This window comes from Nostoc sp., from assembly GCF_036917615.1.
Taxonomy (GTDB): domain Bacteria; phylum Cyanobacteriota; class Cyanobacteriia; order Cyanobacteriales; family Nostocaceae; genus Nostoc.
Map to the genome: position 1 here is coordinate 57672 of NZ_JBALCZ010000046.1, position 56599 is coordinate 114270.

A 56599-nucleotide genomic window follows, 5' to 3' on the forward strand; every position below is an offset into this window, starting at 1 on the left:
AGAAACCAGAGCAGCACTAAAGGGTATTGTTACTGTTGCAGGGGTGGGATCTTCCTTACCAGCAGCATCGATCGCAGCATAGGTAAAGCTAACTATAATGATTCCATCATTGGGGTCGATTGTTAGCTTGGTCGGATCATAGTTGGTAATTACTTGCCCTGCTGTCACCGCCGTGCCGTTGTAATACAGCGTACCATTTGTTGGCAGAGTGACAATTTTAAAGTTCTTGCCACTACCAAGTGTCCCATCTTCGGGATCAGTTCCAGATATCGCAGCAACTTGTACTTGATTCGTTCCGCCCGGATTCGGTTGCAAAGCCGCATTCACGTTATTTGTATCTGGGAATTGCTCAATCCCAAAGTCCTTATTAGAGATACTTGTACCAATATTAAAAGTAGCTGTTGTTAGTGGGCTAGTATTCACCCAGTTAGCAGGAAGAGATGACGTAGGGGCAGTATTACCTACCGTGCCAGCCGTCGTACTTAAGATAATTTTAACGTTGCTTTGATTCAGGGGAACATCAAGAAAAGTGTAAGTACCATCTGTAGCAACAGATGTTGTTTTCAATACCTTATTATTTGAATCCACCAGAATCGCATTTAATAGCCCACCTGCATTAGTACCCGTTTCCGAGCCAGTATTGATATTAGTAAAAGTATTGTTAGCGCTATTGTCGGCATCATCCCAAACCTTGCCACTGAGGAAATCATCATCATAGATTGTGTAGTTGGAAGCGATTATTGGGGAAGCACCACAAGTCGTTGTTGAACTCGCGAAAAAACTAGTTGAAGATTGTATGGTGAATACGATTGTCCTCGCACCTTGAGGAATATTGTTATTAATGACAGTAAAGGGAATGGTAAAGACACTAGTGGCATCGCTGCCGTCGTAGTTGCCCGCAGGAATAGTAATATTAAAAGTGGATGTGCCTGATGTCGTATTATAGTCTGCACCCAAAGCCGCTGTACCAGAGACCGAAATCGGAACAGAGATCCCCCCAGTTGGCACTAAACCAACAATCCTAAGTTTAGGTGGGTTGGTAGTAGGGTTAGTTTCCGATTCTGCTGCACCACCTGAACTCGCTGTAAATTCGAGTACAGGTTTACCAGCAAATTGTACGTCATCAAGGAAGTTACCTACAGTATTGTTCCCACCCGCCGTAGAAACAGCCGCAAACCCTACAGGTTGATTACCAGAAGCACCAGTGTAAGGCACTGTGCCAGTGTATCGAACCCAGCCATTTGCTGCATTATTGTTAGTTACATTAGGAATAGTTGCACCATTCTGTGCCACTGGTTGTGCCGTAACTGTTCCATTGCTAGTTGTTGAAAATTTGCCAAAAACAATTGGTGTTGGATCAGTATTTAGTCCAATTAAAAAATTGGCCACATCAGCAACAGTTGCACTAGAACGCCCACGGTGTAAAAGAGAGAATGTGATCGTCTCATTTTTAATTAGGCATATATTCTGATATAACTCTGAAGCTTGTTCAGCATTTAACTCAGCAAATTGATTCCCTGCATTGGTTGCCGTACTAACGCTACTAAATCCTGTTGTCCAAATCTCAATCAGGGGTACTTTTCCTGGAGATGTATAACCAGTACAGTTACCTGTTCCATTTGCTACTGAGCCATGAGTTGTTTCCCAACCAGGGATAATACCTGGCGACACTTGAACATAACATTTTTGACCAGCAGAACCAAAAACAGGTGACTCAAAGCTAGGATTTAAGAACGATCGCTGGATATATTGAGCTTGCGCTGACGTAGGTTGAAGTACTAATGTCGCACCGATCAGCCCCCAACCAAAAATATTAAAATTTTGCCATAAATTCTTCATTAGTAAATCACCATAAAATAACCTTTAAAAGATGCTGATTACCTTACCCATAATCATCAATAAGGGCTGATTCCCCTCAAACAAATCTTCAGTCTTTAGTTTGCCCAAAGTCATAGATAATCTACCATCTGTATTCAGATTTACTGTGGCGATCGCTTTTCAATAGTAGAGACGCGTTAGCGTAGCGGCACGAAGTGCAATTTTGCGTCTCTACATCTGTGGGTTTATCGATAATCACAATCCCGTGGATGTGATTGGGCATAATTATGTATGTATCAATTTGGATATGTTCAAAATGATTGGGAATTTCTACCCAACATTTTTGGGCAATTTCTCCTATTTCCGAAAGTTTGACCTGACTTGACACGACCTGACCAAAATAATGAAAGCGATCTTTAGTACAAATGGTGATGAAATACCAACCATTAGCAGCATAATTTCGATTTGGTAAACGGGTGGACTCTACGCGGTATTTGCCCTGAAATCTTGGTTTTATCATGGTGGAAATTACCCCATCCGTTGTTTACAACCCCAATGTAGAGACGCGAAATTTCGCGTCTCTACATGTGTGGTATTTCGCATCTCAAAAAATAACCGTTTTATATTTCACACCTTTATATCCCCCTCGTTGCAGCCTTGAGTTTACCCACCAAAGTTTTCATCGCAGATTCCTGTTGCTGGCGTGGAGCAATTTTTTGCTGTCCAAAGCCATCAAATAATTCGTTGAGTTTGACACTTATACCCAAATATGCGCCGCCTGCGGAACGTGTTCCTGAGAAATCCCGATCATCAACTTTACCAAACACATATCCAGCCGAAACGCGCAGGTTAGGCGTGAGGTAGTAGCCTGTTTCTAAAACAAACCCTGTTTCGCTGTAGCTAGACTGACTAATTACACGAGCCTCACCCACCAAGTCCCAGCTATATCCCAAACGATAGGTTGCCCGGAATTGGGCTAGATTTACTGTACTCGTACCAGCTAAATCGCTAGCTATGTAAGAGGTGCTGTTACGCAGAGCATATTTGCCATAGAATTCCCATTGCCAGTTAGGAGCATAAATAGCTTCTAAAGCAAAGGTATGGTCTTGGGAACCCGTACCACTCCCTAAGAGGATGGTGTCAGGGATAGTTGATGGATTTTGGCGATATTCATAACGCAATAAAGCATTAAATTTATCGCTATTGGGGTCGCGGTAGGCTAAACCTAGCTTCAGGTTAGCGGTATCTCCCAATCCTGAAAGTTTTTGATTGGAAGAACCAGCTTGTTGATAACGTACCAAGGCTGTGAGAGCCGGAGAAATTTTACCCGTAACACCTGCGGTAATTACTGTATTACTACCACCAGAAGAAGAGCGATGTTCGTAACGAGCGCTGGCTTGAAACTGCGGATTATCACTGTATTCCAGCCCCACACTGTAACTATCGCCACCATCAAATCCGATCGCAGATGCTGATTGACCAAAGGCGAAGGGTTGGGCATATTGTTGACCTGCCGCAGTCCGTCCGAAGAAGTTGCCAAATACGTGTTCGTAAGCGAGGTTCAGCCGCAATCCAGAAGCAATAGTCCAGTGATTATTTAGACCAATCGCCCCTTGGGTAGTCATTTCGTTAGCACCACCTAAAATTGAGTAACGACCAGTCAAGGTAGTATTTGGTCCGAGTTTGTGTTCACCGTTGACACTTAAGCTGGTGATGGAATTACCCGAATATTGACCGCTAGTGTAAAACTGTTGGGCCAGACTGATATTCACACCAGGAATTGCTGCCCAATTCAACCCTAAGATGGTACGGTCTGGGTAAACAGTATCTTTCTGGGAAGATAAACTCATTTCATTTTGGGCTTGGAAAGTCAGGTTCTTAGCGATGGGAACTGAAAAACGCGATCGCAATTGATCAGAATCACCACTTAGGGCGCTGTCGGGGATGCGGTCTTCCCGATGACGATGAATCCAATCCACATCCAGAGTGGCGCTACCCAAGCGTTGTTGAATCCCAGCGGAAATCGTTGTCAGCGAATTATCAACATTGCTCCCAGGTATGGCCTCAGAACGGGGTGTAAACAGTTCTTCAAAGGTGTCTAGGGGTTGGGGAGCAATCCCAAAGTTATCTTCGTGGTCATATTGCGCCCTGACGTTGGTACTTGAGGTGAGTTTAGCTGTAACCTGCGCTCCATAACGAGTTTGTCCTGGGACAAAGCTGATGGTGGCATCATTAGCAAAACCCGTATCAGCAAAGTGATAATAGGCACGACCTAGAATCCCATTGGCAATTTCTCCCTCAGCTTCCAAGCGGTAGGCGTCACCGCTGACCTTTCCCACAACATCAGAATCATTAGTGGAATGGGCATATTCTGCGATTAACTTCCCCTTTTCACCCAAAGCAATCAGTGCATCTGCGCCATAGATTTGAAAGTCACGCACCCCCTGATTTTCTTGAACGTAAGTTGCTCCAATCCAACTTTGCTGATTGAGCTTACGGGAAAGGTTATATTGCAGACGCCCAGCAAAGATATTGCCGTCAGAGTTTTGGCTGTCGTATTGGTAGGTAACAACAATCCGGCGTACTAACACTTGTCCAGTTTGATCAATATCGGTGCGAAGAATAGGTTCGCGGAATAATAAGATACCGCGATCGTAGTCGATTTCGTAGTCTGGTCCTCGGTTAAGCTGTTTGCGTTCTAGTACAGTCCCAGGACGATTGAGTTCTTCTAACTCGATAAAGATATTTTCACTACCTGGTTGTAGTAGTCTGCGAGAGAGGAAGTAATAGCCACTAGTGCCATCGGGAGCAATGGTATCCCGTTGAAACCCTTCTAAGTGGTTGCCATACAAACCTGTAATTTGTAAGTTTCCTAAGTTGTAGTTAGCTTTAAAGCCGTGGAGTTGACGGGTGATAGAAGTAAATTGCTGCGATTGCCGAGCAAATTCTTCTGTGTTGTAGTCACCCCACATGGCATAATCAGGATCAGATCCGGGGATACCAGTTGAACGCTCAAAACGCAGATATACGCTGTCAATGGAAGGAGCCACGGCATCAACTTTGGAGCTATCGCCGTAGACAGGATAATTTTGCTCGCTGAATTGGTAAGTTTTAAACAGGCGATTATCGCAGTTGCAATCTTCATTGAGGCTACGAGAACTATTGTATGCGCCTGTAAACAACCACTCCCCGATCGCACCAGTGGCAAATACTGCTGAGTGGAAATCTAATTGCGTTCCGTTGTTTTTGTCAGGAGGGAGGAAATCACGGAAACTGCCGTAATAATCTGTACCTCTAGCGCCCAAACGTAAATCTATTACCCCAGTTACCAAACTCGGACGCAGTGCCGTTTCAAATTGTAGTTGGGTAAAGGCTTCTAAATCATTAGCGATCGCACGAATTCTGACAGTTTGGGCATTCAGTTGCGATCGCAAAATCGCTGTAAATTGCCCCCCTTTTGCCTCCACTTGAAATCCGGGTTCATCGGGTTTGAAGTCTTTCCCAACTAATTCGCCAGCAGTGGGTATGAGGGTGACAACAGCATCACGGTTAGAACGATTGCCACTTGCATCAATGAGTTGACCCCGGATTGTAGCCGTGGAATGTCCATCCGCCGGAATACGAGACTCAACTGTTTCTAAGGTTAGTTTCTGTGGCGCTCCCCGGACTGCGACTTGCGTTGTTACAGGGGGTTCTGTTCTTCCTACAACTTGTGCAGAGATGGTGTTATTACCTTCTTTTAACGAGACACCATACCATGTCTGCGTTACCAAGTTGGTGGTGGCATCGCTTTCTGTTCGTCCAACTAAGGAAGGGTCTACCAAGACGCCATTTACCCGCAATTCCACTTTACTACCAGTGGGAAATTGCACAATCACCGTAGTAGCTGGTACATCTACAACACTATTAGGGGTTGGAGTCAAAATTTTAATTGCTGTGGAGATGGGGGACACGGGGAGATTTTCATTCACCCCTTGTCCCTTTGTTCTTGCGTCTACTCCGGCTATTTTGCTTAAGCCTCTAGGTAAATCAACAGAAGTTGCTGGTTGAAATGCTTGTATTTCCGTTGGAGAAGCTTGAAACTGGATCTCGGTGTCTTTGCGTCCGTCGTTCTTGATTCCTGCTATTTTGCGTAAGCCTGTGGGCAAATCAACAGAAGTTGCTGGTTGAAATGCTTGTATTTTCGTTTCAGTTGACTGGACATCTGGAATTGAAATATCAATAGCTGGTGCTGGAGAAGTTGAGGCAACTTCGAGGAGTGGAAATTGCTGCTCAGAACTTTGCAGGATCTCGGGAGAATTTGGGCGTTGCTCAATTCGACTATGAATCATTCTCCTGATCTCTGCGCCTTTGTCCAGCATTCGCTTGGCAGTTTGAACGGAGGTTCCCTGCTCAACGTACTGCTTCCCCAATGCGCTACCTTGTCTTTGCGTCAGTTTTTCATATCCTGAATCACCAATGCCAGAATTTAAACCTATACTTTTTTCAACCCCTTTGTCTTGATCCGCTTGATCTTTGATAGCCTCCTCTGCTTGCAAAAGGGAATCAGAAAAAACCTGGTTTTCATGGGTAATTTCTGCTTTGACTATGGCAGGATACAAAACAAGGCTAAGAGGTACTGACATCGCCCCCATCAATCTCAGGTTAAATGTCGTTGCACAGTGCAGTCTGGGTTTCATTTCTTCACTGGCTCCTGGAAGGTGGGGGTGACTGCGAAATTCATGCGTACCAAGCCACCAGGCTCTAAACGCACCAAGCGAGATTGGCTATTGCGTTCGCGGAATTTGTTGTTGGGAGCTAAAGTGTAACCAGGAAGACTGCTGAGGTCTAGTACACCCGTGTGGTTTCCTGGCAAGGCATTGGCTAAGGAGAACAAACCATTTGGATCTGTGGTGATGCGGTTTCCGTCCTCCAGAAAAATCACTGCATTGGGGACTCCAGGCTCACCTGGCTGTTGTTCTCCATCAAAGTTTTTATCAACAAACACACGACCGATGATTGTGCCACAATCAGAGAGGATTCCCGGATTAATTTTTAACTGGTGTGTTGCTGGCCCATCCTTGGTGCTAAAACCGTTGTCAGCGCGTTGGGCATTAGCGATCGCACTGTTAAGACCGTTACCACGCAGAGCATCGGCTGTTAGTTGAGCCGCGTAAGCAATATTTAGGATTTTATCTGTAGTAATTGTTACGTCTGTGCGGAACGTCACCGTGTTTCCATTTCGTTCTGAGGTGATAGTGATTGCTTGACCATCCAACTCTCCCCGCACAGATTTAGGCAAGAACTGGAATCCTAAAGGTAAGTTGTCGGTGACAACTATATTTTTCAAACCAGCATCAGCCAAATTTTTTACCGAGAGACGGTAAATTACCGTATCTCCAGGTTCAGCAGTAGCGCGATCGCCCGTTTTGATAATCTGCACCTGATTGGCTTGACACATATTGGTAGTGAATCCAAACGGTAATAAGTCCAGTCCTACTGTTTCTGCATCAGGAATCAAGACGGCTGTTTGCTCTATCTTGGTCTTGCCTGTAAGACTGATTGGTTGACCATCCAGAGAAGTTGCGACGTATTGAACGACCTTATTACCTTGTGTGCCAGTGTTGGCAGTGATTTCAATTTTGATGCGCCGTTGTTTGTAGATTGAGTTCGGCGGTGGATTGATTACAAAAATGTAGGTTCTACCTAGATCGGTTTGACCCTTGTTCGGATCAAGTAGGAAATTGTAAGCACCTGCAAGGCTATTTGTAAGAAAGTAGGGATTACTATTTTCAGTATTTGGCGATTTACCGCCAGGAACATTGTTATTAGGAATATCTGGGAACTCTGTTCGAGTCAAAGCAAGCAAGCTTCCCAACTCTGTCCCCGTTGGGTCGCTGGGGTTAGGTTCGTATATGCCAATTGAAAAACCTGTATAGTCAGGTATAAGTGCGCCAGCACAACCTAATATTCGCCCTAATGGGTCAACTAATGCTTTAAAGCTAACATTAAGCTGATTAGAACTTCCTTGATATTGATAATTACTAGTAGAGTCTGTATAAGTATAAGTAGCTTGATTGTTTAATGTTAAAGACATAACCTGATTTTGACTCTGTTGCGCTCTGGCTGGTATAGATATAGTAGTGTGCAAAAAACTTACCAAGATAACGGTTGCTGTTAACCTTTGACACCAGATATTGTTAGAATTAATTTGCTTTTGTTTTTGAGGACGGCTCACTGAATACATCTCTTCTATGATGCCAAGTTTATTATTAATAAAAGTAATTAGTTGTTTGGGTAAATCCATAACTGTTAAACGGTATTTCCCACATCAAATAATTAGTAATTCGTAATTAAAAGTTCCAATTACGAATTACTAATCTTTGGAGTTTTTATGTCTTATTAAATCAACGCACTTGGGTTTGATAAGTCGCTTTGACTGTTGTCTTTGCTGCAACTAATGGCACTTGTAAACGGATATGGGTATAAAGATTCGCTGGTGCTGGTTTGGTTTCCACTTTGCCGTCAGGAAGAGCAACTTTAACAGTGGGATTTTCCACAAAGCTGCGTCCGCCATCAATGCTGTAAATAACTTTGGCATTATTAGTAACATTTGCAGATTTAAGCACGTACACCATTCCTTTAGGAATAGGTTGATTTAGACTCAAATTCTTGACTGGGCGATCACTCTTATTTTCACCAATCAAAGTATATCGCAACACATCTCCTGGTTGTACCACGACTTGACCTTTCAAAGGTAGCCATGTCTTGCTTTGCTTACCTTGTTGATCCTGAGCCACCACTTGCTTCTCAGCCTCTAGGCGCAATTGGATTTGCCCTTGAGTTTTGACATTTTGAGCGATGGCACTTGTAGAATGCCATAGAGAAGCCACTCCCGGCACTTGACTGACAAATGGAACTGTAGCAATGAGTGCGAACGCTCCTAAACTTGCAAAAGAAAGACGCTTCATATCAATAACCTCAAAAAACTTTCAGAATGTTGATCGTTGATTTATCTTTCCCTGTTTTGGCTAGAAAATAATCAGTTTGTAGTTAGCGCTTTAGCCCTAAATCGTTAACTACAAACACGTAGGAGCTATTACACCCCTCTTTGCAAACAAAGAGGGGTGAGGTCAAACTACCTAGTTAACCTTGCGTTGGAAGGTAAATGTTCTTTGAACACCCGGTGCAACCTGTCCGGTAGGAGTGTTTATATACTTACTAACATCAGTGTTTACCGTGGTTCCAGTTTGGTCTATGCCAGAGGTAGTGGCTGGACTACCACTGAAGAATTGGATAGTTGAAGCCCCAGAATCCTTAGCTGAACCAACAATGTTGCTAGTATCAATTTGAGTGTTATTGTCGTTGTCTAGCGCCCAGTTGTTGCCCGCTGCCCCTACTGTACCGTCTTCAGTAATCACGACTTTGTTAGCATTCAAAATCACGTTACCGGTTCCAGCTTGAGCATCAGAAATATTTGTGTATTGAATTTGGTACTCAATAATGTTTCCTGGTGCAGGCTTCTTCGGAGTGATACTGAATGTGCCATCAGTCCCTTGTACTGCTGGCCCAGTTCCTAGTAGAACTCGTGACGTTTTCACCATTTTTAAGAAGCCAGTGTAGACGCGATCGATGGAGATGTTGTTGACTTCACCGTTATTAACTACACCATCAGTATTAGTGTCAATGAAGGCAGTAATGGGTACTGGGAAACCTTTGCCAGTATCAGTTGATAGTTCCGTACCAGTTGGTAGGTCAACTTCTAGACCATAATTAACACTGGCACCAGGGGCAACACCAGAGATTTTAATTGGTGTATTACCTGTTGCTATGGTAAAAGCACCAGTACCACTATTGTAGGTATAAACAGCAGATTGATTGTTATAGGTAACAGTCACCTTTGTACCAGTTGGCAAATCTGTAAATGTTGCTGGTGCGGTTGGCACTATTGTGATGTCGTTAGTGGCAGTACCGTTGTTCTTAATTGTGTTAGTGAAGCCAACTGATTGCGGGTCAAGTGTACTACCAGGCGCTGTGTTGGGAGGAACAAAGGCAGATTTGTTGGTGAAGTCATCGTTGTTCCCCGATGGGCCAGTAGCATCAGGTGCATTATTCGGTCCATTTAAAACTGAGTTTGCCGTGGCAACTGAAACAGTATAAACGTTGACATCTCCTGTTACAGAATTAGCACCTTGGTTGTTATTGCCTGTGTCAGTATTGGCGGGAGTAGTGGCATAATAGCCAGAGTCTACTGTAGTAGGAAAGGCTCCAGTAGTGCGGTTGATATTATCTGGGTTTTGATCACCTGAATCGTCGAAGAGTAGGGGGCTAGTTGGCTCACCAGCAGTTTTACCGAACACTTGAGCAATGTTGTTAACATTTGTCGCTGCCGTTCCTGTGATTCCAGTGGTCGTTACTTGTACTGTAAAGCCTGTAACGGTTGTCCCAGTGGCAACTGTAGAGATAGAGCTAGGATTGTTAATAAAACCAACTCGTCTTACTATACCGCCTGTTACTTGAGTTTTGTCAGTTTTCCACAGAGCCTGATCAGCATTTGTAGTTGCAGGATTTTCGCCAGCGTAAACCACTATCCACCCTGGAGGAGCGGTTGGAGTCCCATTAAGAGTTGTGAATGCCGGAAGTGCATCAGAAACTAAGATGCGAGTAACTGCACTACCATCTACATTGATACTTGTACCAGCTAAAGCTGCGGGTGTTAGCCCATTATTGGTTACGTCATTGCTCTCAACTCGCAAGCTTAAACCATAAGTCAGCACATCATCATTGAGTACAGAAGGATTACCAGCGTTATAGCCTGTTCGAGTTTTGAGTATTGTGGCTAGAGCAACGGTTTTAACAGTGTTGCCCACTTGAATTTGCTGGGTAATACTAGCTTCTCGTGTACCGTTAATTGGTGCGCCAGCAACTTCCCCAGTACTTCCATCAGCGTTATCTACAGTATAAACGTCACCACCATCGGGACTCCGCAGTTGGTTTTGAGCATCACCAGGAGTATTACCAAGGGTAACTTTGATTACGTCATTCGATTGAGCGCCAGTCTGTACAGTCACTGGCACACGCACCAACACAGTACCACTAACCGGAATTGAGGGTGTATCTACACCACCTGCTGTTACGTTTGTCCAAGTTGCACCACCATCAGTACTGTATTGCAGTGTGCCACTAGCTGGTGTTGCCCCATTTTTATCAGCAGGAAGTACACCAGAAACTGTACCAGGCCCAGTTGTTGTCGCTTGGTTAGGAATGTGGAATTTGGTGGGGTCGTTACCTACGTTCGTTAGGGTGTAGGTGTAGGTTAGTAAATCGTTAACTGCAACAGAGCCACCATTGTTATCTGTAACACCCGACGCGGTGACAGTGATACCAGCAACTTCTGCCACAGTTACAGTTACAGTGTTAGAGGTAGTATTTATAGTTGTCCCTGGCGCGTTAGGATCTTCGTAGGTCGCTGTCGCGGTGTTGCTGATGGATTGACCACCAGCTGTACCGTCAGCTAGTACAGGTGCAATAAATTGGAAAAGGCTACTAGTTAATAATGCTGTTGCTACTAGAGATTGATAACACTGGCGCTGCTTGTTGACAGATTTATTTCGGTTTACCATAGAAATAGTTTGTTTGTTTGCTGAACTTGTATCTTGGATTTTGAGACGGGATAAAGTTCGGCAATTCCTTAAAGAATTACCGACTGTAGCTGCCGAAAACTTCAACGTTTCGGGAATAGATATTTAAGGAGCTAAATTATTGACACTCCTTAAAAACTACATTGAGGCAACAACCAGAAATAACTTGTCTACTTGTTTTACGCTTACCCTTAAGACTCAAGGTAGGCAATCACAAATAAGTGTAATTTATTACCGATTGCTAAATTGTCCATGTAAAGATTAATGTAGCTTTTGCAGCAAAAAAATTCTTCCGTATAAACAAGTAATTTCTTTAACGGTGCATCAAAGCTGACAAATTAACTTTATTTTGACAACACACATAGCAATTTTAGTGGTTGAATCAGACGCTAAAACCACTAAAACTTATATCTGAAAATGCTTTTGAGTCTTTACTGTCAAAAATGCATACTACCCTGTGGAGTCATTGAGATAAAAAAGTTAACTAAGTGATCTAGATCACTTAAATGGGATAGTGATTTAAATAGATGCAAGTAGATGCAAATTAATTATAACTATAATACAATCTAATCATATTAATTCTATGTGTTAGTACTGAATAATTTTAACTATTTTATTGTTTTATAGCAGGGCAAGCAGACGTGTAAATACTAAAAATAGCAATTATTTATATTAAATAATACAAGAATTGTTGCTTTAAGTACTTAATATACCCGATAAAATTTATCGGGTATGTTTGACTGGTATTTTTGCTCGTGTTACTATCAGGCGACAGCGACAGACAAACAGGGAAAGCTAGTTTATGACTCAGGCAATCACAACCCAAACCAAAGCGAGCACTGCCTACTTTCAAGCCTTGAAATGTAAGGAATGTGGTGCTGAATATGAACTCAAAGCCAGTAACGTTTGTGAGTTATGCTTTGGGCCGTTAGAAGTAAAGTATGACTACAGCGCCCTACGTCTCACTGTCACTCGTGAAACAATTCAAGCCGGGCCCAATTCAATTTGGCGCTACCGTCCCTTTTTGCCTGTTGCAACTGATAATGTTATTGATGTGGGAACGGGGATGACTCCCTTGGTTCGTTCCCATCGTCTTGCCCGTCGCCTCGGTCTAAATAAGCTTTATATAAAAAATGATGCTGTTAATATGCCCACCCTGAGCTTTAAGGATCGGGTGGTGTCAGTTGCCCTCTCCAGGGCGCGGGAGTTGGGTTTTACTACTGTTTCTTGCGCTAGCACTGGTAATTTGGCAAATTCTACAGCTGCGATCGCAGCTCACGCAGGTTTAGACTGCTGTGTGTTCATCCCCGCAGATTTAGAAGCCGGTAAAATTATCGGTAGTTTGATCTATAGTCCCACCCTGATGGCCGTCAAGGGCAACTACGATCAAGTAAATCGTCTGTGTTCGGAAGTTGCTAATACACATGGCTGGGGTTTTGTGAATATTAATCTCCGCCCTTACTACTCTGAAGGTTCCAAGACGCTAGGCTTTGAAGTTGCCGAACAACTAGGCTGGGAACTACCCGACCATGTTGTTGCTCCCTTGGCATCTGGTTCGCTGTTTACAAAAATTTATAAAGGATTCCAAGAATTTGTAGAAGTTGGTTTGGTAGAAGGTAAGAATGTTCGTTTCAGTGGCGCTCAAGCTGAAGGTTGTTCACCCATCGCCCAAGCCTTCAAAGAAGGACGCGACTTTATTAAGCCAGTTAAACCGAATACAATTGCGAAATCGCTGGCGATCGGCAATCCAGCAGACGGCATTTATGCTGTGGAGTTAGCTCAGAAGACTGGTGGTAACATTGAATCAGTCAATGATGCAGAAATTATTGATGGCATCAAGCTGCTGGCGGAAACCGAAGGCATCTTCACAGAAACGGCTGGTGGTACAACCGTTGCCGTGCTGAAAAAACTGGTAGAAGCTGGCAAAATTGATCCAGATGAAACCACTGTGATTTACATCACCGGCAATGGTCTGAAAACCCAAGAAGCAATCCAAGGCTACGTTGGCGAACCCTTGACTATTGATGCCAAACTCGATAGTTTTGAACGCGCCCTAGAGCGATCGCGTACTCTTGATCGCTTGGAATGGCAACAAGTCCTCGTTTAATCAGAAGTTAGAAGTTATGAGTTTTTTTATTCCTAACTTTTCACTCCTCACTCCTCACTCCTCACTCTTCACTTTGTACTTTTATGGCTGTAAAAGTTTTAGTTCCTACAACTCTTCAGAGTTTTACTAATAATCAAGCTACTTTAGAATCCAGCGGTAGCACTATTGCTGAATTGTTAGATTCCTTAGAACAAAGCTTTCCTGGTATTAAATCCCGGTTGTGCGATGAACAAGGTAAGCTACGTCGGTTTGTAAATTTTTACGTCGATAGCGAAGACATCCGCCATTTAGATGGGATAAATACAACTCTTAAAGATGGCGATGAAGTAAGTATTGTCCCAGCTGTCGCCGGTGGTTAATACAGAGAACATCAAATAAAGTAGAAGACTGACTAGACATACCTTTGAGAGATTGCCTCGTTTAAAATTTTAAACTGGGAATGCTCATTAAGAGGGCTGTCGCCTCCCTGACTTGCGGCAGAGACGATCCAGCCAGCATTCCAGGTATAACCTGGAAACGAGGCTTTCTCGCGTATATTGGCTTAAGTTGATACTAATAAGCAATGCCGCACCACTTATGTTGTAGGCTAATTTTCTTTGGCTTACTATGCAGCAATTATCTGAGTAAGTCTTTGTTGCCAAGACTCATTGTGATCAATAGTTAAGATAATCCGCTTGTAGGATTCATCTGGCAATTCAATGGTTAAATAATTTGTCTCTCGATTCATATACCAAAACTCTTTACCCCGGTTAGTGTAATAAGTTCCAGCCTTAATCACTCCAGGAACAAAGCTACCAGGGGCCTATTATGTGCAAGCAGAACTAAAAACTAAAAGTACTCCGCAGAATGCCGATGGTAACTGAGTCACTATCTGGGGTGTGACCAGGCTCCAAGATATGAATTATCCCTGGTGTAATGCTGATATTATCTGTTAGCTGGAAACGATAAAATGCCTCAATTTGAGTGGTCGTCCCTGGTTGTCCACCTGCACGTCCTAAACCAGTATTGACAAAATCAGGGACATTATTCCCTACAGGTAGGTCGCTATGGGTGATTTTAGGAGGTTGACCGATATAAATTCCCCCCAAATTTCCTTTAGCAAATAAATCAGGGAAATTTAGAAACACCATATAATTCGTCGTCTCGACATTTCCCGATCGCCCAGGAATGTAAGATTTAGTATAACCACCCCAGGCACCTGCGCTAATGCGGGGAGAAATTTGCCAAGTTAGAGTCGCACCCACAGCGTTGGTTTGCAGGGGTGCTGATTTTCCGGTAGTGGTATTAACCGCAGTTAAGCATTCATCACCAACAAAGGTTAGTAGACAACCATTTGAGGAATAATTGTTAACGTAATACAAACTTAAATCTAGAGTATCGGTTGGTGTCAGCAGCAATTGCACACCTGTAGTGGTGATTCCATCAAATAAACCGCTACCTTTACCGGGATTTCCTGGTTGATAACTAGTATAAATTGCCTGCAAACTAGCGCGTTTAGCAAATTGCCAATCAATAGCTATACCACCGTGACCATATCCCATATTTAAAATTGGGTTTCTTTGGGCAAAATAAGACAACGGCCCTGTTGCAGCACTTTCTACCCGATTGGGGCCTCGGAAAGCAGTTGGCATACTTACACCTTCTGTTCCCACCATCACTGCTAATTTATCTGTCACCAGCCAATGAAAATTGAGGTCACTTACAATCAAGCTATCTGTAGGAAATTCGTAGCCAAGTAAAACATCATTCCGAGAAACACTATTGGTAAATCTAGGTGCAGTAGTACCTTTACCATCTAAAAGACCCGTAAACAAGTAACTACGGGGAGTGATTTGACTAGTTAAATATAGTTGCGCTAGGGAGATAACATTAGTGTTTGTCCCTGCATCATCTGTATCTTTTTCTCCATCTCTAGGATTAACATCACCACGATTATTAGTCCGTCCTTGAATGCCAACTATCAGTAGTCCATTGAGTTTGGTCGTTGTGGAAAATTGGTTGGCTTTGATTGAGGCGGTTTTGGCTTCTAAACTATCGACACGACCTCGTAAAGTTGCTAATTCCGGGGCAAATTCTGACTGCAATTTTTGTAATATTGCTAAATCTTCGCGGGTGACTAAATCGCTGGTGGCTGTAGTGATTAATTCGTTGACTCTATCTAAACAAGCTTTCACACCTGCGGCAAATTCATACCGAGATAAGGCACGATTACCGCGATAGCTGCTATCTGGATAGCCGGCTATACAACCATAGCGTTCTACCAAAGACTGCAAGGCTTGGAATGCCCAATCGTTGGGTTGTACGTCCTTGAGTTGAGAAACCGATGTAACTTGCGCCATCGGATCTTCTGGGGAGAGGGAGGGAGATGAGGAAATAATATTATCGCTCTTAACTCCTAATTTCTGAGTAGTTCGGGTATTTATGTACTCTTGTGCTAGTGCTTTTTGTGCAACTCCATTTACTCCCGCAGTTAGTAACCATGCGAGCATCCAGGTTTTGCGATGACTGCGGCTAATAAGTCTACCTTTCAACTTTTTATACTCTGCTCACATACTTAAGTGAAGAGTGTATTCGCGATCATCTAGTGTTCACATGGGAACATTTACGGATTTTGTCCCAAATTAGACTTAATGCTTCTGGGCAACTTTTGAAAGGACGAGTATAACAGGGTATTAAGTACTGGGGACTTTTAAGAGGCAGAGGGGCAGAGGAGCAGGGGAGGGAGGGAAAAATACTAATGCCCAATGCCTAACCTAATGCCCAATGCCCCATGACGCCACTTGCTTTAAGTCGGCAAGAGCGCAAGGGCGCAGTGGCTTCCCAATGCCCCATGCCCAAAAATATCCACTGCATTGATTGAAAACTAATATGGCAAATCGCTCACGCAAGCTGACGCCAAAAGCCTCTAAACAAAATCAACCTCATGCAGGTGTGATGAAACGCCTCGCTAAAAAACCCCAGAAAAAGCTAAAACGGGGAAGTTGGTTGTCGTCAATGCTAGCGATCGCAATTCTGTTGATTAGTGCTAGTCTAATTATGGCTTTTGCCTGGATTAGCGTTCTCTTCATCTTCAATCCAGATCAGGTAAGTTGGCTAAATAAAGTTTTACCTGCATGGGCACAAATCCCTCTTGGTAACCACGAACGCCCCCAAACTCTCAAACAGATTCAACTCGATTTAAGTAAAAAAAACCAAATATTTGGGGAAACTCTACCTTTAGATCAAAATGCAGAAAACTCATTTTTACTGCCAGTTTTTCAACAGCGTGCTAACTGTCAATCTGATTGTAAAGAACTTGTTGAACTCAGGGTTTACGAGCGCTCAGAAGAGTTAGAGTTTAAATCTCAGTCAGAAAATTACTACTATCTAGCGACTAAATTGCCTGTAACTGGGCCAGAGGAATCCTTTGTGATTTCTCCCTTGCTTGAAGAACCCCAGGATATCAACATTCCCCTACCTTTAACTGAAGTGCAACGCTTTCAAGGTGGGACACCATCACCAGGAGTTTGGTTTAATTTGCGGGGTCAACGCCAACAAGGAACTGATGCCTTCGTCTATGGTCACGTCGTATACTACAATCCAGAACGTACCAATTTACTACAAATGTTGTCTTGGACTAGTCCTAACGGACAATTGCCCAAATGGCAGCAGGTAACTGGTGATGGTACAAAAGAGTTAGTTGTTGATCAAACAGTAGGTTTAGAACCGCACTTACAGGTTTACCAAGTCAAGCCTCTGAAGTTATTCCTCAAACCAATTCAATTGGAGGCGATTACCCTTAAATCATCAGTTCTCAAGGATTCTGCATACCAAAATGCCCTGTCAATTGCCCGTAGTGGACTGTGGACACCAGCCTTTGAATGGTTGAAATTCATCAAGAAACAGCACAAAGGAGTTTTGCCAAAGGCGGCGCAAGCGCAAATGGATTTGATTCGCTTGCATTCCCAACTTACTAAAATCCAAGCCCAGAAAAATTGGGCAAGTCCTAGTCAGGAAGTGCTGGCAGATTTGATTGATGGTCGCTGGGAGAAAGCTTTACAGGTGTTTGAGGCGTCGCCACATAATGCCCAAGAAATTGCTACTCTACTCAAAGCTGATGAAAAACGGTTGTGGAATCGCACATCTGCGGCGTTGCGGGTGAACCCAAATAGGCCAGAGGTGCAAGCTTGGTTTGCCTTGATTTTAGCAGTTCAGCAAGGAGAAGGACATGCTAATTCCTGGTTAAAGGCGCAACCAAAAATTACAAAAGATAATCTTGTCTATATTCAAGGTCTGTTAGCAAGACTCAAGGGTGAGGGTGCATCGCAAATCTCCTCTACTCACCCTAGTCAAATTGTTGGTACAGTCCAACCAATCACTCAAGTTACCAGCACCGAATGGCTGCAACCAAATTCCCCAGCAGACCTGAAACTCACAGATAACCAAGTTTGGTATCAGGTGGAGGTAAGTGCATTTAATGACGGGAAACGCTGGCTAAATTTCCCCTTTGAGAATTTCAACCCACCCAAAAGTGACGCCGCCAAATTTTTCTGGAAAACTTTGGGAATTACTTCTGACCCTGAAATCCAGATTGTGGTCTGGTTATCTAACGGAGAACAAAAAATTACTATAGCCGCTATCAAAGCGGTGCAACTTCGGGGTAAAGTTTTACGCCTATTAGCTGCTGGGCCAAAAATTCCAGAGAATCAAAACGATGTTCTTCAACCCAAATCTTTAGCCTTGACAAATGCAGCACTGGAATGGGTACAACCATCTCCCATTACTTTACAAGAACTGCATCAACAAAATCCCCAAGGGGTGAAGGTGATGTTATCGAGTCTGTGGCAATCTTTACAGCAATCTCGTGAAGTTCCGGCTGGTGATATTCCTAGCTTTGAGCAGATGCAGGAAAAGTTGGGTAATTGGCCAGTTCAAGTGATTGATTTAACAAATAACGCTCAACCAGAAATTATACTGACTATCTCAGCAGCTGAAATAGCATCGTTAAATAAGCCGACCCCTGGAATTCAGGAGAAAAACACAGGGCAACCGCGTGACCGGACTATAATTTTGTCTGATAGCAATGAAGTGATTTACACTGATTTTACAGGAAATTACTTACAAAGACTCTCTGCGATCGCCAAGCTTTCAGGCGTGCAATCCTTAGCTTTACTAGTAGAAAATGCTCATAACTACAGTTTGCGGCGCTGGTCAGAGAAAAATCAGCGCTTTGAATAGCACACCTTTTACTCAAATCTACCCTTACTCAAATTTATACTAGAGAGGGGAAAAGCGTAGGCGTAGCCCGTCGTAGACATCGCTTTTCTACTCGACTGACTTATTCTTTTTGGTCAGTGTCGGCTAGACGTTGCCGCTTCAGGTTTTCCAACTGCTGCAACAAGGAGTCTACCTCTGCTTGTAAATGCATAAGTTTAGCTTGCTGATCGTCTTGATAATAGGACTTGGTTAACTTGCTGACCCAGCTAGTCTGGGACTCGCCATCGGAAACACTAGATAAACAAGTAGGCATCACTAATTAAATCCACAATTTAACTCACACCATTAGAAATATTATAATAATGCTCTTTTAAACTTTATTAAAATATTGGATATTTTAAATCAATTACTCTAATGGATTTTAGGTTTAATCATAAGAGACGGTGATCACAATGGCTGTGTTCCAGAGAAAACATTGCCCTAAGTGTGCAAAGCTTCCATCCAGTGGAGGGTACTTAGGAATACTTAATTGATAGCCTGTCAATTATGGTTGTATGAATTATTATCGCCGCTTTCGGGTAATTTACGCAATAAATTACATCTAGACTAGATAAATTAGACCAAATTTTGAAAAGACGTAGGGCGAAGCACTTGCCGTACGACTACTTTTAAGCAAGCTATGTGTAGCGTCTTTGAAGGAGAAAGCGACTGCAAAGCAAAGGCGGCCTGTTGCGTATTCTACCGAGGCAGTTGCAGCGATTAACATGGGAAAATACACATAAGTACGTACTCTTGCAAAGAAGCAAGCTACGCAAAGCGTCTGGCATAAAAGTGGTTTTCCGCAAGGTAAGAATAAGTGTTTCAAAGAGTTATTACGTAAGTCCCATACATTTGTCTATCATTTTTCACCCCATTAGCATCCCCAGGCTAATTCGTTAAACTGAAGGTCGCCGTGGCGGTCTATGATAAACTGACATTCAAAATAAAATAAAAATGGCAAGTCAAAGGTCTGCACCACAAAAAAGAATATTCTTACATAATATTCTTTTAGAATTAGGGGACTCTTAACTCTTAACTGGCAAAGAAAAATTTACTTTCTTCCTCTTGTTGATTCTGCGCTTCCCTATGCCACCCTTTTTAAATATCCAATCCTTACATTAAGAAATTTTAAATCCCGTGACTTTGAGCCTATCTGTTGCTAAATCTCATCGCCAACCCTGGCCCGGACTGATAGAAGCCTATCGCGAATACTTGCCTGTCAGCGAAAAAACACCGATTGTCACTCTGTTGGAGGGCAACACACCTCTAATACCAGTGCCAGCGATCGCCGAACGCATTGGCAGACAAGTGCGTGTTTTTGTCAAATACGACGGTCTCAATCCCACCGGCAGCTTCAAAGACCGGGGGATGACTATGGCAATTTCCAAAGCCAAGGAAGCAGGGGCAAAAGCAGTAATTTGTGCCAGCACGGGCAATACTTCAGCCGCCGCTGCCGCTTATGCAAGGCGTGGGGGAATGAATGCGTTTGTGTTGATTCCCGATGGTTATGTGGCGCTGGGCAAGTTAGCCCAAGCATTACTGTACGGTGCAGAAGTCTTGGCAATTAAGGGTAATTTTGACCAAGCACTAGAAATTGTCCGCGAGATGGCCGAAAGCTATCCAGTCACTTTGGTGAATTCGGTCAATCCCTACCGTCTAGAAGGGCAGAAAACAGCAGCCTTTGAAATTGTTGATGTGCTGGGTGATGCGCCAGACTGGCTGTGTATTCCCGTGGGCAATGCGGGAAATATCACAGCATATTGGATGGGATTTTGTCAATATCATCAAGATGGGAAGTGCGATCGCTTACCCCGGATGATGGGATTTCAAGCCGCAGGTGCAGCCCCCTTAGTGACCGGTCAGCCAGTGGCGCATCCCGAAACCCTAGCGACAGCAATTCGGATTGGCAACCCTGCGAGTTGGGAGTTAGCTGTTGGGGCGCAAACCGCAAGTCAGGGAAATTTCCACGCCGTTACTGATGCAGAAATTCTCGACGCTTATCGACTTTTGGCAGGATCAGAAGGTATCTTCTGCGAACCTGCTAGCGCCGCTTCTGTAGCCGGGTTGTTGCAGGTGAAAGACCAAATTCCTACAGGGGCGACAGTGGTTTGTGTCCTTACAGGCAATGGTCTAAAAGACCCAGATACAGCCATTAAACACAATCACAGTCAATTTAAACAGGGTATTGCAGCAAAACTGGGCGCAGTAGCCGAGGCAATGGGATTTTAAGCACTCTGGAACTAAAAGCGATCGTAATATCTAATTTAAAAATTGCGATTGCAGCCAGGATTTTTCAGTCTGGCAGTGTCAAAATAATCCTAGATAATTTTTAAGCAACTGGTTGATCTCTTGTAATGACTCATTCTACTGATATTCTCACCTTAGCCCGGTGGATGGCAGCTGACTTTAGCAATCAAGAACAAGCTTTTGAAAATCCACCTTTTTATGCCCACATTCGCGTGTGTATCCGTCCCCTTCCCTTGGAATTGTTCTCTGGGGTAAGTTTGTTTCTCGAACAAGCTTATGATTTTATGCTCAATCAACCCTACCGGATGCGGGTAATGAAGTTGATTCAGGTAGAAAACCACATTGTTATTGAACACTACACGGTTAAAGAAGAACAAAAATTTTACGGCGCATCTCGTGACCCCGAACGTTTAAAAGTTTTATCCGTTGACCAATTGGAAAAAATGTCAGGTTGCAACATGGTTGTAGAGTGGACAGGTAATAGCTTCAAAGGCAGGGTTGAACCTGGAAAAGGCTGCATTGTGCTTCGTGACGGCAAAAATACTTATCTGGATAACGAATTTGAGATTGACGCTAAAGAATTTTTCAGCCTCGACCGGGGAAGGGATTTAGACACAGATGAACGTCTGTGGGGTTCTATCGCCGGGCCATTTCACTTTGTCCGCTGGGGTAATTTTGCCGATGAAGTGAAGGTGTAAGCTGCCCTTGCTTTAATTTGCACAACTAGGGCGGGCTTTTCGGCCCACCCCACAAGAGATTTATTTTTTGGAGGATGCAAATTAAAAGATTTTTAGCTTAACAAGTGAGTTGGAGCCACTGCGCTGCAAAGGGAAGTCTGTAGCAAGATCCCGCAGGGTGCGGAGGTTTGCTTTGCTTTGCTCAAAACTTCTCCTTCCCTTCTCTACCTTGGGCTGCACCAAGGGGACGCTCAAGGGACGGAGGGTTCCTATAAAGGAAGCTCAGGAAGAACCCAAAAACAACCCAGGATGTTACAAATAACCCTGGTTGATTTGTGTCTATGGATAAATTACACCACCAAAAATCCAAGCAGATTCCAGGACTTCCATTAATCTGCTAAGGGTTGTTTGTCCTATGGTCAATCTGTAATCAGGACTCCCTAGCGATCGCCTAAATACTACCAGAAACATCCAGTTAACCCACTATCTCTACCTCAGAATCCTATGCTATTATGGGTTAACTAGCGCCCTATGGCTACTAAAATACCTTAGAAACATTAAAGTAGTTTAGGGAACTCCGGAGTGGCGGCATAGCCAAGTGGTAAGGCAGAGGTCTGCAAAACCTCCATCCCCGGTTCAAATCCGGGTGCCGCCTTTAAAGAAATATAAGCACTACAGGGTTTTGAAGCCCTTTTTTTATTGGGCGTAAAAGGCTTGTTTTCAAAGCCTTCAAAGATTTTTGGGGTTATTTTGGGTAGTTTGGGTAAAGAACTGGGGTAAAACTGGGGTAAAAATGTAAGGTAGAGGTTTTATACGCCAATGAGCAAACTCTACAGCTACTATGCTCCTTTAGTAAAATCATTATTTTTTACTGGGTGCAGACCATCAGAAGCGATCGCTCTACAATGGAAGCATATCAGTGATAAATATATTACCTTTGAGCAAGCAATTACCATCAGTACTAAAGGGTTAGCTTTCAAAGATGGATTAAAAACCCAAAGCCAAAGACGTTTTCCGATCAATCATCAGCAACGTGAAATTTTAGACTCTATTAAATCTGAGAACTGTAACCCAGATGATTTTATCTTTAGAAGCAAGAAAGGCGGCATAGTAGACTTTGGGGATTTTCTCAATCATGCTTGGAAAGGTTACAAAAATCATCGTGGTACACATATAGATGGAATCGTAACTCAACTTGTAAAACAGGGTGTAGTCAGCGAATATCGCAAACCTTACCAATGCAGGCATACTTTTATTACTCTTTGCCTGGAAGCTGATATTGATGCGAAGGATGTAGGAAGGTGGGTTGGTAACTCTCCAGAAATTAATTATGCATTCACTCAAACCCTTGTAGAGACGCGAAATTTCGCGTCTCTACATTCTTTTCTGGAGATGTCTATTCAACCAGCAGTATTATAAATACTTCCTTGTCCAGAGTAATTCTCATAAATGTGCTGATAAACTTCCTGACATTTCTGTTCATACAGTTCAGTAGAATAACTCTGAGGTAATCTATCCAAACTATCCTTAATTGCCACTTCCACCGATGCTCTGGTTTGCTGTCTCTTCTTCCAATCCAAAACTAACTTCTCTTTCTTAAGAATTTTCAATAATTCTCTTGCAACTTGTTTGACTTCCTGTTCATCTTGCTTAGTCAGTTTAATTTCTGGTTTAGTCAGTAAGTCAAAAATTGCTAGTTCTTCTTCAGTGAGATTTTTTGCGATCGCTCTTTTATCTTCAACACCCAATTCTTGAGCAAAGTTAATCAAATCATTGAAGAATATCTGCACGTTGCGTGAGTCAGCATTGTGTTCTGCAATCATCTGCTGGAATTTGTCCAGGTAGTTGATGCGAGTTTTATTTAACCTCACCATCTGCTGGAGTTTTTGCGCGATCGCAGTTTTGAGTTTTTCTGTCTCTGTTCTCTGGTAGTCAGTACTAGCAAATTTATTTTTTAACGCTTCAAAGTCGATTTGGCTTAAGTCGATGCGTTGACTGTGGGATTCCTGAATGACAAACTCTCCAGCAGTGATGGATAGATCCAATAGTTCCTCCACTTGTTCCATCACTTCGGACACATCAACTTCTGGTATTTCTGCCAGAATTTGCTCCTTGATTGTCTGCAAGTGAGCATTGATAGCGGTAAATTCATTAGCAGTAGGATCTGGGAGGATGGCTTTGTAGAGTTTGTTAGCGTTACCTGCTAGGGAAAGATAAGTTTTTTTGGCATCATCATTAATAATGATGTATTCCACTGCATCTGCCCAAAATTTGGTGCGTGCAAAACCTTGTGCTGACTCCAGTACAGCAAAATCAATGTCTTTTTGCGTACAGAATGTTGTAGTTTGGGCGATCGCTTCTCTCAATTGTGCCACTAAAGCGGTTTTTGCTTTAACTGGGGTATCGCCTTCTTTAATCCCACCACCAGATGCAGAACCATAAATAGCTAGTGCTTTCTGTAAATCTCGGAAGACACCAATGTAATCAACAATTAAATCATTGACTTTACCTGGGAAGACACGATTTGCTCTGGCGATGGTTTGCATGAGAGTATGGTTCTTCATGGGTTTGTCTAAGTAAATGGTGGAACAACTGGGAACATCAAATCCAGTCATCCACATAGCGCAGACAAAGATGATCCGTAGGGGATGAGATGCATCTTTGAATTTTTCATCCAGTGGGGGAGATTCATTCACTAACCTCTGAAGGTGAGGAGTGATGGAGTTAAAGAACGTAGACGCAAAGCCTCAACCCAATCTAGACAGCTTGATCGCGGTGTGACAAAGTTTGAAGTACTCCAAAACGACTTTCAAGTACTTCAACACGACTTTCAAGTACCTCAACACGACTTTCAAGTACTTCAACACGACTTTCAAGTACCTCAACACGACTTTTAAGTACCTCAACACGACTTTCAAGTACCTCAACACGACTTTCAAGTACCTCAACATGATTTCTATGTATCTGTTGCTTATACCAAATTGCCTTTGGTTGTCATTATTTAACGCGATATTGAAAGCGATCGCTCAAACATCGAGATCAAAAGATTTGCGATCGCACTTGAATTACACTTGGTGCATCAGCTTAAGTCATTGCAGCAGTGTACCAAAATCTAGATTACCAATTGTTGACCAGTGGACAGCTTCAAATCCCGCATTTTCTAAGACTGCAACCCACTCAGGAGAAAGATTTATATCAAGTAAAATTTTCATGCCCAAGCAAGGGGTACTTCAATTTCTTCTACCCGCCATACAGCATAAACTAAAGCTTCATAAATATCTTCGCGTTCTAGGTATGGGTAGGCGTTGAGAATATCCTCTGGGGTATTTCCTGCTGCCATTAAACCAACAATTGTACCTACAGTAACACGCCTACCTCGAATGCAAGGTTTGCCACCCATGATTTCTGGGTTAAATGTGATTCGTTTTAGTGGTTTCATCGGGTGACTATTTTAATTCTGCTAATGGGCGAATGGCTAGCACTGCATCGCTGGGCATTTTTTCTACTGCTGACATGGGAACAGTAAAAACAGCGATAGAGTCACCTGCTGCATTAAATACTTCTAATATATAGCCATCTTCACCACCGCTTGGATGAGTCACATAATCAATTAGCATGGCGACATCACCCTGTTTGAGGTTGTATTCTGGGCAATCACGACACAGAGTAACGTACTGATATAGTTCCAATTTCATCATCATTAGTCCTTCTTTGGTTTCAAGGTAATAAAATGAAAGCTTCCGTCATGTTTTGATTCTAGGCAAACTGTAATAACTGCTAAATTTTGACCATTTACTCCTTGTAGATATCCAGCGATGGTGTAAAAAGTTCCATATTCATTGGTATTATCTTCTACTGCTTCGTTGATGGTTGTGAGTTGTAGAATCGCTGTCAATAAATCTTCTGGGTTATTTGGTGTAAATCCTGCTTAGGCTAAAAATTTTGATTTATCATCTTTGATGCGGGTAACTAGAAGATAGCGGGTAATTTTTTCTTCGGGAATGATGATATTGTCTGGAATTTTCACAATTTAGTTTTTATCTGGTTATTTTTAATTTAAGCAGCTATATCCTCTGTGGTGATTTCTAGGTGTTCTACGTCGATTTCTCCTGAGATGAGTTTGGGGAGGAGTAAATCGCGGGTTTTGCGAAGGTTGGAGTTTTTGTTGAGCAAATTAATTTTGAATGCCCAGATATTTTGTAAAATAGTTTGAAATCTTTTATGTGTGGCAATATCAGGAATAATAACAGGTATTTCCTTAATTACAGTTTGTGTTAACAGTGGTTGTGCAGAACCCCCTGCATAACGTCTAAGGTTTAGGTCTTGTAAAACAAAGAATGATAGTTCAATACCAAATTTCTGATTACTAGATTCAGCAACAATTGTATTATCAGATGCCCAAAAGCCAAATTTAGAATAGACAAGAGAACCACAGTAAGCACCTACACGTCCAATAACAATTCCATTTGTATATTTAGCCTTATCTGTCCAGCCCATAATACTATTTGAGCCATAAACAGGATAATTACCTACTTCTAAAGCTTTAATCGCTTTACCGTTCGTAAATTGAATAACATCTCCTAATTTTTTCACTTCCCACCTTTCAGGGATTAACCCCAATTCAGAATCAACCATTTTGGTGTGTTCATGACCAGGGAAGCGGAATTTGACAAACCACTCATGGTAGAGGGTTTGTGCCATTTCTTCTAATATTTTGATGCGTCTTGTGTTGTTTTCTATTAGATCATCATACGCTGAGAGTATGCCAGCGATTTTCTTCTGCGTGGGGAGTGGGGGTAAATGCAATGGTAAATTCTTTAGCCTATCCGTCTGTAATCTTTTAGTACCATGAGCAGCTTCATCAGCTAAACCAAGAACTTCGTATGATTTACCTCTTAGCCAGTGGAATAGAAACTGTGGCTCAACTTTAGGAGAACATTCCAAAGCTTTTAAATCTTGATTAAATGCTACTGTACGTTTGATTATCGCCACAGGAAAATGTTGTGCCAGAATCATTCCACGCACAACAATTAAAATAGTTCCTGGTGGTACTAATCTTGTACCATTGACAGCACCAATATCAGTTAGATGGTCTTGTGAATTATACAAGTAATCCACTTTCATATCTTTACATGAAACCCAAGGTATAGTACCATCCCAATATTCTGCTTTGCTTTTAGACGGTGTACCTCCTGATAATAAATTTACACAATCTCCCAAGGTATAATTTTTCCAATTCATATATTTTATAAACTCTATTTTTATAAGTTTTGTAGGGTGTGTTATGCCGAAGGCTAACGCACCATCATAAATTTTTGGTGCGTTAAAACTAAAGTTTATAACGCACCCTACCAGAACTTAAACTTAAAAATTAAATTCTCTAAATAACTTTTCTCCTGCTTCCAGATTTCTGGTAAGAAAGTAATCAGCAATTTCGTTTAAATCTCGACTTGCAGATGGTGAGATAATGTAATTACTCATTCCTGACCCTCACGCGCTTTTTGGAATCTGTCAAGTATTTGCATCACTACAGGTTCACCATCTAAACCTTCACCACGCTCAAGTTCTGCAATTGCGACATCAACTTTTTGCCGAGTTTCTTCTACCCATTCCTGATACTTCTTATCCGATTCTTCCAGCAATTTCGATGCTTTACTAATCACTTCCTCAGCATTTGTATATCTACCTGTAGCAAGTTGCGCTTGAATAAATTGCTCGATTTCTGGTTTAAGTGTGATATTCATAACTTTTACCTCAGCTACAAAATGGATGCATTAACTTTGTTCTAACTTGTCACCTTCTCTACAATTCTTGACTCTGACTTAGTAACCCAAACTCAAAAATTTATTCCTCATCCTCAAACAAAGATTCTAAATCTCTATAACCACTGGCAACACGAGTAACAAGAATTCCATCTTCGCTGGGATAGTAAAATATAATGTAATCATCCACAACAAAACCGCGCAAATTCGGTACAAGCCTTCCGTAACTTTTCCCCATACTGGGAAAACCTGCTACTAACTTACACTTTTTACGAATATCATCAAAAAGCTTACTAGCTACTTTTGGGTTACTGCGAGCAATATATTCACAAATTTCATCTAAATCTTGAATTGCTTCATCTGAAAATGAATAACTACTCATTCTTCAGACTCCTCAGCAATTTTCCGAATTTTTTCTTGCAACCTAGCAAAAACAACTTCGCCATCAGTTACTTGTCCTTTAGCGATTTGTTCATTTCCCACAGCAATTTTCTGACGTAATTCTTCAATGCGCCGTTCTCTTTCTTGAAGCAACTTAAAAGCTTCATTGATCACATCCTCTGCACTAGTAAACCTACCTATAGCAATTTGCGCTTGAATAAATTGCTCGATTTCTACCTTAAGTGTGATATTCATAACTATTACCTCAGCTAAAAGAAGGGATGCATTAACTTTGTTCTAACAGTTTCGCCACATTCTCAGCAATTCTCTCCTCTAATTCCCTCGCTTCCAGATTCAAAACTTCCAATTCCTCATTCAACTCCTCCAACTTCTCAGTAAAATCAAAATCTTCCACTACTCGTTCTGCAACACCCACATAACGTCCAGGGTTTAAACTCCATCCCTGCGCTGCGATTTTTTCTAAAGTTGCTACTTTACATAGTCCAGCTATATCAATATATTGTCCTTGAGAGAATTTCTCCGCCAGCAATGCTTGACTACCATTGGTTGTCTCTACTGCTTCACCTCTGTACAACCTGACAATATTCGCTAAAAATTCAATCTGTTCTGGGCTAAACTCCCGATGGGCACGGTCAATTTGACGGTAAATGTGCCTAGCATCCAGAAATAATACCTTATCTCTACGGATAGTATCTGCTTTCCCCTTATCCAAAAACCACAGAGTACAGGGTAAGGTAACAGTGTAGAAAAAATTAGAACCAACAGCAATCATCACATCCACTGCATGGGATTGGATAACTTTCTGCCGAATTTCTAATTCAGTACCTCGCGCATCACTGGCAGAATTCGCCATCACAAATCCTGCCCTACCTGTTTCATTTAATGCACTCCAGAAAAAATGAATCCACAGGTAATTAGCATTATCTGCCTTGGGCATTCCAAATTTGCTAATACGCGGATCTCCCTTGATTTTTTCTTTGTCCACCTTGTCTACATTAAAAGGTGGGTTTGCCATCATAAAGTCAAACTTGTTTATTGACTTATGAATGTCTTCATAATAAGTATTGCTCTGGCGAATATCTCCTGCAAGTCCATGTACCGCTAAGTTCATCCTGCACAAGCGGACAGTTTCACCTACTTTCTCCTGCCCATAAATACTAATTTCTGTGCTGGGGTTCTTCTTGTACTTGCTTGGTAGTCTGCTTTGGTAACTCCACGTCTTTTACTACCTGCATTTTTCAGTTCCTCCTCAGCATGGGTAAATTTCCAGTCAGCGTAACGCAAGAAAATTAACCCCAGTACCGGGATGGAATACTCACTGGACTTTAGCCTAGAGTTAGCGCGTAACTCATCCGCTGCTTCCCATAGGCGTTTCTCTAAATCAGTAGTGTTAGCAGGCATAGTCAGACATCAGATTACCAAATCTATCGATTATAGGATAGTTTGTGTCTGTGACAACTCGGTGAACTACGAATTTGAGCAGAAACCAGCAAGATGATCGCACCTTGGACTGAAAATTAGCGATGTCTGGCGACAAGAAGCAGAGCTTCTACGCCTTTTTTGATTTGATGCAGAATTATGTTGTGTGCGATGTCTACGACGGGCTAGCGCCTACGCACTAAGGAGAAATTCTAAAGTATGATCTGCGATCGCAGTTTCTGTGTTAGCAACTAAATATCAAGGATTTTTCGGGAATATTGCCAGTTTTTACCACAATTTCAATACATCGCCCAGTTTTTAGGGAATAGAATTTGCGATCGCTTATTCCCGGTATGATAGCTATGTATGTTGTCATCCGTGCATTATTAAAGTTGTCGCTATGATTGCAGCCAAAACACCCACTCGCAGACACTGGGAAGTGTTTGAGGTTTACAAAGCTAAGGTTGCTATCAAAATGGAGCCTGAAGAGTTCCTAAAGCATTGGGCTGTCAATTACAAAGAACTTGCCGAATTGTGTGGTCGTTCTAAAAGCACAGTAGCGCATTGGTTTTCCCAAGGTGAGCATCGTCGGGAACCCTCAGAATCTGACAAACACCGACTAGCGGAAATTCATGCTCTGTGGATTCAATTTGAAAATGAACCTGCCCACCTCAGAGAGATATGGGCAAGAAAACGACGGCGCAAACAAGACACGAACTGTAATGATTAGTTGTCATCAGTGCATTATTTAATTGTCATGGTGACAACATGAGCTTTATTGTGTGTCATAGCTATTCCCACCTCTGTTAGGTGAATTATGATTACTCAAAGCTTTTTATCCAGCGTCGAAGAATCGAATGTAGCAGTCAATAGTCCAAGCGAGTTTCAGACTGTGCAAGGTAAAGAACCACTCAAGCATCTGTTGATTGGTTCTTCTAAAGCTGTAACTAGCACAATCCACTACTTGCAGGTTATTAGCTATGCAGATGTTGGCGATTGGAGTCCTTTACTACCCAGTCCTAATCCTGGTGAAGTCATGAGCATTTTGAATAGACCTATTGTGGTGCAATAGGCACTGTTACTTCGTGCAAGTCAACAATTGATGACTCCCTGCTAGGAGTCATTTTTTTAGTTTATAAATTATTTTGTGTACGTTGTGTGCGTTTCCCCTGCCTCTTATCAAGAAAAACCTACATCAGTCAGCAATTTTCTTGCTACTATATTCCAAATTAGATAAAAATGATTATCATTATATTTATGTCTGTACCAAACATTATTGTCGTTGCTGGTTCATCTGGGGCTGGAAAAACTACCTGGGTTTGCCAACAGATGCGAGATATCGCCGATGTTGAGCAAATAATTTATTTCAGTCCTGGTACTGGGACTGTTCCCATAGACCAAAGCCGCATAACTACTGAATTTCCTGGGATACAAGTCTTTAGTGACGGTCAGGAAGTTGAATTTCTCAACCAAATACCTAAAGCAGAGGCAGTTTACATCGAATTGGGGTTTTACTTGCAATTAGAAGCGATCGCACAAATATTAGATAATCTGACTTACCGTGCCATAGCAGTTCTGCCACCAGACTTCAAAGACTCTGAATACCATTCTTGGGCGAACGAGATTGTTCGCGGCGCACCAACCCAAAGCAGTACTGCTGAAACTTTATGGCGTGCGGCAAGCAACGGTCAAGTCATTGACGAAAACAGTCTAGAGGAATTTTGGTACGAAATCACCCACGGTGCTTACGGTATTGTTACTCGTGCCAAAGGAATTTTTGATGTGAACGATGGTAGGTCACTTTACTGTGATTTTGTTGCTGGCGTTGCTCATACGGATTTTCTGGAATTAGACTTACCGCGCTACTTGGAGGGTAGACCCCAGCGTTTCAGTGGATTAGAAGTGGTGGGGGAAAACTTGGATGAAGCAACTTTAAGGCAAACATTATCAGATTGTTGTTTATCTGATGTTGCAATTTTGCAATACCAACAACAGGTTAAAGAGATTTTATTAGAGGGGGAAAAAGTGTGAAAATAGCTGTCATTTCATGTATTCATGGCAATTACGAAGCTTTAGACGCTGTATTACTAGATATTGACCAGCAAAAAGCTGAAAAAATCTTTTGTGTTGGTGATTTGGTAGGATATGGGCCGCAACCGAATGCAGTCATAGCTCAAATTCGTTGTTTAGATATTCCTACCTGCGCTGGTTGTTGGGATGAAGATATTGTAGAAGGATTGAACGCTTGCGATTGCAGTTATCCCTCTTTATTGGCAGAAAAAAGAGGACAGCAGGCTCATGAATGGACTAATAAAGAAATTCACTTAGAAAACCGTGAATTTTTAGCCAATTTACCCTATAGCCTCAAAGAGGGAAATTTAGCTTTTGTTCACGGTAGCCCTCATAGCAACCATGAGTATTTGTTACCTGAACTAGACGCTTTTGTAGCACTAGAGCGAGTACTTTCCACAGACTCAGATGTACTATTTTGTGGTCATACTCATGTACCTTATGCCCGAACTCTTGATGCTGGACAGCTACAAGTTCGTGTTGGCAGAGGAGAAAAAGCACAGGAAATCAGCTTTACATCTCCTCTCAAACGGATTGTGAATGTGGGTTCAGTAGGAGAACCCCGACATGGACGACCGAATGCTACTTATGTGATTTACGACACAGATAATCAAGAGGTCAAATTGCGAGAAGTACCTTACGACTACCAGAAAACCTGTGCGGCAATTATAGAGAAAGGATTACCTGCAATTTTTGCTTGGCGTTTAATGCATGGATTGGAGTATGCAGAACGAGCAGATGACCCGACTCATGTTTGTACCAGGTAGAGATTAAAACCGCAGAGGCGCAGAGACAGAAGAGTATGAATAAATGGGCGATTTTGAGTGGAATTGAAGGTAATTTGGCGGCTTATGAAGCTGTAATGGCAGATGTTAAGCGTCAGGGTGATAAGGTAGAGGCTTTGTATATTTTGGGTGATTTGGTGGGGCCAAGACCAGAAACAGAGAAGTTAGTAGAACGAGTGCTTAACCCACGTCATGGAGAATTAGAACCCCTGATTTGTAAAGGTTGGTGGGAAGAACAGTGTTTGATTCTGCATGGTCTAGGGCCGACCGGAGATGTTCCTGAACTCATGGCAAAATATGGGGGTGATACTGTTGAGATGTTGTGGGAGTGTGTTTCTCGCAAGACGGTACAATGGTTGCGATCGCTCGATTTTGGTTTTTTTGAATTAGATTGTTTGTTAATCCACGGCTCAACGGTAGGTGTGGACGAAGAATTAACCCCAGAAACTCCCCCAATTCAAATGCTTGATAGACTGTCGCGGATGCAAGCAAATAACCTATTTTGCGGGCGTTCTGGTTTAACTTTTGAGTATCAGATGCAAACTGGTTTCATCACAACTGCACTCACTACTCTTGATAAGCAGGTGTCTTCTCAAACAGTTACCGTTAATCCGCGTCAAGTAATTGGGGTGGGGAATGTGGGACGCACACCAGGTCAAGCTACCTATACTCTCTATAACCCCGGAACGAATCAAGTGGAATTCAAAACCGTGTATTACGCCAATAGTAAGGGATTTCAAAGCCAGCACAAGGGTAAAAAATCGAAATCTAGCGTTTAACGCATTCTCTAAATCTCTGCATTATCCTTGCTTGAGTATGAGGGATTAACATGCTTATTGCCATAGGCTGTGCCCCACCGTAGGCGATCGCCAGATGCCATAATTATTGCCAATTAATTGCAATAATTAAAATTATTTGCTAGATTATTTTTATATAAATGCTATAACCTCCAACATCAGCTTTTCTTGTGGGAGATTCATTCTCCGGCATATTTTTCTGATTTAACCAAATTCATCAAAGTTCAGGAAGGCTAACAAGATCAAGATAGTTGTTGCTTTTACTGCCAACAATCATACCCGCTGAATTTCAAATTAATTTAAATATGAGTGACTGCCCTTGCTGCAATGGAAAACTACTGCGTCATGTTCGCAGTAGTAAAATTTACTGGTTTTGTCTCGATTGTCGGCAAGAAATGCCAGATATGAGTTCGGTAGTTGATCACAAATCCCTATCTGCCACAGTATTATCAGCAAAAACCACAGGAAAATCACGCTGATGTTGGCAATGAAACTACCTCTATGGCTTATGAGTCGATACTACTTTGACATTCTTCAGGTGAATAGGCGATACTCCGTCGAACTCAAGTTAATTTATTCCTGCTAGACTTTTAACAAAAGGTAACAGATGTTAGCAATAAAGGCACGAGGAAAGATTCAATGAATACTATTGTGCTTAATCTAGAACCGATTGCTAATTAATCCTCAAGATACAAGAGTGGAAATTTACCGACTTTTGAAAGCTGTAGAAGTTATTCAAATGCCAGCGATTCTTTCTGGAGAAGATATATTACCTGGATTTGAGTTGCAAGTATAGGGAGGCGATAAGCTTTCAGGGCATGACTTTGCTTACCGCATTGTCCCAAAAAAATCATGATCAATAATTTTTGCACAGTGCAACCATGCTTTTAGGATGGTTGGGTATTCAAAATCCCACAGGGCTAGTCGGGGCAGAGCCGTCTTGCTGGAGCATTTGACGTGCCAAGTTCATACAACTGGCACAGGTGCAGCCAAACTTTGTCTGAGCATACTGTTTAACCATGCTCTCTGACATTCGCGATTCTTGTGGAAAATCTGACTGTGAAGAAGTACCAGTCACATTCACACCTGAAATAGATACATTTGCTTCTGGTATTTTATTTGGCATCAGAGCCTGGACAGAGTGAGAAGCTAAAATTGTTGTAGCTAGAGAACCAGAGCAGCCAAGCAGCGTTAACACTTTCTTATTCATAGTGCGTATTTATTAATTGGTTGTAACTAGTGTAACTAAACAGTTGACGTTTAGTCATAGCAGATCTTTATCCTAATGCTAAACTTTAACTTGATAAACTACAACATGAGATTTTTGCCATGAATCAAACAATACTCACACTGCTTAGTAGCTCTTGTGTTTTCTACTTGTTTTTCTTGATGAGCCATGCCGCTGTCGCAGAAGGTAAACCTTCGGTAGCTACAATTAGCAGCGCACCAGCGCATCAAGTTGCTGGTACTGTTGCTTCCCCAACAAAAAGTTCTGCTACACAAACCACTGAAACTTTGACTGTACAAGTGAATCCACGAGTTTTTTCCCTAGATGCAAATGGTGATACAGTTGGGGATGTAGCGATCGCTAAGTTTGGCTGTGACTGTTCTAGTTGTCGTGCTTTAGCACTTCAAATGTTGCAAACTGGTCAGTTGACTCTTTAATCAAAGCTTGATGAGCTATTTTTAGATTTTACAGAATCGAAAGAGATATAGGACTCATATTTGATTTTTGAACAAAACTCAGTACAGCTTTATTCCTTCTTCCCAGTCCCCAATCTCCAGTCCCCAGTCCCTTACCTCTACGAGTGATTCAGAAATCAAATCGGATTGCTATAGTGCTAATGCCTCTTCTGAGGTAAATTATCAATAAAATTGCACTAGCTTTACTTTGCTGCTTTAGCTTTTTCGCCTTGATACTATTAAATGTCAACCCAGCTTTTGCAAAAAAGTTTTCTCCTCAAAATTTAGCTAATCCTACTTTGAGAGCCGCTAATACTCAGATAGTTAATGTACCCGTTTCCCAATCCCCATCTCTATTACTGCACTCTCTATAAACAGAAACAATAAAATAGCTTGCCATCCAAAAGTTGGGCTGCGATTGCCCTAGCTGTTAAGCCCTTGCCAGTCAGATGCTACTACAAAGTCAACTGCCTATACTACAGTAATTGAGATTAAATGAGCCGATTTTAATCACCCTCCCAGTGACACTCAAGAGCGTTGCTAACGCCAGTCGCTTTCCGACACAAGGCGACTGGAATGCACTGGCTCACTTTGTTTTTTGAGATTTGAATTGGCTCAAAAGCCTAGCTCTTTGATGAGCCATTTCTGGTCTGGTCAAAATTCCTTGACTAGGACTAAAAAATAGTGCTAATAAAAATAGCATAGAAACAACTAAAACGATCGCTGCACCAGATGGTACGTTTAAATAATAACTAATATACATCCCAGTCACACTGCTAATTACACCAATTACCGCGCCTAATTGCATCATTTGGTGCAACTCTTTCACTAATAAATAAGCTGTAATTCCTGGCCCAATCAGCAGTGAAACAACTAACACTACACCCACAGTTTGCATACTGGCGACAATCGTCAAAGTAATCGCACCATTTAAGGCAAAATGAATCAAATTAATCGGTAAACCACTCGCTTGAGCGCCAAGTGGGTCAAAGGTGTAAAATAACAATTCTTTGTAAAATAGTTTAATTAAAAGCAAGACAACAACTGTGATAATTACAGTGCGCTTCACATCATCTGTGGTTACACTCAAAATATCGCCAAATAAAAATTCATGCAGGTCTAATTTGCTTTTCAATAGGGTAATCAACATGATACCCAAAGCTAAAAAGCCAGAAAAAACTAACGCCATTGCTACATCAACTTTAATGCGAGATTGAGATTGAATCCAAGCAATTACAAAGGTGCTGAGAGTTCCGCAGATAAAAGCACCTAAGAAAATATTGATACCTAAGAAAAAAGCTATAGCCAGTCCTGGCAAAACTGCATGAGCAATTACATCTCCCAGTATTCCCATGTGTTGAACAATGAGATAATTACCCACAACAGCACAAAGAACACCCAATAGAATTGCTGTAGCAAGTGCTCCACGCATAAATTCAAAACTTAGGGGTTCTAAAAGAAAATTTAACATTAGCAGAAATCTCCACAATTAATAATCAACTTAATATTTTAGATTTTTTGTTTACATCTGACTGGTTTTAAAGTCATCATGGGTAAAGATGCAATTCGTGGCGTAGTTGAGCCTCACAAATTGCATAAAGTTGGTATTTCAAAATTTTCATAATCTCGCTGTTTTTCACCCAGACAAACTAGATTCATCTATATACTTAGATTTTGTTTCAACTCGTAGTCAAATACTCAATCAAACACCGGAATTAGTAGACTATTAAAATTCCGGGTGTTGTGCATTAAAATTAATAAATTAGTTTTTCTGCTCTCTACTCTAACAAACATTTCTATTTAATAATAAGACGCCATCTCCATAAGCACGTTGAATGTTATCTGCTGTCATTACCTCTTTCAACGACCCGTTAGCAATTATCTGTTTATTTAATAACAGTAACTGGTCGCATTTTGTCAAAGCTGTTCCCAAATCATGAGTGACCACTAATAAAATCTTGCCTTGAGATTTTAGTTCTTCAAATATATCAAACATGATGGCTTCTGTCTTTTTATCAATCCCAACAAATGGCTCATCAAAGAATAATAATTCGGCTTGTTGCGCCAAAGCTCGTGCTAAAAATACTCGCTGCTGTTGTCCCGCTGATAATTCTCCAATCTGACGCGATCGCAACTCTAACATCCCCACCTTCGCCAGAGCATCTTTGACTATTTCTTGAGATGATCGTGAAGGTGCGCGAAACCAGCCTGTATGCACAGTCCGCGCCATCAGCACCACATTCTGGACTGTTATTGGATAATCCCAGTCAATTTGCGATCGCTGTGGTACATACGCAACAGAACTTAATTGTTGTTTCAGAGCGCGAGATCGAAACTTTACAACTCCACTTGTAGTTGGCACTAAGCCCAAAATTGCCTTCACCATTGTGCTTTTACCAGCGCCATTTGGGCCAATTACACCCACAAGTTGTCCCGGTAAGGAACGGAAACTCACATCCTCAACCGCCGTGACTCCCCGGTAATTTACAGCTAAATTTTTAACTTCTAACATAAATCTACCATTTATATGATAATGATAATCAATGTAATTTCAGTCATCAGATTTATGATATCTTACAAACTACGATTGAAATCCCTAGCCGTTGCCCTAACATGCGGGGTATTTGGATGTAGTCCAACATCCCAAACCAGCCAATCGACTCCCACGCCTCCTAATAATCTGGTACCTCCCCAAACAGCTACTTCACCCGTTTTGGATGCTAGTGGGAAAAGTCCGTTAGTAGTCGCCACCAACACTGTTACTTGTGGCTTAACTAAAGAAATCGCAGGTGATACGATTGACCTCAAATGCTTAATCGATCCCGGTTCAGACCCGCACGTATACCAACCCAAGCCAGACGATAGCAAAGCAATTGAGCAAGCTAAGTTAATTCTCTACGGTGGCTACAACTTTGAACCTGGTTTAATCAAGCTAATTAAAGCTACCTCAAATCCTGCTCCCAAGGTGGCTGTAGATGAAGTTGCAGTCCCCAAACCTCAAAAGTTTGAAGAAGATGGTAAAACTGTTACCGACCCGCATGTATGGCACAATGCCCAGAATGGCATAGCCATAGCACAGGTGATTTCCCAAGAATTAATAAAAGTAGCCCCAAATAATGCTGCAAGCTATACCAGCAACACGCAAAAACTCACAAATGAAATCAGCCGAATAGACAGTTGGATTAAATTGCAGATTGCGACAATTCCACCTAAACAACGCAAATTAGTGACAACCCATGATGCTTTCGGTTACTATTCCAAAGCTTATAAAATTCCTATTGAAGGGGCGCTAGGGGGTATTAGCACAGAAGAAGCGCCCACACCTGCGCGGGTAGGCGCACTAGCGAATGATATTAAAAAAGAGGGTGTACCGACGATTTTTGCAGAGACGACAATTAACCCGAAACTTATAGAGGCTGTAGCCAAAGAAGCAAAAGTTAAGGTTTCAGACCGAGAATTGTTTGCTGATGGTTTGGGCGAAAAAGGAACAGAGGGTGAAACTTACCAGGGAATGTTAATTGCCAATACACGCACGATTGTGGAAGGTTTAGGAGGTAAGTATACAGCGTTTGGGCCTAAATAATCAGAGTTAGTGTCACCGATAGCGAATCTTCTCCCTACAGCCCTTCTCAAGACAGGAGACGCTGTTCTTGTTCGGGCATCCTACGGCAGGCGCTAGCCTCTCCCTAAATTCCTAACAGCGATCGCTATAATAACGTGAGCATCTTAAGTATCTGGTGTCGCTTGAATAAGGAAAATGCTAGAGTTAAGAGCGATCGCTACTTTGAAAAATGTAAATAAGATATGGCTGACCAAAAAGATAAAGCTCAAGAAAAAAACCGCCTTGAACAGCTTCAAGAAGAACAAGGAAATACGGATTCTAAACACTCAGGGGGTGCTGGCGCTTCTGGTGGCAACTCAGGTGCAGGCAAATCTGGCACATCAAAAATTTCTGCCACTGCTACACCTGATGATATCGAAAAAATTGATCAGGAGTAAAGCTGACTCAGACGACGAGTCAAGGTTTAACTGTGCCGGCTCTCATTAGTAACTCAACTCAACAATGGTGGATTGAATACCTGATTATTTAGTCCACCATAGCGATCGCAACGCGATCATCAGAAGGCGCACCCGAAAGTTAAGTAATGTTCAGCGCGGTGCAATATTTGTGAGACTTGGGGAGCGATCGCAGCTACCCTTATCCCACAAGGATCAAAATATTACAATGTACTACCCAAATGGTTGCCCAGATCACAGTACCTATTTTGATAGTCCAGATTTTCCCATTCCATAATACTTTTGACTATTGAATGAGTGACTTTTGACTTCCGCCTTGCGGTACTAGTCTTTAGTCATCCAAGGTTCAATTCTCCTACTTAACCTTGGGGGCGATCGCAATGGTAAGGATAAAGCCACTCACACTTGAAAAGTCCGTGGGTATGTTTTTCAAAAAAGGTTCCAGCGTGGCGTCCAGGTGATATGTCGATCCCAGCCTTGCTTTTAATTTCGTACAGCCAAGGAAAGGCTACTACTAAAACAGCGATCACAACGAAGATGTAGAAAATCGTAGTTCTAATTTTGGGCAATCTTCGGGAATTGCTGTTGTGTTTTTGAGGCATAGTAGAGGTGAAAAACTAATAATCAATTTTAGCCTAAAGCTAAAAATGTCGCTGGAATATAGGATCAATGTTGTCTGTTTTCTGCTGATTGCAGGTGAACCAGAGGGTTTGGAGAGTTAATTCGCTCTCTTGAAGTAACTCATCCTGAAGCATTTGAACATTCTGCACCCATGAAGGCTAGCTCTGTTACATTATGCACCACAGCCAGTTCGTATAGGTTAGAAGTAGGGAAAATTATTAGTGATTAAAGTAAAGGAGTTAGCAATCGAGAGACTCTTACAGCTAACTTGAACCAAAAAGGTTTTTTATCGTACTCATTAAGATCAACAGCAACACAGACAGCTAAATCATCCTCTAACATCTTTTTCACACTTTGGACAAACCGAGGCTCGGTAACAAAACCCATAACTTCAAAGTTTAGGGAAAAAGAGCGACTATCTAAGTTAACAGTTCCTACCCCTGCTATATTCTGATCAATGACTATAATTTTCTGGTGCATAAACCCATTTTTGTAACGATATAGCTTGATACCGATTTTTTCCATTTCGGTGTAGTAAGAGAAGGAACACAAATAAACAAATAAGTGATCAGGTCGGTTTGGTAAGAGAATTCGCACATCTACACCTCGCATGGCTGCCAGTTTTAAGGCTGACAATGTTGCCTCGTCTGGCACAAAATATGGACTAGCAATCCAGAGATGAGTTTGAGCTTGATTAATTAGTTCTACAAAAAAAAGCTTACAAGCTGGTAGCTGATCTGCTGGACCTGTAGGAAGAATGAATGCAGTTTGATTAGTTTCCCGATTAATTTTTACCTGCCAGTTAACTTCAAGAAGTTTTCGAGTCGCCCAATACCAATCTCGCAAAAAAGAGTTTTGTAGGCTTTGTACAGTTGGGCCTTCGAGCATCATGTGGGTATCGCGCCAGGGACTCAAGCGAGGATTTTTTCCTAAATATTCGTCACCAATATTCAGTCCACCTACAAATGCTATTTCTCCGTCCACCACCAAAATTTTCCGATGATTGCGAAAATTATATTGGAGCCGATTACCCTGACCTTGAGTGGTGTTAAATGCACTTACTGCAATTCCATGCTGTTCTAGAGACTGGATATAAGGGCGAGATAGTTTCTTGGAACCAATTTCATCGTAGAGAAAGTAGATGTTTATTCCTTCCTTGGCTTTAGCAATCAATGCTTCTTTAAATTGATTACCAGCTTGGTCATCGTTAACAGTGTAGAATTGGAACAAAATATAATTTGTCGCCAATGCAATCTTTTTCAGCATAGCTTCAAAGGTTTGCTGACCATCAATCAGTAATTCGGCAGCATTGCCTGATGTGAAAGAAATTTCTGTAAAAGCCTCCGCTAATGGTTGCAACTTGGCTAGATTATCTGGTGGCGTAACCTGAAATTTAATAAGGTCACTATAAATCGGCTGAATAAGGTTGTAGTGTTGTGCATAGACTGAGCGCAGTGTTTCAGCATATCCATGAAATTTAGTTCTTCCTAAAATCCAATACAACGGAATAGCTAGCCAGGGAAAGGTAATTAGAGAAATGCTCCAGGCAATTGCCCCTTGGGAAGAACGCACATTCATCACTGCATGGGCTGCATGTGCAACTCCTACAACATGAGCAACAACTGTAGCTGTGCTAAAAATAGCTAGAACACCACCATCTACAAGCATATTAATTTTTTTGAGTATTGATATAAGTAAATTCTGCCAGCAATGGCTTGTGATCGGATGAACAAATTTGGTCTAGCACCTTAGCACTGGCTTTCTTCGCACTGAGATTTCGATAAAAGATATGATCTAAAGGGGGTGATAACAGGAAGCGTTTAATTTTCTCCTTCTCATCAGGTGCGAAAATTACTGGTGTTAATCCCAATTGAGTTGTTACTTGATTGAGGATAACTGCTCTTTTTCGACTCCAAGTATTGAAATCTCCTGAAAATATTAGTGGACCACGATGTGTAGATAACACTAGCTCTAATTCATTCAATTGTATTTTAAATTTATTTAAATCTACAAAATTGATCAGATGACTATTTATTGTCAGGAGAATTGTGCTTTTATCAGATAGCAGATACTCAGTAACTAAAGAAATTTTAGGAGTTTTAACAATCGGCTCATAATGTTTAGTAGTTATAACTTTTTTTATGAGTGGACTGATTGTAGCTGCTGTGAAAATCCCCGAATAGGTTTGCTGATGAATATCTACAAAGTTAGGAGCAAAAGTCCAATTCATTTTCAGCCATTTTGGCAATTCATCTGCTTCTAACCTGAGAGAAAACTCTTGTAGAAATATGAGGTTTGGTTGATAAGTTTCAATTATGTTTGAAAAATCTTTTAGCCAATTTTTATTATAGTTTTGTTTAGCAATATTCCAACTGAGAACTTTAATTGATTTACTATTAATTTCTGTTTGGAGTGAATTATTTTTATCAATTGTGAGTTTTTGTAAACGAAGATATCTATAACTCGGAACAAATTTCGTAACGAGAGTGTTTACATGTTCTTGAATATTAGGCATCACTAATATTAAAATGGATTTATTCTAGCTTAACGCTATTGAACAGTCGTTACACAGTTAGGGACTTCCAAAAAACAAAGTACTCACTAATTGGTAATGATAATCATTGTATTAGATGTCTGGTTCTTGCAGCCATCGGGCGACCATACCCGCCAAAATTCCACCAAAAATTGGAAACACAATGAAAATCCAAAGGTCAGCCAATGCCCAATCGCGAGTAAATATAGCTGTGGCTAGCGATCGCACGGGATTGACGCTGGCATTTGTTACAGGAATGAGGATCAGATGCGCCAAGGTCAGCCCGAAACCGATGGGGATGGGTGCAGACCGCTTCAGAGCAGGAGAAGATGTGACGCTCAAAATTAGCAGCACAAAGCCACAGGTAACAGTGAATTCGGCTAATGCACAAGCCCACCAGCTATAGTTACCAGGGGAGTGAATTCCCACCCCATTAGAACCAAAGTTAGCTGTTGTAAACTCCGGCTTGCCCATGCAAATCAAAAACAGGATAGTAGTTCCCCAAATTCCGCCGAGAACCTGACTGCCGATATACGGCAAAACGTCTTTAGAAGAAAACTGCTTGGCTACCCAAAAACCAATTGTAACTGCGGGGTTGATGTGACATCCGCTGATCGAACCAAAAGTATAGGCAGCAGTCAACAAACTTAAGCCAAAAGCGATCGCCACCCCAGTAACTCCAACCCAAGGTATTGCACCAGAGATAACCGCAGTACCCACGCCCATCAGCACCAACCAAGCTGTGCCTAGAGCTTCCGCCAAACATCGTTTTGCTAAAGAGTAACGATTCATTTATCAGAAATGCCATAGCTGGCTAGTAGTTCGCCAAGTTCCCTTAGCGGGGTAAAAGGGAACGGCAAAAGAGATGTATGTGTTTTGTCTCTTTACCTTTACCCTTTAACCAATCTACACCCGTCAATGGAGAGCATGATCAACTACTAGACGTGATTGATACTTGTACGCATTAGCCGAATCACACTAAGATAAATACTCTTTTTGAATTATTAATTATAAAAGGTAACAATATCCTGTTAGTTGCTTCCTTTAAAAACTTGATGAGAAATTAAATTTATTTCCTTTTTACATAGCCCGCTACAAATCCGGCTTTTTCTGACAGCGCTTTTATTTCCATAAACTACAAACCACATAGTAGGGGTAAAAGTTGGAAAGAGATAATTTACCGCTATGCAACAGATCTCAATACGGTTCGGTTAAGATCCCCCCGCCTGCGGCGACCCCCTTTTTAAGGGGGTAAAGGAAGAAAATAGCCCCCCAATTTATCGGGGGGTTGGGGGGATCTTCGCTCGATAAACAAGCTAACCAAACCGCCATGTGACAGTTCTTGCTTTTATTACTTGTAAGTGCCTAATCCTAGTTTGCTTAGGTTTTGATTACTCCCTTTAAGCAATTAGTATTGTCGGTCGCTACAGTTAAAGTGTAGTTCCAGTATGTTGAGTAACTTGGGCAAGTCCTTTTGAGAAACCTGACGTCTACCCGTCTCGACTGCATCAACCCAGGAAACGCTTTTCCCCATCGTTGTAGCGAAAAATGCCCTAGACCAGCCTTTTGCTTTTCTAGCTTCTCTAATCGCATTACCTGATAGAGGCTGGATATTGTTTGCACTTAGCTGATTCGAGTTGATGGTCAAGCGTTCCTGTACTTCTGCTGGTAGATGAAAACGCCATCTAGAATTCAGTATTTCACTCCAGTAACCTATAGGTCTTTTAGTGCTTTTGGTGCTTGTTAACCAAGCTGGGCCTGTTTCCAGTTCTGCTTGCCATCCAGCTTCTTTGACAACTTTCAAGTCAGTTTCAAAGTCATCAGCCATTTGCCGTCTGAGCTGTCTGTCTTGCTCTGCTGTTGACACTTTGTCTGCGCCGTAAGCAATCTCCATCAGAGTCTTGCCCATTACACAATCCTGAAATTCCGGTTGGATTTGAAAGGTTAGCCAAACTAGCATTCTAACCGCGCCAGCATTTTGTTTACCAATACTAAATAGTTTCTGTACGGTTTTTTTGGTAATAATTCCAGTCTGGTAGTGGTATTTAGATTTGTTGAGAAAGTATTTTGTCCATACTCCAGGTTGACCTATCACCTTTAAACCCATTAGCTTGTTATTGCCAGCTTTATCTGTTTCAAAATCTCGTATTATGTTAACGTCCCAAATCTTCAAATCAGCAACAGTAAAAGCTCCTACTTTGCCCTGTTTAGGCCATGCAATAGAGGCTAATACCTGAGCAGGTTGCCGTAACAAGTGGTACAAAATACTCAATTTTTCATGCTTACATAAGTCCCTGCGTTTAATAAGCCCTGTGTATTCAAGTAGTTGCTTGTCATCAATGACAAAATTGCCTTGCCAAGGTTTATCTAGACTGGCTACTAAGGCACAATAAATCAAGTGAATTGCACACGCTCTTGGGTCAAATTGATCTATAACAATTAGAGCAGCCTCTTCGGCCAGAGTTTCTGGTTGTGGGGTTTCTGGATTATCTGTTACATAATAACAAATTTTTCCTTTTCCACTTTCAATTTCTTTTTCGTAGCTGAAAGTACTATTTACTTGACCTTTCCATGACAGATTCATTTTTTGAGATAAGACTTCAGCAACTCCATGCAAAACTAGCGACAAGGCAGCAATACTAGTCTTACTGTCAGGAAATAAGGAAGCTTTTTTGAATTGTCGAGGTTTAGCTGGATACTGGTAATTTAATAGTACCTCTTGCTCATTTTTCTGAACTCTGTCTGGAAGAGGAATTTTCTTTTCTAACTGAGCAGTCGGGTCTTCCAGAAATTCTTCATCTTCAGCAACATCAGTTCCGTTTGGATTTGGATTAGAGAAAATGGTAATTTTTAGTATCTGCTGAAATAGATGCAGGAGTTTACTAGATAACGTTTTTGCTAACTGTTTCATTTATGTATAAATATGCTGTTCATGTAGGTAATTTATATAGTTTAAGAAGTCCACATAGCTCCAGATCGCAAAATCCTATTAATCATATTGCCGAAAGTGACTTCTATTTGTTGTGAAAAATAACTGCTTTTCAGAAGCTTTAGTGTCTGCCGTCGAGAAGGTAAAGCGTGATATTTACGATTATTTTTGTGATTTTTTGTATCAGTGTTTTGATTTATTGTTAACCACGAGCTTCTTCAGTCAAAGTTACAGCGTTTTCAGCAGTTACAATTCTGGAGCCATATTTTCTCGTATAAACTTTAGTAAACTCGGTTCCAAAAAAGAGGATCTGGGCAGAATAGTAAACCCAAACCAGGATGATTATTGGGGAGGCAGCTGCACCGTAAGTGGAGTTAAAACTACCATTACCCAGGTATATTCCGAAAAGAGATTTTCCAACTGTGAACAGGACTGAGGCGATCGCCGCACCAATCCATACATTACTCCAGGCTATTTTAACATCTGGCAGAACTTTGTAAATTAAAGCGAATAGCAGCGTAGTGGCGAAAAATGAGGATAAGAAGTTGAAAATCTCCCAGAAAATCTCAATACCTACTATTAAATTCCCCAAAAAGTTAAATAGCGCTGTCAAAGCTGCGTTGAGTACGAGGGACACGAGTAGTAAAAAGCCAATCCCCAGCACTATAGTAAATGATAAAAAGCGGCTTTGAATGATTTTGATGACACCGAGTCCGGGTTTTGGCTGTACTGACCAAATTGTGTTAAGGGCATCTTGAAGTTGAGCGAAAACGCCGGAGGCTCCAAAAAGCAGAATCATCAGGTTGATTATGGAAGCGATCGCCCCAGTGGTCGGTTTGTTGGCATTTTCAATCGCCATCTCAATAAATTTTGCACCATTAGAGCCGATTAAACCTTGAATCTGCCCAACAATCTCGCCCCTTGCCGCTTCTTTTCCAAATACAGAGCTGGCGATCGCAATCACAATAATCAGCAACGGTGCTAAGGAGAAAACTGTATAATATGCCAACCCAGCCGCCAGAAGTGACACTTTATCCTTATTCCATTCAGAAAATGTCTCTTTAAGGAGATCCCAAACTGTCTTTAAATTCATGGATGAGTCTCCATACCTCTGTGCATCTCTACCAACATCGCTCTGCATCTCCAAGATAATCTTTGCAACAGAATTCTATTTACCGCTGACCATAAAAACTATTATCCTGTAGCTAAAATTCACTTAGCTACTAGCTAGAAGCTAAAAATCGAATTATTGCACAGACCGTAGGTAATAGAATTCAGGTGTTGAGCATCTAGTGAGCGATTATAATGATTTAGAAGAAGATGGCGTTACAATATGTTTAGTAAGTTTACTCTCACAAACCGTAATTTGTTCTTTTAAAACTTTCTAATATTGTAATCGGCCACGGGGCGATCGCGGTTATTGATACAGAAATTGGCATCGCTCCTAGTCTTCAGTAGCGCATTTCTCACTACTTTGCTAGCGTCCTCAGTCAGGATGAGGCGACAACATCTAGCGATGCCGAAGCTTCCAAACCAGACCCAGATATTGTTGAAGTTGCTTTGAGTAAGTTGAAGGGAGCAACCAGCCTCGGTAGTGATGCTTTAGATACTCCTTCCGATATTGAGTCTGCAAATAAAGCTGGTGTTGGCGTGATTGCGCTTCGTTGTGGTGGTTTTGATGATAGTTAATTAAGAGGATGCGAGCGCTACGCCCGCCACAGGCATCGCTATTTACGATGATCCGGCTGACTTGTTAACACATTATAATAGTTCACCTCTAGCAAGTAAAGCAATGACGGACACATAATTATTTGAAAAACTATTAGCATCTGCTAGTCTAAAACTGTAAGGATTCAGGTGTTTTCAACCTAGTCACAGAGAGTGTTTCAAAGTTGGCTTTTTAGTTTAGTCAAAACATTATTTGCAATCAGCGACGAATCTAAGCCATTTTTCCAAAATTTATTGACAACATGATTTTCTATTTTTTTATACAGCCGCTTATAGAACAATAGTTAATCCTTGAAATATGCATGGTTATTGTTAACTTTAAATAGGGAAAAACTTATATTAAAAAATAGAATGACGGTTACACGTCATCTATTTCTAATATTTGCAAAAATTAATTTGTCGGAACAGGAGTTTCACTCAAACCCCTCAAGTCTCGCCCTGTAGGGCTGTTATTATATCCTTGAAAGTTACGGTATTGTTGTGCCTCTTCTTGTGGAACACGAATCCCCTCTTGTGGCTGTGTTACCCAGACAGGCCGACCTTGAGCATCTCGATAATAAACACGCCCATTCTTAGAAAGGTAGTATTTCCCCTGCGCTCCTTTTCCTTGGGCATTCTTTCGCTGATTGTAGAGGTAGTAAAGTCCAGCGGCTCCCGCCAAGATTGCCACTTTCTGTCCTGTACTCAATCCCCTCCTAGCTTGGGGTTGATTTACGGGGGCGCGATTATTTAAATTTCTACCAACACTATCGTCAATCGGAGGTGAGGTGGCATTTCGGGAACCTCCGCCGCAGCTATTAAGGAGCGGGACTGTTAGCAATATTAAAAGAAATATTGCTGAGGTCTGCGAAGCTAGTCTATTTATCTTGATCATACATTTCCTTTTCCTTCTAATTTAGCTGACGTGGTATAAGGCATAAGACACGAATAAATACCCAGTCGTCGATGAAAGCCATTCAGGCTTTCATTACCTAAATCCTTGGCTTGAGCCAAAATATATTTGATCCGCTGAGTCCTTTTAAAGAAGGCGGGTTTCCCACACCCTCAAAACTTGCTTGAGCGTTGGGCTAGGCATTTTATTTTCTGTAGATCTCCCGAATACTCATATCAACACCTTCAAACCCAAGGGACTGCACTGTCTTAAACCAATTCATCACTTGTTGGTGTAGCTCCAATATGATTATCTATCACGGCTCAAAACATAATCAGCATTTGCTGCTACAATTTTCTGGGCAAGGGTCTTTTTTTCTTTTGAGTATTTCTGAAACTTACTTGTAATGTCTTTGCTGTCTAAATTGGGTGCAAAAGATGTTTCGGTAGAGAGCGCTGCCTCAGCGTTTATGAATGATTTTTTTGTCAAACCCAAGTATTGTGGCGCTTTCGCCGAAAAGGCGAAAGCTAGGCGTGAGCAGCATTTTATTACTTGTAAGTGCTTAACCTTGCACCACTATACTGTAGTTAGCTCAAAGTCTGTGATTCTTCTCTGCCTAGAATTTGTTTTTTAAACAAGCGAATTTCTGCTGCTAATTCTTGCCGAGTTGAATCTTTGAGCAAATAGCGGAAAGTAAACCAAATTGTGTAACCAAGTCCAATTAACTCTAGAATTGGAGAAACTAGTGGAATATCATTTATTGCCTTCAGTACCGCTAGAAAAATTCTCAGTCCTGTAACCACTATCACAAGCAAAGCAAAGCTGATAATCGGTAGTTTGTATTCTTGGTAGAACCTAGCTATGTACTCAGGTATTTTTGCCAAAAATATAGAAATCTGTCTACCAATTCTTTGCCATTGTTCTTCATTTTCCGAGGCGGGTGGTAACATTGCTAGGTTTCCAGACTCTGAACCTTTAAGTGCTTCTATCTGCTTTTGGGAGGCAGCATTGACATACTGCTGTTGCTGTAATTCGCTTTCCATAATTATCTCCTGATTTTCTGCAATGAGAACAGTTTTAAAGTTTAGGCTTTGTTGTTATCAAGTTTGGCAACGGTTGCTTTGCAACTACATTTTTAACACCTTTTATAGCATTTCCTAAGCAAGTGAGGTACACCCAAATCTTTTTTACCAAGGTTAGTAACTTTGAAAAGATACCTCACCAGATCAGAAAGCGCTATATTTCCTTTCGTATCCGCGATCGGGTTTTGTTTATCTACATTCCTAGCAATCAAGCACAGATTATCATTCCTAGCAATCAAGCACAGATTATCCAACCATAAACCAGCATCGCCCAGTTCAGTAAGTGACGCTTGTGGATCTCGCTTGTTTGAGAATACCCCTATTGCTTATTGCTGTCTTTGTATAATTTGCCGGGGAACCGTGGTAGCGGTGGAGTGAGCAACAAGCACAGCAGTATAACCAGGACTTGTAGAACTAATTAAAGTTGGATCATAGATTTGCCACTCTTGAATTCTATACTTGCTGAGAATTGAGCCAGTGTCACGAAGCTCATCGTCAGCTTTACCACCAACGTACTCGCTAACTTCAGCACCAGCAATATGATTATTGCCGTCTGCATCCTGCACAACCACAGATACTCTATCCATTGCCAAAGCCCAAATCTTTCAATTCATGCGGCGCTTGTTCCGCATCCCGATGATGAGTAAATACGCTTATAGCACGCCGATGTACATCTCAGACCATGATTTCTCCTTATTACTCCTTAGTAGCAGAGGTAAATATTTATTTCCAAATTTATTAGGGCTTTCATCAAGGTTAGACGTTTTTAGATTTACTTTTCATCAATCTTTTGGAATACCTTTTGCCTTGAACAAGAGTGATAGAACAAGTATTACAACTCAAAGAAGAAACGTTGAACAATGTCAAGATATTTGATTTAAATGTAAGGCATTAATAAACATATTTAACTAGCTTAATTGGATTCATTATATCGATTGAGCTAAATCTAAACTGGACATATAATGCTAGAAAGTAGTCACAAAAAGGCTAGAAAGTAGTCACAAAAGTAATAGAATTTTAGTTATAATAGATTCTAGGAGCAGTAATAAGGTAGTACTAAAAAATGAGCTTAGTATCATACTTTTTGGTTATCAAACTATATTTAGTTATTCCTATTGATTAAATATCAAGATGATTGGACTCAATCCTCGGAGAGAAGATTTATATAAACTAAATTGTGTAACTTATAAAAAAGACACAGCAAGATTTTAAGGAATCAAATAATGCCACTCCAGAAAATAAGTGAATTTGATACAGACTACCGTAATACTCTTGAAGGTAACGACATCAAAGGAATAGGTGTGTATGTTCAAGGAACTGATGAGAAGATTGGTACAGTAAATGATGCTGTAGTAGACGACCAAGGAGCATTCCGCTATTTAATTGTTGACATCGGCTTTTGGATTTTTGGCAAGAAAGTCTTACTACCAGTAGGAAAATCGCGTATTGACTCTACAGCAAACCGTGTATATGTCGTTGGTATAACAAGAGAGCAAGCGGAAAATTTACCTGAATATCAAGAGCATACAACACTTGACTACGACTATGAAGAACAGGTGCGTGGAGGATATCGTACACCGTCTGTAGAAAGTTCAGCTGCGCTAGAATCGGCAGTTGGCCGCACTACTCCTAGTCCTGATCCCAACAGCTACAGCTACGCAGATGACGCGGATCTGTATGATGTCAGCGCTCACGAAGATCAAACCTTCAAACTTTACCAAGAAAGGCTAGTTGCTAATAAACAGCGCCGAAAAAGCGAAGAAGTAGCGATTAGTAAGCATGTTGAAACCGAAACTGCAAAAGTTGCTGTTCCGGTGGAAAAAGAGCGAGTCGTGATTGAGCGAGTGACTTCTCAAGACACAGGCAAAGTTGTGTCTGCTGAAGCGACTGACTTTGGCGAGGGCGAGGTAGCGCATATAGACCTCTATGAAGAAGTTGCAGATATCCATAAGGAAGCTTTTTTGCGAGAAGAAGTCAGAGTGCAGAAAGTTCTAGACAAAGAAACCGTTGAAGCTCAAGAAACCATTCGACGCGAAGAATTAGATGTTCACACTGATGGAACTCGAATAGAGAATAAAACTGACCGGGGTTAACCTACTTAAACTACAAAGGTCATTGCATTTGAGTTAGTACGAGTGGGTTTTCTACCTACTTCTACTCAAAATTACTTTCAGACGATTGATATTGCAGAAGAGTCATTAGTTTAGATTAGGTGGTTAAATTGAAAATAATTCAACAGTTTCGTCGGGTTTTAATAGCTTTAGTATTGGTATTAGTACTAACAACGACTGCCGCCTGTAGTGGTACTGTTCAAGCTAAACAACCAACTCAATTACCGTCTGGAATCAGTCATAGTGCTGACTATGACTTGTTGTCACGCGGTAACAGTGTACAGGGTCAAGATTTTGGTAACTGGGTTGTCGCTACAGCCAAGGGAATTGTCCAGGATGCTTATGTACGTGACAACAATAAGTTGGGTGTCGTGATTGCGCCTCAAGTTCGTCCGACCGAGGTGCGACCATTAGCAAAATCCTTACTCCAAGGTTTTCACCAAAATTTCCCCAATCAAGACTTAAAAATTTTGATGTATGCACCAGACAAAAAACTGATTTTGACGGCTCAGTATGATACGCAATCAAATCAAATTGAGTATAAATAAATTGATTGCAAGTAGAAAAGGAGAGATTTAAAATGAGCAGCAGTGACAAGTATAAACGCGAAATTCTCAACGAGTTGGCTCACGGGAATACAGAATCTTTAGATGATGTTTCGTCTGATCCAACTCAGGAATACCAAAATTTTGACGATTTTGCCCAGCGCTCATCTCATGATGAACGTCGGCAATTGTTTAGTCAGTCTTTCAACCATAACAGCATTCCACCAAGCCAACTGGAGCCAGAACTCCAAAAAGCGATCGCTCAGATTAAGCCTAACGAACGGGATGATGTTGCACGGGCATTTTTCAAGCACTTAAAGCAAAGAGGTCTAGACGAGCGTCATTTGGAGCGAGATTTAGGACTTTCTACCCACAACCCTAACCGCATAAATGCAGATGACCTTAGCAAGCTAGCATCTTTCACATATCATAGTCATCCTGACATCTTCCAAGAAGTGATGGCTGAACAACCAGCGATTATTAAGTTTCTCAGTAATCCAGTGGTAGGAGCAGCTTTGGGAGCGTTTGCCTCTAAATGGTTTGGTGGTCATAAGTAAGCATTCCCACCCAAAGTTGATACGGGAGCAACGCGGTTTTGTGAGATTTGATTTTTCCTATCAATAAACCAATTTTGGAGCTTTGGCTGTATCAGGTTTTAACCTATTAGACATCTCCAGAAAAGAATGTAGAGACGCGAAATTTCGCGTCTCTACAAGGGTTTGAGTGAACGCATAATTAATTTTCACCAGATGTCTATTTGGGCAAACGCAAGTAATTTGTGAAACCCTTGCTGCATATGGATATTTCTGAAAAAATAGCCTCAATAATCAAACGTTTAAACCAATATAGTTCAATTAAGGCTAAAACTCTTTGCCAAAGTCAATTTTTTTAACGAACCGCCAAGGACGCAAAGAGAAGAAAGAAATGCTTAACTAAACCGTATTGACGTTTAAACCCTTGCTATTAAAGGATTCTTATACTTTAGATGCGTTTGCCCTGTGTTAAGACTTACTCTACGTGAATACTTATTTTGTGCTGATATATTTTAATATCCTTTTTACATTCTATTCACAATTCTTAGACCCAAAACAGCTAAACTTCATACTCTATAATTTACTTTATCTATTAACTACAGAGTAGGAAATTAGAGTATTTTCCTTCATAGCATCTTGAATTTAATCTCATTAATTATATCATTGTTGGAACAGCTTAAATGATTGATATTAAAAGAGTAGTTTAAAAACAGAGTTGCATAAAACGTGAATAAGAAATGGGCTGTTAAACGACTTACAATCAATCTCACATCAGGTGAGGCTCAGAAGCTTGAAAAGTACTGTTCAATGACTGGAAGACCAGCAACCGATATAATCCGAGAGTTAATCCGCTCTTTGACAACCGAAATGGCACAAAAAGAAGGTTGAGCAGTTCAACATATGCTAACTAAACTGACCAGAATAATTATTAATTCATTATTTTGGTTACAAGCCCCCCCAAGTTTGGAGCGCTGGCTTCCAGCGCTCCAACTTATCTCTCAATTTATTGATGGATAAAATAAATTTATTACTTAATCAAGAAAGTGCATTTATGCATGGGATTTTAATGATGAGTTAGTAATTATTAAATAGGAATTATTTTGACATCAGCCTTTTTGTTATGAGAAAATGTTTTGCCAGAAAAAAACATATTTAGAGCTTTCAGAAGTGAATAGATGCTCTCATAAATTCTCCTTACGCAGCTAAAACCGGAGCGATCGCAGCCTCTGTCTTGGTCACCCAAGCAACCAAAAGAATACTCAAAGCCATGCACAGGTACTGTCATACGGTAGGTTCGCCTATTTTAAAAACTTGAAGAAAAATTAAGATGCTGTAAAGCTTATGCAGCTTAATTTAGATAGGATTCTTATAAGCACTTATCCAGGAACAAAGTGAGGGAAAGTGTAAAGCAACTGCGGTAAAACAGTCAGGGTCTACACCATTTGCCGAGCCATTAACTGGGCAAACAATCCCTCTACAGCAGCTAGTTCCTGAAAATTTCCTTGCTGTACAACCCGGCCTGCTTGCAGTACATAAATGCGGTGAGCGTTGCGGATGGTGCTAAGTCGGTGAGCGATCGCTATCCTAGTAACTTGCAACTTATCCAAACTTTCACTGACAATCGCTTGGGTTCTGTTATCGAGCGCACTAGTAGCTTCATCGAATAACAAAATGCGGGGTTTTAATGCCAAAGCACGAGCAATCAACAATCGTTGTCGCTGCCCTCCAGAAAGATTACTACCCCCCTCACTAATGACAGTATGCATTTCCATTGGCATGGCTGCAATATCCTCAGCCAACCCAGACATCCGCGCCGCCTCCCAAGCTTCATCAAGTGTAACTTGAGCACCACTAGTTATGTTGTCGAAAATGGAAGCTGAGGTAATCTGACCATTTTGCAAGACTACGCCTAACTGGCGACGCACCGCTCCAACGTCCAAACCAGATAAATCTTGACCATCATAGTATATAGCCCCATCTTCAGGAGTCTCAAACCCCAGCAGCAATCTAAATATAGTAGATTTCCCGCTTCCAGAGCCGCCTACAAGTGCAATAAACTCTCCAGGCTCTGCATGAAGACTTACATTATCTAAAGTCAGCGCTCCCTCTTGACGGTAGCGAAACGTGAGATGATCTACTTTAATTCTGCCTATGAGTTTGCCAGGGTCAGCTTTGTCCAGATCGACTTCTGGTATACTTTCTAAAATTGGCTGGCTGCGCTTCCACTGGGGAATGACTTGTAAAGCGTTAGTAACTGTATTACTTACGTCTGTAGAACCTTTGATAAAGGTGTCAAAAGTAGTCTTAAAAGCTAAAAAAGTCCCAATAGTCAGTCCGATACCACCTGTAGTCTCAGCCTCCTCAAGCAGCTTGATCGTAAACCAGAAGAGGACAGCAGAAGTTAGTGTGGGCATAACTGTATTGAAAAGCATAACGCCGTCTTCAAGGTTCTGGGTGCTGAGTTCTAGTTTGATTTGCCGACTGTAGTTTTTACTCCAAGAAGCAAAAACTCGCTCTTGAGCGCCAGCAACACGCAGTTTAGCAATGCCATTAATCAGCTGCACCGTCTGCCCAAAAATATTTCCCTTGAGTTCTAGTAATGGCCGAACTTTACGGACGAGGAACGCTCCCGAAAGTGTGGTGATGGCGATCGCTACTACGGCAACAGCAACGGCAACTAAAGCTAATTTCCAACTGTAGTAAAATAAAAGCCCCAAATTCAGCAAAGCAAAAAGACCAGTTATCAAATTTAGCAGAGTTGGGCCGCTAAGTTGGCGACGAATTATACTAACCGTTGTGACGCGAGAGTAAAGGTCACCACTTGTGTATTTACGGAAAAACGATACCGACAAATTTAACAGTCGATCCCATATAGCAGCTTGGATAGAGGCGTCAGTAAACGTTTCTACCCGCAGCAGGGCTAATCCCTGAGCTAGCCGAAATAGCCCCGTTGCTAAAACAGCAACCAACAGTCCCAAACCAACTTGTAACAGTAATCCCCGGTCACTATCTGGAATCGCATTGTCAATCAAAATGCTAGTAGCGTAGGGTGTAAGCATTCCCAGTAGCGTCGCCGCAACACCAGTTAAAAAAATGACAAGCAAGTCTCTTCCACGACCTTTAAAAGTGAACCGGAATAGATCCACCGCTTTGAGAGCCTTATCAGGCAGAGACCGATAAAACATGTAGGCAATTGGAGCCAGTGTCTCAATACTGTGGTCATTGACAAGCACACGGGTTTGTGCAATAGAATCGAAAATTTCGTAGCGATTAGCTGCAACTGGTAGCAGCGCCACAGGTCGGTTGTCCTGCTGAGTATAAGCGACCAGGGGGCCAGAATCCTTCTCCCACCAATTATCCCGCAGCAAAACCTGCCGCATCCTCACCTTAGAAGCCCGCACAATTGCCTCCAACGGGTTCTTGAGCCGTTTGAGGTTTTCGGATTGAGCAGGGGGGCGAATTGTTATACCTAAATATCTTCCAACTGCACCAGCAGCAACTAACAAAGGTGTGCCTTCCAAGAAAAAGGTTGCTTTACCGGGTAATAGGGGCGATACGAGTTCACCCAGAGCCTCAGCAGTAACTTGATGATTGAGCCGTTCTCGATCTTGAAGGCGCTGTAGTTCTGTCTGCGCTTCCTGCTGCTCTAGGAGGCTAATATAGTCAAGGAGTTGAGTATGAAGTTGGGATAGTCCCCCTAGCAGCATATCAGCATCCCGAATCGCGCTCGTGGTTTCAGTAGACAGCTGAACTGACTCCATAGCTTGTAACCACATGCGATCGCTTAGGGGAAAAATTCCCGTCTTCGGATCTAGAGTTAATTCTTCTAGCCCCATCCAACTGACATTTCCTTGCTGAATTTCTACCCAAGCGATCGCACCAGCTTCAGGTTGGAAAGTCTCGTGATTACTCAAAGAAAATCGTGCTTGTCCAACAGCCTGAACTTGAATTGCTGGTGTAACGATGTCAAAAAGCGCAGGGTCGATATGCTCAAGCCAGCCCTCTATTAAAGCAACTACTGTGGCATCGCCATCAACAACTAACTGCCGAAAGTGTTCTTGATCTACCCTCAGCAGTTCTGTCTCTCCAATCGGCACTGCTAAAAGTCGGCGGTGCTGATTCTCAGAGCTAGGAAGTGTTCCGAAAAGGGCTTGTTTGGAGTCACAACTGAATAGATAACGTCGATTTCCTTCCATAACGCCATTTTTAACCGTGACTGCAAACAATGCTACAGAGCCAGACTCAACCACCCAAACAATCTGCGGGTCATCCAGTAGTATGGGTTCATTACCCTTAAGGCTGCACACTTGCCCCTGTAAATCTGTGATTTTAACTTGGTTAACCATTTTTAAAATAATTCGTAATTCGTTAAACTCCTGGCAGCGCTTCACCCTCACTACGGATTAACTGCGAGTACAATCCCTCCATTTGCCATAATTCTTGGTGAGTACCTCGTTGCATTACCTTTCCTTTCTCAAGGACGATGATTTGATCACAGTCTCGGATGGTGCTTAATCGGTGTGCGACAATAATGCAAGTGCATCCCCGTCGCCGCAGATTTTGGTCAATAATTTTTTCCGTCTCAGAATCCAAGGCGCTGGTGGCTTCATCCATAATTAGAATGGAGGGATTATTCACCAAAGCGCGGGCTATTTCTAAGCGCTGTCGCTGGCCTCCACTTAAATTGACAGCACCCTCGCTCAGTTCTGCATCAAATCCCCCAGACATTGAGAGAACCACATCGTCAATGGCAGCATCACGGCAAGCTCGGATCAGGCTGTTATCTGATATTGTGGTATCCCATAAAGTTAAATTTTCCCTAACAGTTCCGGCAAACATCAAAATTTCCTGCTCCACCATAGCGACGGAGTTAGTCAATACTTGATAGGGAATTTGCAACCTGGGTTTACCATCGAATGGCACTAAGAAAAGCTGAAATACTTGTCTGGTAAGGGGTTTAGAAAACTAATAGTTTTAAGGGCGGGAATCAGAATAATCTGCAACTCT

The 56599-nt window shown here is 41.7% G+C and carries 57 protein-coding genes, 1 tRNA gene and 5 pseudogenes (1 of these 63 running past the window's edge); 25 read left to right on the forward strand and 38 right to left on the reverse strand.

All coding sequences use genetic code 11. The features are described 5' to 3' along the window. The 6 genes from V7K85_RS15590 to V7K85_RS15615 all read right to left on the reverse strand — a co-directional run. Positions 1–1839: the 5' end (the start) of a beta strand repeat-containing protein gene (locus V7K85_RS15590; RefSeq protein ID WP_334814546.1), read on the reverse strand. 1944 nt of this gene lie to the left of the window's left edge; only the first 1839 of its 3783 coding nucleotides appear in the window; it begins with the start codon at positions 1837–1839; its stop codon lies beyond the left edge, outside the window. Positions 1840–1960: 121 nt separating this feature from the next. Continuing rightward, positions 1961–2338, reverse strand: a complete 378-nt coding sequence (locus tag V7K85_RS15595; RefSeq protein ID WP_334814547.1) for a hypothetical protein — start codon at positions 2336–2338, stop codon at positions 1961–1963. Between the two features lie 115 nt (positions 2339–2453). Beyond that, positions 2454–6497 (reverse strand): TonB-dependent receptor, encoded by a 4044-nt coding sequence (locus V7K85_RS15600; protein WP_334814548.1) that lies wholly within the window; start codon positions 6495–6497, stop codon positions 2454–2456. Next, on the reverse strand, positions 6494–8044 hold the full coding sequence (locus V7K85_RS15605; RefSeq protein ID WP_334814600.1) for a hypothetical protein: 1551 nt from the start codon (positions 8042–8044) through the stop codon (positions 6494–6496). The genes V7K85_RS15600 and V7K85_RS15605 overlap by 4 nt, the downstream gene beginning before the upstream one ends. A gap of 160 nt (positions 8045–8204) precedes the next feature. Next, positions 8205–8768, reverse strand: coding sequence for a hypothetical protein (locus V7K85_RS15610; RefSeq protein ID WP_334814549.1), 564 nt, complete (start codon positions 8766–8768; stop codon positions 8205–8207). A 171-nt stretch (positions 8769–8939) separates the two neighbouring features. After that, positions 8940–11420 (reverse strand): beta strand repeat-containing protein, encoded by a 2481-nt coding sequence (locus V7K85_RS15615; protein ID WP_334814550.1) that lies wholly within the window; start codon positions 11418–11420, stop codon positions 8940–8942. Between the two features lie 820 nt (positions 11421–12240). On the opposite strand from V7K85_RS15615, the gene thrC (V7K85_RS15620) reads away from it, so the two are divergent. Continuing rightward, complete coding sequence (gene thrC, locus V7K85_RS15620) at positions 12241–13545, forward strand: threonine synthase (protein ID WP_334814551.1); 1305 nt, start codon at positions 12241–12243, stop codon at positions 13543–13545. 83 nt (positions 13546–13628) lie between these two features. After that, positions 13629–13904: a ubiquitin-like small modifier protein 1 gene (locus tag V7K85_RS15625; protein ID WP_292722931.1), complete on the forward strand. Its 276-nt coding sequence runs from the start codon at positions 13629–13631 to the stop codon at positions 13902–13904. Between the two features lie 245 nt (positions 13905–14149). On the opposite strand, the pseudogene V7K85_RS15630 reads toward V7K85_RS15625, so the two are convergent. Together V7K85_RS15630 and V7K85_RS15635 are read right to left on the reverse strand one after the other, a co-directional pair. Then, a pseudogene (locus V7K85_RS15630) lies at positions 14150–14347 on the reverse strand (hypothetical protein); the annotation flags it as partial. A 19-nt stretch (positions 14348–14366) separates the two neighbouring features. Continuing rightward, a complete protein-coding gene (locus V7K85_RS15635) occupies positions 14367–16034 on the reverse strand; it encodes an iron uptake porin (protein ID WP_334814601.1) in 1668 nt (555 codons plus the stop codon). Positions 16035–16413: 379 nt separating this feature from the next. Between V7K85_RS15635 and V7K85_RS15640 the strand changes: the two genes are divergently transcribed. Next, a complete protein-coding gene (locus V7K85_RS15640) occupies positions 16414–18762 on the forward strand; it encodes a hypothetical protein (protein WP_334814552.1) in 2349 nt (782 codons plus the stop codon). 100 nt (positions 18763–18862) lie between these two features. Here V7K85_RS15640 and V7K85_RS15645 read toward each other — a convergent pair whose 3' ends face one another. Then, entirely contained in the window at positions 18863–19054 is a 192-nt protein-coding gene (locus V7K85_RS15645) for a hypothetical protein (protein ID WP_334814553.1), read from the reverse strand. An 863-nt stretch (positions 19055–19917) separates the two neighbouring features. Here V7K85_RS15645 and thrC (V7K85_RS15650) point away from each other — a divergent pair. Both thrC (V7K85_RS15650) and V7K85_RS15655 read left to right on the forward strand, forming a co-directional pair. Continuing rightward, positions 19918–21009 (forward strand): threonine synthase, encoded by a 1092-nt coding sequence (thrC, locus tag V7K85_RS15650; RefSeq protein WP_334814554.1) that lies wholly within the window; start codon positions 19918–19920, stop codon positions 21007–21009. Between the two features lie 125 nt (positions 21010–21134). After that, positions 21135–21725 carry a chromophore lyase CpcT/CpeT gene (locus V7K85_RS15655; protein ID WP_334814555.1) on the forward strand — a complete coding sequence of 197 codons (591 nt, stop codon included), beginning with the start codon at positions 21135–21137 and terminating at the stop codon, positions 21723–21725. A 318-nt stretch (positions 21726–22043) separates the two neighbouring features. Here V7K85_RS15655 and V7K85_RS15660 read toward each other — a convergent pair whose 3' ends face one another. Then, positions 22044–22175 carry a hypothetical protein gene (locus tag V7K85_RS15660; protein WP_334814556.1) on the reverse strand — a complete coding sequence of 44 codons (132 nt, stop codon included), beginning with the start codon at positions 22173–22175 and terminating at the stop codon, positions 22044–22046. A 113-nt stretch (positions 22176–22288) separates the two neighbouring features. On the opposite strand from V7K85_RS15660, the gene V7K85_RS15665 reads away from it, so the two are divergent. Both V7K85_RS15665 and V7K85_RS15670 read left to right on the forward strand, forming a co-directional pair. Then, positions 22289–22359 (forward strand) — tRNA-Cys (locus V7K85_RS15665). A 164-nt stretch (positions 22360–22523) separates the two neighbouring features. Further along, positions 22524–23123 (forward strand): tyrosine-type recombinase/integrase, encoded by a 600-nt coding sequence (locus V7K85_RS15670; protein WP_334814557.1) that lies wholly within the window; start codon positions 22524–22526, stop codon positions 23121–23123. Here V7K85_RS15670 and V7K85_RS15675 read toward each other — a convergent pair. Then, complete coding sequence (locus V7K85_RS15675; protein ID WP_334814558.1) at positions 23105–24400, reverse strand: type I restriction enzyme endonuclease domain-containing protein; 1296 nt, start codon at positions 24398–24400, stop codon at positions 23105–23107. The two genes, V7K85_RS15670 and V7K85_RS15675, sit on opposite strands and share 19 nt — an antisense overlap. A 12-nt stretch (positions 24401–24412) precedes the next feature. On the opposite strand from V7K85_RS15675, the gene V7K85_RS15680 reads away from it, so the two are divergent. Next, positions 24413–24601, forward strand: a complete 189-nt coding sequence (locus V7K85_RS15680; RefSeq protein WP_334814559.1) for a hypothetical protein — start codon at positions 24413–24415, stop codon at positions 24599–24601. Positions 24602–24793: 192 nt separating this feature from the next. On the opposite strand, the gene V7K85_RS15685 is transcribed toward V7K85_RS15680, so the two are convergent. The 12 genes and pseudogenes from V7K85_RS15685 to V7K85_RS15740 all read right to left on the reverse strand — a co-directional run bounded on the left by V7K85_RS15685 (position 24794) and on the right by V7K85_RS15740 (position 29663). Further along, complete coding sequence (locus tag V7K85_RS15685) at positions 24794–24916, reverse strand: DUF5615 family PIN-like protein (protein WP_334814560.1); 123 nt, start codon at positions 24914–24916, stop codon at positions 24794–24796. After that, positions 24913–25143 (reverse strand): DUF433 domain-containing protein, encoded by a 231-nt coding sequence (locus V7K85_RS15690; RefSeq protein WP_334814561.1) that lies wholly within the window; start codon positions 25141–25143, stop codon positions 24913–24915. Before V7K85_RS15690 ends, V7K85_RS15685 begins: the two co-directional genes overlap by 4 nt. 7 nt (positions 25144–25150) lie before the next feature. Then, positions 25151–25405: a DUF4926 domain-containing protein gene (locus V7K85_RS15695; protein WP_334814562.1), complete on the reverse strand. Its 255-nt coding sequence runs from the start codon at positions 25403–25405 to the stop codon at positions 25151–25153. Beyond that, positions 25405–25617 (reverse strand): annotated as a pseudogene (locus tag V7K85_RS15700) (DUF6883 domain-containing protein); the annotation flags it as partial. The pseudogene V7K85_RS15700 and the gene V7K85_RS15695, both read right to left, overlap by 1 nt. 143 nt (positions 25618–25760) lie before the next feature. Next, on the reverse strand, positions 25761–26945 hold the full coding sequence (locus tag V7K85_RS15705) for a restriction endonuclease subunit S (RefSeq protein WP_334814563.1): 1185 nt from the start codon (positions 26943–26945) through the stop codon (positions 25761–25763). 123 nt (positions 26946–27068) lie between these two features. After that, positions 27069–27185, reverse strand: a complete 117-nt coding sequence (locus tag V7K85_RS15710; RefSeq protein ID WP_334814564.1) for a type II toxin-antitoxin system RelE/ParE family toxin — start codon at positions 27183–27185, stop codon at positions 27069–27071. Continuing rightward, positions 27182–27448: a ribbon-helix-helix domain-containing protein gene (locus V7K85_RS15715; protein WP_334814565.1), complete on the reverse strand. Its 267-nt coding sequence runs from the start codon at positions 27446–27448 to the stop codon at positions 27182–27184. Before V7K85_RS15715 ends, V7K85_RS15710 begins: the two co-directional genes overlap by 4 nt. A gap of 100 nt (positions 27449–27548) precedes the next feature. Continuing rightward, positions 27549–27848, reverse strand: a complete 300-nt coding sequence (locus tag V7K85_RS15720) for a type II toxin-antitoxin system RelE/ParE family toxin (protein WP_334814566.1) — start codon at positions 27846–27848, stop codon at positions 27549–27551. A gap of 146 nt (positions 27849–27994) precedes the next feature. Then, positions 27995–28102 (reverse strand): annotated as a pseudogene (locus tag V7K85_RS36535) (ribbon-helix-helix domain-containing protein); the annotation flags it as partial. A gap of 31 nt (positions 28103–28133) precedes the next feature. Further along, complete coding sequence (locus tag V7K85_RS15730) at positions 28134–28988, reverse strand: N-6 DNA methylase (RefSeq protein ID WP_334814568.1); 855 nt, start codon at positions 28986–28988, stop codon at positions 28134–28136. A 14-nt stretch (positions 28989–29002) separates the two neighbouring features. Beyond that, positions 29003–29269: a type I restriction-modification system subunit M N-terminal domain-containing protein gene (locus V7K85_RS15735; protein WP_334814569.1), complete on the reverse strand. Its 267-nt coding sequence runs from the start codon at positions 29267–29269 to the stop codon at positions 29003–29005. Positions 29270–29531: 262 nt separating this feature from the next. Beyond that, on the reverse strand, positions 29532–29663 hold the full coding sequence (locus V7K85_RS15740) for a hypothetical protein (RefSeq protein ID WP_334814570.1): 132 nt from the start codon (positions 29661–29663) through the stop codon (positions 29532–29534). A 24-nt stretch (positions 29664–29687) separates the two neighbouring features. On the opposite strand from V7K85_RS15740, the gene V7K85_RS15745 reads away from it, so the two are divergent. The 7 genes and pseudogenes from V7K85_RS15745 to V7K85_RS15775 form a co-directional block, all read left to right on the forward strand. Then, on the forward strand, positions 29688–30017 hold the full coding sequence (locus tag V7K85_RS15745) for a hypothetical protein (protein WP_334814571.1): 330 nt from the start codon (positions 29688–29690) through the stop codon (positions 30015–30017). A gap of 87 nt (positions 30018–30104) precedes the next feature. Then, complete coding sequence (locus V7K85_RS15750) at positions 30105–30359, forward strand: hypothetical protein (RefSeq protein ID WP_334814572.1); 255 nt, start codon at positions 30105–30107, stop codon at positions 30357–30359. A gap of 185 nt (positions 30360–30544) precedes the next feature. Continuing rightward, a complete protein-coding gene (locus V7K85_RS15755; protein WP_334814573.1) occupies positions 30545–31318 on the forward strand; it encodes a GTP-binding protein in 774 nt (257 codons plus the stop codon). After that, the gene (locus V7K85_RS15760; protein WP_334814574.1) at positions 31315–32124 is read left to right on the forward strand and encodes a metallophosphoesterase family protein; all 810 of its coding nucleotides are present in this window, start codon (positions 31315–31317) and stop codon (positions 32122–32124) included. The genes V7K85_RS15755 and V7K85_RS15760 overlap by 4 nt, the downstream gene beginning before the upstream one ends. Positions 32125–32159: 35 nt before the next feature. Next, on the forward strand, positions 32160–32921 hold the full coding sequence (locus V7K85_RS15765; protein WP_334814575.1) for a metallophosphatase: 762 nt from the start codon (positions 32160–32162) through the stop codon (positions 32919–32921). A 323-nt stretch (positions 32922–33244) separates the two neighbouring features. After that, the gene (locus V7K85_RS15770) at positions 33245–33418 is read left to right on the forward strand and encodes a hypothetical protein (protein WP_334814576.1); all 174 of its coding nucleotides are present in this window, start codon (positions 33245–33247) and stop codon (positions 33416–33418) included. Between the two features lie 194 nt (positions 33419–33612). Continuing rightward, a pseudogene (locus V7K85_RS15775) lies at positions 33613–33735 on the forward strand (Uma2 family endonuclease); the annotation flags it as partial. Between the two features lie 108 nt (positions 33736–33843). Here the strand turns inward: V7K85_RS15775 and V7K85_RS15780 are convergent. Further along, entirely contained in the window at positions 33844–34149 is a 306-nt protein-coding gene (locus tag V7K85_RS15780) for a hypothetical protein (RefSeq protein ID WP_334814577.1), read from the reverse strand. Between the two features lie 119 nt (positions 34150–34268). Here V7K85_RS15780 and V7K85_RS15785 point away from each other — a divergent pair, with 119 nt between their 5' ends. Further along, positions 34269–34604 (forward strand): hypothetical protein, encoded by a 336-nt coding sequence (locus tag V7K85_RS15785; RefSeq protein ID WP_334814578.1) that lies wholly within the window; start codon positions 34269–34271, stop codon positions 34602–34604. A gap of 604 nt (positions 34605–35208) precedes the next feature. On the opposite strand, the gene V7K85_RS15790 is transcribed toward V7K85_RS15785, so the two are convergent. Next, positions 35209–36093 carry a metal ABC transporter permease gene (locus tag V7K85_RS15790; RefSeq protein WP_334814579.1) on the reverse strand — a complete coding sequence of 295 codons (885 nt, stop codon included), beginning with the start codon at positions 36091–36093 and terminating at the stop codon, positions 35209–35211. A gap of 130 nt (positions 36094–36223) precedes the next feature. On the opposite strand from V7K85_RS15790, the gene V7K85_RS15795 reads away from it, so the two are divergent. Further along, positions 36224–36352: a hypothetical protein gene (locus V7K85_RS15795; RefSeq protein ID WP_334814602.1), complete on the forward strand. Its 129-nt coding sequence runs from the start codon at positions 36224–36226 to the stop codon at positions 36350–36352. 53 nt (positions 36353–36405) lie between these two features. Here V7K85_RS15795 and V7K85_RS15800 read toward each other — a convergent pair whose 3' ends face one another. Next, positions 36406–37134 (reverse strand): metal ABC transporter ATP-binding protein, encoded by a 729-nt coding sequence (locus V7K85_RS15800; protein WP_334814580.1) that lies wholly within the window; start codon positions 37132–37134, stop codon positions 36406–36408. A 54-nt stretch (positions 37135–37188) separates the two neighbouring features. On the opposite strand from V7K85_RS15800, the gene V7K85_RS15805 reads away from it, so the two are divergent. Together V7K85_RS15805 and V7K85_RS15810 are read left to right on the forward strand one after the other, a co-directional pair. Then, positions 37189–38205, forward strand: a complete 1017-nt coding sequence (locus V7K85_RS15805; RefSeq protein WP_334814581.1) for a metal ABC transporter solute-binding protein, Zn/Mn family — start codon at positions 37189–37191, stop codon at positions 38203–38205. A 221-nt stretch (positions 38206–38426) separates the two neighbouring features. Then, positions 38427–38621, forward strand: coding sequence for a hypothetical protein (locus V7K85_RS15810; protein ID WP_334814582.1), 195 nt, complete (start codon positions 38427–38429; stop codon positions 38619–38621). A gap of 377 nt (positions 38622–38998) precedes the next feature. Here V7K85_RS15810 and V7K85_RS15815 read toward each other — a convergent pair whose 3' ends face one another. From V7K85_RS15815 to V7K85_RS15840, 6 genes are all read right to left on the reverse strand, one after another. Then, positions 38999–39241, reverse strand: a complete 243-nt coding sequence (locus tag V7K85_RS15815) for a hypothetical protein (RefSeq protein ID WP_334814583.1) — start codon at positions 39239–39241, stop codon at positions 38999–39001. 244 nt (positions 39242–39485) lie between these two features. After that, the gene (gene cls, locus V7K85_RS15820) at positions 39486–40928 is read right to left on the reverse strand and encodes a cardiolipin synthase (RefSeq protein ID WP_334814584.1); all 1443 of its coding nucleotides are present in this window, start codon (positions 40926–40928) and stop codon (positions 39486–39488) included. Position 40929: 1 nt separating this feature from the next. Continuing rightward, positions 40930–41775, reverse strand: a complete 846-nt coding sequence (locus V7K85_RS15825; RefSeq protein ID WP_334814585.1) for an endonuclease/exonuclease/phosphatase family protein — start codon at positions 41773–41775, stop codon at positions 40930–40932. 111 nt (positions 41776–41886) lie between these two features. Further along, a complete protein-coding gene (gene aqpZ, locus V7K85_RS15830; RefSeq protein ID WP_334814586.1) occupies positions 41887–42585 on the reverse strand; it encodes an aquaporin Z in 699 nt (232 codons plus the stop codon). 616 nt (positions 42586–43201) lie between these two features. Next, a complete protein-coding gene (locus tag V7K85_RS15835; protein WP_334814587.1) occupies positions 43202–44704 on the reverse strand; it encodes a helix-turn-helix domain-containing protein in 1503 nt (500 codons plus the stop codon). A 220-nt stretch (positions 44705–44924) separates the two neighbouring features. Then, entirely contained in the window at positions 44925–45815 is an 891-nt protein-coding gene (locus tag V7K85_RS15840; protein ID WP_334814588.1) for a YihY/virulence factor BrkB family protein, read from the reverse strand. 452 nt (positions 45816–46267) lie between these two features. On the opposite strand from V7K85_RS15840, the gene V7K85_RS15845 reads away from it, so the two are divergent. Next, on the forward strand, positions 46268–46411 hold the full coding sequence (locus V7K85_RS15845) for a hypothetical protein (protein ID WP_334814603.1): 144 nt from the start codon (positions 46268–46270) through the stop codon (positions 46409–46411). 430 nt (positions 46412–46841) lie between these two features. Here V7K85_RS15845 and V7K85_RS15850 read toward each other — a convergent pair whose 3' ends face one another. From V7K85_RS15850 to V7K85_RS15860, 3 genes are all read right to left on the reverse strand, one after another. Further along, positions 46842–47324 carry a hypothetical protein gene (locus V7K85_RS15850; RefSeq protein WP_334814589.1) on the reverse strand — a complete coding sequence of 161 codons (483 nt, stop codon included), beginning with the start codon at positions 47322–47324 and terminating at the stop codon, positions 46842–46844. Between the two features lie 306 nt (positions 47325–47630). Next, a complete protein-coding gene (locus V7K85_RS15855; RefSeq protein WP_334814590.1) occupies positions 47631–47810 on the reverse strand; it encodes a hypothetical protein in 180 nt (59 codons plus the stop codon). Positions 47811–47908: 98 nt separating this feature from the next. Next, positions 47909–48364: a CAAD domain-containing protein gene (locus V7K85_RS15860; RefSeq protein WP_334814591.1), complete on the reverse strand. Its 456-nt coding sequence runs from the start codon at positions 48362–48364 to the stop codon at positions 47909–47911. A gap of 122 nt (positions 48365–48486) precedes the next feature. Here V7K85_RS15860 and V7K85_RS15865 point away from each other — a divergent pair, with 122 nt between their 5' ends. Continuing rightward, positions 48487–48663, forward strand: a complete 177-nt coding sequence (locus tag V7K85_RS15865) for a hypothetical protein (RefSeq protein WP_334814592.1) — start codon at positions 48487–48489, stop codon at positions 48661–48663. 66 nt (positions 48664–48729) lie between these two features. Here V7K85_RS15865 and V7K85_RS15870 read toward each other — a convergent pair whose 3' ends face one another. Next, on the reverse strand, positions 48730–48990 hold the full coding sequence (locus V7K85_RS15870) for a hypothetical protein (RefSeq protein ID WP_334814593.1): 261 nt from the start codon (positions 48988–48990) through the stop codon (positions 48730–48732). Between the two features lie 636 nt (positions 48991–49626). On the opposite strand from V7K85_RS15870, the gene V7K85_RS15875 reads away from it, so the two are divergent. The 4 genes from V7K85_RS15875 to V7K85_RS15890 all read left to right on the forward strand — a co-directional run bounded on the left by V7K85_RS15875 (position 49627) and on the right by V7K85_RS15890 (position 52480). After that, positions 49627–50496 (forward strand): DUF2382 domain-containing protein, encoded by an 870-nt coding sequence (locus V7K85_RS15875; protein WP_334814594.1) that lies wholly within the window; start codon positions 49627–49629, stop codon positions 50494–50496. A gap of 128 nt (positions 50497–50624) precedes the next feature. Continuing rightward, positions 50625–51062 carry a hypothetical protein gene (locus V7K85_RS15880; protein ID WP_334814595.1) on the forward strand — a complete coding sequence of 146 codons (438 nt, stop codon included), beginning with the start codon at positions 50625–50627 and terminating at the stop codon, positions 51060–51062. A gap of 32 nt (positions 51063–51094) precedes the next feature. After that, a complete protein-coding gene (locus V7K85_RS15885; protein ID WP_334814596.1) occupies positions 51095–51616 on the forward strand; it encodes a hypothetical protein in 522 nt (173 codons plus the stop codon). A 702-nt stretch (positions 51617–52318) separates the two neighbouring features. Next, positions 52319–52480 (forward strand): CopG family transcriptional regulator, encoded by a 162-nt coding sequence (locus V7K85_RS15890; RefSeq protein ID WP_334814597.1) that lies wholly within the window; start codon positions 52319–52321, stop codon positions 52478–52480. Positions 52481–53025: 545 nt separating this feature from the next. Here V7K85_RS15890 and V7K85_RS15895 read toward each other — a convergent pair. Together V7K85_RS15895 and V7K85_RS15900 are read right to left on the reverse strand one after the other, a co-directional pair. Further along, the gene (locus V7K85_RS15895) at positions 53026–55938 is read right to left on the reverse strand and encodes an NHLP bacteriocin export ABC transporter permease/ATPase subunit (protein ID WP_334814598.1); all 2913 of its coding nucleotides are present in this window, start codon (positions 55936–55938) and stop codon (positions 53026–53028) included. A gap of 22 nt (positions 55939–55960) precedes the next feature. Continuing rightward, positions 55961–56509, reverse strand: a pseudogene (locus tag V7K85_RS15900) (ATP-binding cassette domain-containing protein); the annotation flags it as partial. Positions 56510–56599 lie beyond the last annotated feature (90 nt).

What these genes read in the sequence shown, in the direction of transcription:
- V7K85_RS15705 (WP_334814563.1), bottom strand. Translation starts at nt 26,945, where the DNA reads ATGAATTGGAAAAATTATACCTTGGGAGATTGTGTAAATTTATTATCA.
- V7K85_RS15600 (WP_334814548.1), bottom strand. Translation starts at nt 6,497, where the DNA reads ATGAAACCCAGACTGCACTGTGCAACGACATTTAACCTGAGATTGATG.
- V7K85_RS15800 (WP_334814580.1), bottom strand. Translation starts at nt 37,134, where the DNA reads ATGTTAGAAGTTAAAAATTTAGCTGTAAATTACCGGGGAGTCACGGCG.
- V7K85_RS15740 (WP_334814570.1), bottom strand. Translation starts at nt 29,663, where the DNA reads ATGACAACATACATAGCTATCATACCGGGAATAAGCGATCGCAAATTC.
- V7K85_RS15885 (WP_334814596.1), top strand. Translation starts at nt 51,095, where the DNA reads ATGAGCAGCAGTGACAAGTATAAACGCGAAATTCTCAACGAGTTGGCT.
- V7K85_RS15710 (WP_334814564.1), bottom strand. Translation starts at nt 27,185, where the DNA reads ATGAGTAATTACATTATCTCACCATCTGCAAGTCGAGATTTAAACGAA.
- V7K85_RS15645 (WP_334814553.1), bottom strand. Translation starts at nt 19,054, where the DNA reads ATGCCTACTTGTTTATCTAGTGTTTCCGATGGCGAGTCCCAGACTAGC.
- V7K85_RS15605 (WP_334814600.1), bottom strand. Translation starts at nt 8,044, where the DNA reads ATGTATTCAGTGAGCCGTCCTCAAAAACAAAAGCAAATTAATTCTAAC.
- V7K85_RS15745 (WP_334814571.1), top strand. Translation starts at nt 29,688, where the DNA reads ATGATTGCAGCCAAAACACCCACTCGCAGACACTGGGAAGTGTTTGAG.
- V7K85_RS15640 (WP_334814552.1), top strand. Translation starts at nt 16,414, where the DNA reads ATGGCAAATCGCTCACGCAAGCTGACGCCAAAAGCCTCTAAACAAAAT.
- V7K85_RS15695 (WP_334814562.1), bottom strand. Translation starts at nt 25,405, where the DNA reads ATGATGATGAAATTGGAACTATATCAGTACGTTACTCTGTGTCGTGAT.
- V7K85_RS15660 (WP_334814556.1), bottom strand. Translation starts at nt 22,175, where the DNA reads ATGTTTCTGGTAGTATTTAGGCGATCGCTAGGGAGTCCTGATTACAGA.
- V7K85_RS15860 (WP_334814591.1), bottom strand. Translation starts at nt 48,364, where the DNA reads ATGGAAAGCGAATTACAGCAACAGCAGTATGTCAATGCTGCCTCCCAA.
- thrC (WP_334814551.1), top strand. Translation starts at nt 12,241, where the DNA reads ATGACTCAGGCAATCACAACCCAAACCAAAGCGAGCACTGCCTACTTT.
- V7K85_RS15690 (WP_334814561.1), bottom strand. Translation starts at nt 25,143, where the DNA reads ATGAAACCACTAAAACGAATCACATTTAACCCAGAAATCATGGGTGGC.
- V7K85_RS15770 (WP_334814576.1), top strand. Translation starts at nt 33,245, where the DNA reads ATGAGTGACTGCCCTTGCTGCAATGGAAAACTACTGCGTCATGTTCGC.
- V7K85_RS15595 (WP_334814547.1), bottom strand. Translation starts at nt 2,338, where the DNA reads ATGATAAAACCAAGATTTCAGGGCAAATACCGCGTAGAGTCCACCCGT.
- V7K85_RS15615 (WP_334814550.1), bottom strand. Translation starts at nt 11,420, where the DNA reads ATGGTAAACCGAAATAAATCTGTCAACAAGCAGCGCCAGTGTTATCAA.
- V7K85_RS15870 (WP_334814593.1), bottom strand. Translation starts at nt 48,990, where the DNA reads ATGGATAGAGTATCTGTGGTTGTGCAGGATGCAGACGGCAATAATCAT.
- V7K85_RS15835 (WP_334814587.1), bottom strand. Translation starts at nt 44,704, where the DNA reads ATGAAACAGTTAGCAAAAACGTTATCTAGTAAACTCCTGCATCTATTT.
- V7K85_RS15750 (WP_334814572.1), top strand. Translation starts at nt 30,105, where the DNA reads ATGATTACTCAAAGCTTTTTATCCAGCGTCGAAGAATCGAATGTAGCA.
- V7K85_RS15815 (WP_334814583.1), bottom strand. Translation starts at nt 39,241, where the DNA reads ATGCCTCAAAAACACAACAGCAATTCCCGAAGATTGCCCAAAATTAGA.
- V7K85_RS15825 (WP_334814585.1), bottom strand. Translation starts at nt 41,775, where the DNA reads ATGCCTAATATTCAAGAACATGTAAACACTCTCGTTACGAAATTTGTT.
- V7K85_RS15735 (WP_334814569.1), bottom strand. Translation starts at nt 29,269, where the DNA reads ATGCCTGCTAACACTACTGATTTAGAGAAACGCCTATGGGAAGCAGCG.
- aqpZ (WP_334814586.1), bottom strand. Translation starts at nt 42,585, where the DNA reads ATGAATCGTTACTCTTTAGCAAAACGATGTTTGGCGGAAGCTCTAGGC.
- cls (WP_334814584.1), bottom strand. Translation starts at nt 40,928, where the DNA reads ATGCTTGTAGATGGTGGTGTTCTAGCTATTTTTAGCACAGCTACAGTT.
- V7K85_RS15720 (WP_334814566.1), bottom strand. Translation starts at nt 27,848, where the DNA reads ATGAGTAGTTATTCATTTTCAGATGAAGCAATTCAAGATTTAGATGAA.
- V7K85_RS15625 (WP_292722931.1), top strand. Translation starts at nt 13,629, where the DNA reads ATGGCTGTAAAAGTTTTAGTTCCTACAACTCTTCAGAGTTTTACTAAT.
- V7K85_RS15785 (WP_334814578.1), top strand. Translation starts at nt 34,269, where the DNA reads ATGAATCAAACAATACTCACACTGCTTAGTAGCTCTTGTGTTTTCTAC.
- V7K85_RS15780 (WP_334814577.1), bottom strand. Translation starts at nt 34,149, where the DNA reads ATGAATAAGAAAGTGTTAACGCTGCTTGGCTGCTCTGGTTCTCTAGCT.
- V7K85_RS15715 (WP_334814565.1), bottom strand. Translation starts at nt 27,448, where the DNA reads ATGAATATCACACTTAAACCAGAAATCGAGCAATTTATTCAAGCGCAA.
- V7K85_RS15685 (WP_334814560.1), bottom strand. Translation starts at nt 24,916, where the DNA reads ATGAAAATTTTACTTGATATAAATCTTTCTCCTGAGTGGGTTGCAGTC.
- V7K85_RS15895 (WP_334814598.1), bottom strand. Translation starts at nt 55,938, where the DNA reads ATGGTTAACCAAGTTAAAATCACAGATTTACAGGGGCAAGTGTGCAGC.
- V7K85_RS15850 (WP_334814589.1), bottom strand. Translation starts at nt 47,324, where the DNA reads ATGATCAAGATAAATAGACTAGCTTCGCAGACCTCAGCAATATTTCTT.
- V7K85_RS15755 (WP_334814573.1), top strand. Translation starts at nt 30,545, where the DNA reads ATGTCTGTACCAAACATTATTGTCGTTGCTGGTTCATCTGGGGCTGGA.
- V7K85_RS15875 (WP_334814594.1), top strand. Translation starts at nt 49,627, where the DNA reads ATGCCACTCCAGAAAATAAGTGAATTTGATACAGACTACCGTAATACT.
- V7K85_RS15610 (WP_334814549.1), bottom strand. Translation starts at nt 8,768, where the DNA reads ATGAAGCGTCTTTCTTTTGCAAGTTTAGGAGCGTTCGCACTCATTGCT.
- V7K85_RS15810 (WP_334814582.1), top strand. Translation starts at nt 38,427, where the DNA reads ATGGCTGACCAAAAAGATAAAGCTCAAGAAAAAAACCGCCTTGAACAG.
- V7K85_RS15765 (WP_334814575.1), top strand. Translation starts at nt 32,160, where the DNA reads ATGAATAAATGGGCGATTTTGAGTGGAATTGAAGGTAATTTGGCGGCT.
- V7K85_RS15805 (WP_334814581.1), top strand. Translation starts at nt 37,189, where the DNA reads ATGATATCTTACAAACTACGATTGAAATCCCTAGCCGTTGCCCTAACA.
- V7K85_RS15670 (WP_334814557.1), top strand. Translation starts at nt 22,524, where the DNA reads ATGAGCAAACTCTACAGCTACTATGCTCCTTTAGTAAAATCATTATTT.
- V7K85_RS15655 (WP_334814555.1), top strand. Translation starts at nt 21,135, where the DNA reads ATGACTCATTCTACTGATATTCTCACCTTAGCCCGGTGGATGGCAGCT.
- V7K85_RS15840 (WP_334814588.1), bottom strand. Translation starts at nt 45,815, where the DNA reads ATGAATTTAAAGACAGTTTGGGATCTCCTTAAAGAGACATTTTCTGAA.
- V7K85_RS15790 (WP_334814579.1), bottom strand. Translation starts at nt 36,093, where the DNA reads ATGTTAAATTTTCTTTTAGAACCCCTAAGTTTTGAATTTATGCGTGGA.
- V7K85_RS15635 (WP_334814601.1), bottom strand. Translation starts at nt 16,034, where the DNA reads ATGCTCGCATGGTTACTAACTGCGGGAGTAAATGGAGTTGCACAAAAA.